The organism is Streptomyces sp. NPDC001410 (genome assembly GCF_042895235.1).
Classification (GTDB): Bacteria; Actinomycetota; Actinomycetes; order Streptomycetales; family Streptomycetaceae; genus Streptomyces.
The window spans coordinates 1-55,907 of the sequence record NZ_JBIAWE010000014.1 but is presented as its reverse complement, the minus strand read 5'-3'; the positions used below and the strand labels follow the sequence as shown (position 1 = coordinate 55,907).

At 71.7% G+C, this 55,907-nt stretch carries 51 protein-coding genes and 1 pseudogene (1 of these 52 running past the window's edge); 20 read left to right on the top strand and 32 right to left on the bottom strand.

Translation table 11 applies throughout. From position 1 onward, the window contains the following. Positions 1-560 carry the start of a winged helix DNA-binding domain-containing protein gene (locus ACFY3C_RS29020; RefSeq protein WP_390772821.1) on the bottom strand. It extends 622 nt beyond the left edge of the window, so 560 of the gene's 1,182 nt are visible here — the first part of the coding sequence; the start codon lies at positions 558-560; its stop codon lies beyond the left edge, outside the window. A gap of 179 nt (positions 561-739) precedes the next feature. Between ACFY3C_RS29020 and ACFY3C_RS29015 the strand changes: the two genes are divergently transcribed. Continuing rightward, positions 740-2,107 carry a DUF2252 domain-containing protein gene (locus tag ACFY3C_RS29015; RefSeq protein ID WP_390772820.1) on the top strand — a complete coding sequence of 456 codons (1,368 nt, stop codon included), beginning with the start codon at positions 740-742 and terminating at the stop codon, positions 2,105-2,107. A gap of 8 nt (positions 2,108-2,115) precedes the next feature. Here ACFY3C_RS29015 and ACFY3C_RS29010 read toward each other — a convergent pair whose 3' ends face one another. Next, complete coding sequence (locus ACFY3C_RS29010; RefSeq protein ID WP_390772819.1) at positions 2,116-3,780, bottom strand: alpha/beta fold hydrolase; 1,665 nt, start codon at positions 3,778-3,780, stop codon at positions 2,116-2,118. Positions 3,781-3,870: 90 nt separating this feature from the next. Between ACFY3C_RS29010 and ACFY3C_RS29005 the strand changes: the two genes are divergently transcribed. Then, positions 3,871-4,140, top strand: a complete 270-nt coding sequence (locus ACFY3C_RS29005; protein ID WP_390772818.1) for a hypothetical protein — start codon at positions 3,871-3,873, stop codon at positions 4,138-4,140. Between the two features lie 16 nt (positions 4,141-4,156). On the opposite strand, the gene ACFY3C_RS29000 is transcribed toward ACFY3C_RS29005, so the two are convergent. From ACFY3C_RS29000 to ACFY3C_RS28985, 4 genes are all read right to left on the bottom strand, one after another. Further along, a complete protein-coding gene (locus tag ACFY3C_RS29000; protein ID WP_390772817.1) occupies positions 4,157-4,741 on the bottom strand; it encodes a hypothetical protein in 585 nt (194 codons plus the stop codon). A gap of 34 nt (positions 4,742-4,775) precedes the next feature. After that, the gene (htpX, locus tag ACFY3C_RS28995; protein ID WP_390772816.1) at positions 4,776-5,693 is read right to left on the bottom strand and encodes a zinc metalloprotease HtpX; all 918 of its coding nucleotides are present in this window, start codon (positions 5,691-5,693) and stop codon (positions 4,776-4,778) included. A gap of 118 nt (positions 5,694-5,811) precedes the next feature. Continuing rightward, on the bottom strand, positions 5,812-7,194 hold the full coding sequence (locus tag ACFY3C_RS28990) for a hypothetical protein (protein WP_390772815.1): 1,383 nt from the start codon (positions 7,192-7,194) through the stop codon (positions 5,812-5,814). Between the two features lie 21 nt (positions 7,195-7,215). Beyond that, a complete protein-coding gene (locus ACFY3C_RS28985; protein ID WP_390772814.1) occupies positions 7,216-7,473 on the bottom strand; it encodes a hypothetical protein in 258 nt (85 codons plus the stop codon). Positions 7,474-7,749: 276 nt separating this feature from the next. Here ACFY3C_RS28985 and ACFY3C_RS28980 point away from each other — a divergent pair, with 276 nt between their 5' ends. After that, positions 7,750-7,995: a hypothetical protein gene (locus ACFY3C_RS28980; RefSeq protein WP_386574395.1), complete on the top strand. Its 246-nt coding sequence runs from the start codon at positions 7,750-7,752 to the stop codon at positions 7,993-7,995. A 107-nt stretch (positions 7,996-8,102) separates the two neighbouring features. Here the strand turns inward: ACFY3C_RS28980 and glnA are convergent, their stop codons facing one another. After that, entirely contained in the window at positions 8,103-9,512 is a 1,410-nt protein-coding gene (glnA, locus tag ACFY3C_RS28975) for a type I glutamate--ammonia ligase (RefSeq protein ID WP_023551311.1), read from the bottom strand. A gap of 208 nt (positions 9,513-9,720) precedes the next feature. On the opposite strand from glnA, the gene ACFY3C_RS28970 reads away from it, so the two are divergent. Continuing rightward, the gene (locus tag ACFY3C_RS28970) at positions 9,721-10,188 is read left to right on the top strand and encodes an RDD family protein (protein ID WP_390772813.1); all 468 of its coding nucleotides are present in this window, start codon (positions 9,721-9,723) and stop codon (positions 10,186-10,188) included. Positions 10,189-10,276: 88 nt separating this feature from the next. On the opposite strand, the gene ACFY3C_RS28965 is transcribed toward ACFY3C_RS28970, so the two are convergent. From ACFY3C_RS28965 to lipB, 4 genes are all read right to left on the bottom strand, one after another. Further along, positions 10,277-10,978, bottom strand: a complete 702-nt coding sequence (locus ACFY3C_RS28965) for a DUF4191 domain-containing protein (RefSeq protein WP_386574393.1) — start codon at positions 10,976-10,978, stop codon at positions 10,277-10,279. A 61-nt stretch (positions 10,979-11,039) separates the two neighbouring features. Beyond that, positions 11,040-11,237: a hypothetical protein gene (locus tag ACFY3C_RS28960; protein ID WP_386574392.1), complete on the bottom strand. Its 198-nt coding sequence runs from the start codon at positions 11,235-11,237 to the stop codon at positions 11,040-11,042. 212 nt (positions 11,238-11,449) lie between these two features. Beyond that, positions 11,450-12,439, bottom strand: a complete 990-nt coding sequence (lipA, locus tag ACFY3C_RS28955) for a lipoyl synthase (protein WP_386574391.1) — start codon at positions 12,437-12,439, stop codon at positions 11,450-11,452. 145 nt (positions 12,440-12,584) lie between these two features. After that, positions 12,585-13,382, bottom strand: a complete 798-nt coding sequence (lipB, locus tag ACFY3C_RS28950) for a lipoyl(octanoyl) transferase LipB (protein ID WP_386574390.1) — start codon at positions 13,380-13,382, stop codon at positions 12,585-12,587. Between the two features lie 238 nt (positions 13,383-13,620). Here lipB and ACFY3C_RS28945 point away from each other — a divergent pair, with 238 nt between their 5' ends. Beyond that, the gene (locus ACFY3C_RS28945; RefSeq protein ID WP_386574388.1) at positions 13,621-15,084 is read left to right on the top strand and encodes a regulator; all 1,464 of its coding nucleotides are present in this window, start codon (positions 13,621-13,623) and stop codon (positions 15,082-15,084) included. Positions 15,085-15,104: 20 nt separating this feature from the next. Here the strand turns inward: ACFY3C_RS28945 and ACFY3C_RS28940 are convergent, their stop codons facing one another. Both ACFY3C_RS28940 and ACFY3C_RS28935 read right to left on the bottom strand, forming a co-directional pair. Continuing rightward, on the bottom strand, positions 15,105-16,469 hold the full coding sequence (locus ACFY3C_RS28940; RefSeq protein ID WP_390772812.1) for an NAD(P)/FAD-dependent oxidoreductase: 1,365 nt from the start codon (positions 16,467-16,469) through the stop codon (positions 15,105-15,107). Between the two features lie 265 nt (positions 16,470-16,734). After that, entirely contained in the window at positions 16,735-17,628 is an 894-nt protein-coding gene (locus ACFY3C_RS28935; RefSeq protein WP_390772811.1) for a TIGR01777 family oxidoreductase, read from the bottom strand. Positions 17,629-17,710: 82 nt separating this feature from the next. Between ACFY3C_RS28935 and ACFY3C_RS28930 the strand changes: the two genes are divergently transcribed. Continuing rightward, a complete protein-coding gene (locus tag ACFY3C_RS28930) occupies positions 17,711-18,199 on the top strand; it encodes a GNAT family N-acetyltransferase (RefSeq protein WP_390772810.1) in 489 nt (162 codons plus the stop codon). A 6-nt stretch (positions 18,200-18,205) separates the two neighbouring features. On the opposite strand, the gene ACFY3C_RS28925 is transcribed toward ACFY3C_RS28930, so the two are convergent. Then, on the bottom strand, positions 18,206-19,399 hold the full coding sequence (locus ACFY3C_RS28925) for a MarP family serine protease (protein WP_390772809.1): 1,194 nt from the start codon (positions 19,397-19,399) through the stop codon (positions 18,206-18,208). Between the two features lie 136 nt (positions 19,400-19,535). Between ACFY3C_RS28925 and ACFY3C_RS28920 the strand changes: the two genes are divergently transcribed. Both ACFY3C_RS28920 and ACFY3C_RS28915 read left to right on the top strand, forming a co-directional pair. Then, on the top strand, positions 19,536-20,462 hold the full coding sequence (locus tag ACFY3C_RS28920) for a peptidoglycan recognition protein (protein ID WP_389183942.1): 927 nt from the start codon (positions 19,536-19,538) through the stop codon (positions 20,460-20,462). 65 nt (positions 20,463-20,527) lie between these two features. After that, entirely contained in the window at positions 20,528-20,731 is a 204-nt protein-coding gene (locus ACFY3C_RS28915; protein ID WP_386574382.1) for a hypothetical protein, read from the top strand. Here the strand turns inward: ACFY3C_RS28915 and ACFY3C_RS28910 are convergent. The 8 genes from ACFY3C_RS28910 to ACFY3C_RS28875 all read right to left on the bottom strand — a co-directional run bounded on the left by ACFY3C_RS28910 (position 20,721) and on the right by ACFY3C_RS28875 (position 32,604). After that, entirely contained in the window at positions 20,721-21,239 is a 519-nt protein-coding gene (locus tag ACFY3C_RS28910) for a DUF4240 domain-containing protein (protein WP_386574488.1), read from the bottom strand. The two genes, ACFY3C_RS28915 and ACFY3C_RS28910, sit on opposite strands and share 11 nt — an antisense overlap. A gap of 56 nt (positions 21,240-21,295) precedes the next feature. Continuing rightward, a complete protein-coding gene (locus ACFY3C_RS28905) occupies positions 21,296-22,270 on the bottom strand; it encodes a helix-turn-helix transcriptional regulator (RefSeq protein WP_390772808.1) in 975 nt (324 codons plus the stop codon). Positions 22,271-22,347: 77 nt separating this feature from the next. Next, the gene (aceE, locus tag ACFY3C_RS28900; protein ID WP_390772807.1) at positions 22,348-25,050 is read right to left on the bottom strand and encodes a pyruvate dehydrogenase (acetyl-transferring), homodimeric type; all 2,703 of its coding nucleotides are present in this window, start codon (positions 25,048-25,050) and stop codon (positions 22,348-22,350) included. A gap of 260 nt (positions 25,051-25,310) precedes the next feature. After that, a complete protein-coding gene (locus ACFY3C_RS28895; protein WP_386574379.1) occupies positions 25,311-25,934 on the bottom strand; it encodes a GntR family transcriptional regulator in 624 nt (207 codons plus the stop codon). Positions 25,935-26,235: 301 nt separating this feature from the next. Further along, positions 26,236-27,999 (bottom strand): 2-oxoglutarate dehydrogenase, E2 component, dihydrolipoamide succinyltransferase, encoded by a 1,764-nt coding sequence (gene sucB, locus ACFY3C_RS28890; protein WP_390772806.1) that lies wholly within the window; start codon positions 27,997-27,999, stop codon positions 26,236-26,238. Between the two features lie 62 nt (positions 28,000-28,061). Then, entirely contained in the window at positions 28,062-29,450 is a 1,389-nt protein-coding gene (gene lpdA, locus ACFY3C_RS28885; protein ID WP_386574377.1) for a dihydrolipoyl dehydrogenase, read from the bottom strand. Between the two features lie 246 nt (positions 29,451-29,696). Then, positions 29,697-31,223: a leucyl aminopeptidase gene (locus tag ACFY3C_RS28880; RefSeq protein ID WP_386574376.1), complete on the bottom strand. Its 1,527-nt coding sequence runs from the start codon at positions 31,221-31,223 to the stop codon at positions 29,697-29,699. 595 nt (positions 31,224-31,818) lie between these two features. Further along, on the bottom strand, positions 31,819-32,604 hold the full coding sequence (locus ACFY3C_RS28875; RefSeq protein WP_386574375.1) for an adenosylcobinamide-GDP ribazoletransferase: 786 nt from the start codon (positions 32,602-32,604) through the stop codon (positions 31,819-31,821). 60 nt (positions 32,605-32,664) lie between these two features. Between ACFY3C_RS28875 and ACFY3C_RS28870 the strand changes: the two genes are divergently transcribed. After that, positions 32,665-33,432, top strand: coding sequence for a hypothetical protein (locus ACFY3C_RS28870; RefSeq protein WP_390772805.1), 768 nt, complete (start codon positions 32,665-32,667; stop codon positions 33,430-33,432). Here ACFY3C_RS28870 and ACFY3C_RS28865 read toward each other — a convergent pair. Genes ACFY3C_RS28865 through cobT form a run of 3 tightly spaced genes read right to left on the bottom strand, consistent with a single transcriptional unit; the run spans position 33,372 to position 37,017 of the window. Next, the gene (locus ACFY3C_RS28865) at positions 33,372-34,100 is read right to left on the bottom strand and encodes a hypothetical protein (RefSeq protein WP_390772804.1); all 729 of its coding nucleotides are present in this window, start codon (positions 34,098-34,100) and stop codon (positions 33,372-33,374) included. The genes ACFY3C_RS28870 and ACFY3C_RS28865 overlap by 61 nt on opposite strands. Before the next feature lie 10 nt (positions 34,101-34,110). After that, the gene (locus ACFY3C_RS28860; protein WP_386574372.1) at positions 34,111-35,898 is read right to left on the bottom strand and encodes a phosphatidylglycerol lysyltransferase domain-containing protein; all 1,788 of its coding nucleotides are present in this window, start codon (positions 35,896-35,898) and stop codon (positions 34,111-34,113) included. Between the two features lie 54 nt (positions 35,899-35,952). After that, a complete protein-coding gene (cobT, locus tag ACFY3C_RS28855) occupies positions 35,953-37,017 on the bottom strand; it encodes a nicotinate-nucleotide--dimethylbenzimidazole phosphoribosyltransferase (protein WP_390772803.1) in 1,065 nt (354 codons plus the stop codon). 133 nt (positions 37,018-37,150) lie between these two features. Between cobT and ACFY3C_RS28850 the strand changes: the two genes are divergently transcribed. Continuing rightward, the gene (locus tag ACFY3C_RS28850; RefSeq protein WP_390772802.1) at positions 37,151-38,143 is read left to right on the top strand and encodes a class I SAM-dependent methyltransferase; all 993 of its coding nucleotides are present in this window, start codon (positions 37,151-37,153) and stop codon (positions 38,141-38,143) included. Between the two features lie 3 nt (positions 38,144-38,146). Here the strand turns inward: ACFY3C_RS28850 and ACFY3C_RS28845 are convergent, their stop codons facing one another. Further along, the gene (locus ACFY3C_RS28845) at positions 38,147-39,349 is read right to left on the bottom strand and encodes a bifunctional adenosylcobinamide kinase/adenosylcobinamide-phosphate guanylyltransferase (RefSeq protein WP_390772801.1); all 1,203 of its coding nucleotides are present in this window, start codon (positions 39,347-39,349) and stop codon (positions 38,147-38,149) included. A gap of 207 nt (positions 39,350-39,556) precedes the next feature. Here ACFY3C_RS28845 and ACFY3C_RS28840 point away from each other — a divergent pair, with 207 nt between their 5' ends. After that, complete coding sequence (locus ACFY3C_RS28840) at positions 39,557-39,769, top strand: hypothetical protein (RefSeq protein WP_386574368.1); 213 nt, start codon at positions 39,557-39,559, stop codon at positions 39,767-39,769. Between the two features lie 52 nt (positions 39,770-39,821). Here the strand turns inward: ACFY3C_RS28840 and ACFY3C_RS28835 are convergent, their stop codons facing one another. Together ACFY3C_RS28835 and ACFY3C_RS28830 are read right to left on the bottom strand one after the other, a co-directional pair. After that, complete coding sequence (locus tag ACFY3C_RS28835) at positions 39,822-40,523, bottom strand: class I SAM-dependent methyltransferase (RefSeq protein WP_386574367.1); 702 nt, start codon at positions 40,521-40,523, stop codon at positions 39,822-39,824. An 83-nt stretch (positions 40,524-40,606) separates the two neighbouring features. Next, a complete protein-coding gene (locus ACFY3C_RS28830; protein WP_386574366.1) occupies positions 40,607-41,233 on the bottom strand; it encodes a DUF3043 domain-containing protein in 627 nt (208 codons plus the stop codon). 279 nt (positions 41,234-41,512) lie between these two features. On the opposite strand from ACFY3C_RS28830, the gene ACFY3C_RS28825 reads away from it, so the two are divergent. From ACFY3C_RS28825 to ACFY3C_RS28805, 5 genes are all read left to right on the top strand, one after another. After that, positions 41,513-42,304, top strand: coding sequence for a PspA/IM30 family protein (locus tag ACFY3C_RS28825; protein ID WP_386574365.1), 792 nt, complete (start codon positions 41,513-41,515; stop codon positions 42,302-42,304). Between the two features lie 34 nt (positions 42,305-42,338). Continuing rightward, positions 42,339-42,617 (top strand): hypothetical protein, encoded by a 279-nt coding sequence (locus ACFY3C_RS28820; protein WP_386574364.1) that lies wholly within the window; start codon positions 42,339-42,341, stop codon positions 42,615-42,617. Between the two features lie 184 nt (positions 42,618-42,801). Then, positions 42,802-44,022 carry a sensor histidine kinase gene (locus ACFY3C_RS28815; protein ID WP_386574363.1) on the top strand — a complete coding sequence of 407 codons (1,221 nt, stop codon included), beginning with the start codon at positions 42,802-42,804 and terminating at the stop codon, positions 44,020-44,022. Next, positions 44,019-44,696 carry a response regulator gene (locus ACFY3C_RS28810; RefSeq protein ID WP_386574362.1) on the top strand — a complete coding sequence of 226 codons (678 nt, stop codon included), beginning with the start codon at positions 44,019-44,021 and terminating at the stop codon, positions 44,694-44,696. The genes ACFY3C_RS28815 and ACFY3C_RS28810 overlap by 4 nt, the downstream gene beginning before the upstream one ends. Positions 44,697-44,856: 160 nt before the next feature. After that, positions 44,857-47,958, top strand: coding sequence for an efflux RND transporter permease subunit (locus ACFY3C_RS28805; RefSeq protein WP_390772800.1), 3,102 nt, complete (start codon positions 44,857-44,859; stop codon positions 47,956-47,958). A 78-nt stretch (positions 47,959-48,036) separates the two neighbouring features. Here ACFY3C_RS28805 and nadA read toward each other — a convergent pair whose 3' ends face one another. After that, positions 48,037-49,221, bottom strand: a complete 1,185-nt coding sequence (gene nadA, locus ACFY3C_RS28800; RefSeq protein ID WP_389183885.1) for a quinolinate synthase NadA — start codon at positions 49,219-49,221, stop codon at positions 48,037-48,039. Between the two features lie 273 nt (positions 49,222-49,494). On the opposite strand from nadA, the gene ACFY3C_RS28795 reads away from it, so the two are divergent. Then, positions 49,495-49,851, top strand: coding sequence for a HesB/IscA family protein (locus ACFY3C_RS28795; protein WP_386574359.1), 357 nt, complete (start codon positions 49,495-49,497; stop codon positions 49,849-49,851). A 95-nt stretch (positions 49,852-49,946) separates the two neighbouring features. Here the strand turns inward: ACFY3C_RS28795 and ACFY3C_RS28790 are convergent, their stop codons facing one another. Further along, positions 49,947-51,578, bottom strand: coding sequence for a hypothetical protein (locus ACFY3C_RS28790; protein WP_390772799.1), 1,632 nt, complete (start codon positions 51,576-51,578; stop codon positions 49,947-49,949). A 100-nt stretch (positions 51,579-51,678) separates the two neighbouring features. Further along, complete coding sequence (locus ACFY3C_RS28785; protein ID WP_390772798.1) at positions 51,679-51,888, bottom strand: hypothetical protein; 210 nt, start codon at positions 51,886-51,888, stop codon at positions 51,679-51,681. Positions 51,889-52,018: 130 nt separating this feature from the next. Between ACFY3C_RS28785 and ACFY3C_RS28780 the strand changes: the two genes are divergently transcribed. Further along, complete coding sequence (locus ACFY3C_RS28780) at positions 52,019-52,993, top strand: carbohydrate kinase family protein (protein WP_390772797.1); 975 nt, start codon at positions 52,019-52,021, stop codon at positions 52,991-52,993. A 42-nt stretch (positions 52,994-53,035) separates the two neighbouring features. Here the strand turns inward: ACFY3C_RS28780 and ACFY3C_RS28775 are convergent, their stop codons facing one another. Next, the gene (locus ACFY3C_RS28775; RefSeq protein ID WP_390772796.1) at positions 53,036-54,418 is read right to left on the bottom strand and encodes a cysteine desulfurase/sulfurtransferase TusA family protein; all 1,383 of its coding nucleotides are present in this window, start codon (positions 54,416-54,418) and stop codon (positions 53,036-53,038) included. Between the two features lie 284 nt (positions 54,419-54,702). On the opposite strand from ACFY3C_RS28775, the gene coxB reads away from it, so the two are divergent. Next, entirely contained in the window at positions 54,703-55,662 is a 960-nt protein-coding gene (gene coxB, locus ACFY3C_RS28770) for a cytochrome c oxidase subunit II (protein ID WP_386574352.1), read from the top strand. After that, a pseudogene (locus ACFY3C_RS28765) lies at positions 55,659-55,907 on the top strand (cytochrome ubiquinol oxidase subunit I); the annotation flags it as partial. The gene coxB and the pseudogene ACFY3C_RS28765, both read left to right, overlap by 4 nt.

The window sequence follows — 55,907 nt, the reverse complement described above, 5'->3', positions numbered from 1 at the left end:
ACGCCCAGCACACGCAGCAGGCGGGAGGAGACCGTGTGGACGCCCTCGTAGCTCTTCCCGGCCGCGTACACGAACTGCTCGCGCAGGCGCGGCTCGTCCGCCGTCAGCTCCGCCGCCGTCGCCTGGCCGCGCCGCGCCAGCGCGGCCAGTGCGGACGCCTCGACCTCCGCCAGCCAGTCCGCGTCCGGGGCACCCGCCTTGGCCATGTCCTTGAGCAGGGAGGCCCGTTCGCGGGCGGCCACCGTCAGGCCCGTCGACGCGTGGACGACGGCCGTCAGCCCGGTCGGGAACACGAACACCGTGTGCCGCATGCCGTGCATCCGGACCAGCGTACGGTCCTCGTACAGCGCCCGCTCGGTCTGAGGCACCGCCTTCGTCGGGTCGGCGAGCCGCGCCGCCACCGCCAGGTACACCGTCGCCGGGTCCGTGCCGTGCAGGGCCACCAGCGATGCGGCGACCTCCTCGGGCCGCGCCGCCCGCGCCGGGCCCGCCAGACGGTGCCGCAGGGCGAGCCGGGCCCGCCGCTCCGCCACGCCGATGTGCCGCCGTCCGTCACCCATGCCGACCTCCGCGTCGCTCACCATGCCTTGCCCGCATCGTCGCCGACGCCACTGACAGTCGGCCCCGTCACCCGATCGCCGTGCCCGGCATGCGCACGACCACCCCCACGCCCTTCACTGCGAACAGGAGGTCAGGAGGTGACGGGAAGGGCGAGGCCCCCGCAGAGAGAGGCTGCCGTATGAGCATCCCCGAGGACCGTTTCCGGCGCGGTACCCCCGAGGACCGGGCCCGGCGCGGCAAAGAGGCCCGAAAGCACGCCCCCCGCTCCGCGCACGCCCTCTGGCTCCCGTCCGCCGACCGGCGCGACCCCGTCGCCGTACTGGAGCGGCAGGGCCGGGACCGGCTGCCGGAGCTGCTGCCGATCCGGTACGGGCGGATGGCCGGCTCGCCGCTGGCCTTCCTGCGCGGCGCCGCCGCGGTGATGACCGCCGACCTCGCCACCCAGCCGCACACCGGGCTCACCGTGCAGCTGTGCGGCGACGCCCACCTGCTCAACTTCGGGCTCTACGCCTCCCCGGAACGCAGCCTGCTCTTCGACCTCAACGACTTCGACGAGACCCACCCCGGGCCCTTCGAGTGGGACGTCAAACGGCTCGCGGCCAGTGTGGCCGTGGCCGCCCGGGAGAACGGGCACACCAAGGCCGGGGAACGGGCCGCGGCCCGGGCGGCCGCCGCCGGGTACCGCACGGCCATACGCCGCATGGCCGGACTCGGGGAACTGGCCGTCTGGTACGAGCAGGTCGACGCCGAGAGCCTGCTGCCGCTCGTCCGCTCCGCCCGCCGCCGGCGCCGCCTGGAGTCCAGCCTCACCCGGGCCCGCCGCCGCACCAGCCTCCAGGCGCTGGGCAGGCTGACCGAGGTGGTCGACGGGCGCCGCCGGATCATCCACGACCCGCCGCTCCTGGAACCCGCCGGCGCGCCGGACATGGCCTCCCTGCGCAAGATCTTCTGCGACTACCGCTCCACCCTCGCCGAGGAGCGCCGCCACCTCCTCGACCGCTACCGCTTCGTCGACGCCGCCCGCAAGGTCGTCGGCGTCGGCAGCGTCGGCATGCGCTGCTTCATCGTGCTGCTCGCCGGCCGCGACGCCGACGACCCGCTGTTCCTGCAGATCAAGGAGGCGCGGTCCTCGGTGCTCGAGGAACATCTGCCGAGCGGGCCGTACGTCCATCCCGGGCACCGGGTGGTCGCCGGGCAGCGGCTGCTGCAGTCCGCCACCGACATCTTCCTCGGCTGGATGAGCGGGCCGCAGGGCCGCTCCTTCTACTGGCGCCAGCTGCGCGACATGAAGGGCTCCGCCGAGGTGGCCGGCCTGGACCCGGCCGGCCTGCTCGCCTACGCCCGCCTCTGCGGCACCACCCTGGCCCGCGCCCACGCCCGCTCCGGCGACCGCATCGCCATCGCCGCCTACCTCGGCAGTGCCGACACCTTCGACCACGCCATGGCCGACTTCGCCGTGTCCTACGCCGACCGGACCGCCGCCGACCACGCCACCCTCGGCGCGGCCATCGCGGCGGGGGTGGTGCCGGCCGAGCCGGGGGTGTGACCGGCCGCTCAGCCGTACCGCTCCAGCAGCCCGCGCACATACGCCTCCAGCCGCCCGCCCAGCACGTCCGGCGTCAGATCCGTGCGCCCCAGCTCACGCCACGGCCCGGCCAGCTTCTGCGCGTCGGGGGAGTAGGCCAGGGCGTCCAGCAGCCGCCAGTACAGGTGGTCGGGACCGTCCGAGAGCCCGGCGCCGCCCCGCTCCTCGTAGCGGTCCCGGAAGGCGAGACCGTACGCCGGGCCGTGCAGCAGGGCCAGGGCCGTCGAGCAGTGCGCGACGTCGAGGTCGGCGGGACCCCATGAGGTCTCCACCCAGTCCACGACCCCGCTGATGCGCAGTCCGTCCCCGGCGCCCGTGAAGAGCACGTTCCCGGGGTGGTAGTCCCGGTGCAGGAAGCGCCCTTCGTACGGCGGCGGGTCGCGCCGGATCACGTCCACCGCCCGCTCCCATATCCGGCCTCCCGGGGTGCGCACCCGCTCGGGCGAGGTCCATGCCTGGTAGGTGCGCGGCCGCTCCCGCGGTACGACCGTGTGGATCCGCCCCAGCTGGGCGGCGAGCAGGTCCAGGCGCCGGTCCAGGGACTCCGGGTCCTCCTCGTCCACCCGCACCAGACCGGGCAGCCGGGTCATCAACAGCGAGGGATGGTCGCAGTGTTCGCCGGTGGCGTCCACGGCGACCAGCGCCGGGGCCGGGATGCCCTCCTGCCCCGCCAGCAGGCCGAACACGGCCGCCTCCCGGGACAGCAGGCCCGGGGCATGCCGCCGGAAGAAGGGCTTCACGAAGGTGCGCAGCACCAGCTCCTCCCCGTCGTCGAGGGTGAGCCCGCGCATCTGCGAGGACCAACCCCCGGACAGCGGGCGGGAGCCGGCGACCGTACGGCCCTCGGGAAGCCGCTCGGCCACCCACCGCCGCGTCGCCGCCCAGCCCTGTTCGTCGAGCCCGCCGAGCAGGGCCGCGACGAACTCCCGCCGGTCCTCGGCGTGGTCGCGGAACCACAGCCCCAACCGGTGCTCGGCGTCCGGGAGTTCGAAGCGGGTGTACTGGGCGCGCGCCGACAGCGCGTCCTGGACGGCCTCCGTCACCTCCGGCGGGATCACCGCGTCCGTGCCCGGTACCGCGAGCACCGCCCGGCCCTCGTACGCCCGCAGGGCCGTGAGAGCGGGGGAGTTCCGCCAGCTGCCGGGCGTACGGATGATCTCGCTGAACCTTCCGTCGCTGCTCCCGAAGGGCACGTCATGGGCCTCCGACGCGTACACGGCGGGCGCGCACAGGCCCACGGCGGCCACTCGCGGACCGTAGTGCCGTACGAGATCCGCGACCGTCTGCCCGCTCATGCTGAACCCCACCAGGACCAGCGGGTCGTCCGCCGGAGCGTGCGCGTCGAGCACCGCCACCGCCTGCTCGAACCGCCGGCGCAGGCTCAACTCCGCGAGCGCACCGGTGCTTTCGCCGTGCCCGGAGAAGTCGAAGGCCAGGGCGCGGCAGCCGTGCGCGGCGGCCTCGGTGAGCAGCGGCAGCAGCCGCTCCTTGCTGCCGTTGCCCGCGCCGTGCAGGAGGATGACGGTGGCCCGTCCGGGACCGCCGCCGTACAGACCGCTGAGGCGTTCACCGTCGTACTCGTGAGTGAAGGAGACCGGCTGAGTGAAGGGGATCGGCTCGCTCATGACGCCCATTCACTCACGGAAATCGGGATGCACTCCGAGTGACCGCGTCCCTACGCTGGATTCACGCCGATCACACATCCACGCGAACGGAGGACCGTCATGGGCACCATCGTCCTGTCCGGGACCGCCGTCCTGGTGATCCTCGGATTCGGAAACCACACCTGGTGGCTCGCCGCCGTCGCCGTGCTCTTCCTGTACGTGCGGTACGGGCGGGGCGAAACCCCGTCCGCCGGGGGAGGACAGCCGGGCGCGCCCACCACTTACCAGGCCTACCGCGAGCGCCGTGACCGTCAGGCCAGGTGGGAGCGCCGCTACCGGCGCGAGCGCCCTTTCGAGGCCCGGCGTCAGGAGCGCGAGAAGAGCAGGTGAGCAGCGGAGCCCCCGGTCACAGGCCGGGGGCTCCCCACACCGGGAACCAGCGGCTCAGGTCCTGCTCGACCCTGAGGTCGTTCGCGAGCACGGCCTTCACCTGCAACTCCAGCGCACTGTCCCGGCGTTCGGCGGCGCCGGGCAGGGGCGCGAAGGGGTAGAAGGTGCCGCGCTTGTAGAGGTAGACGAGGGCCAGGCGCCGTTCCCGCTCGTCCTGGAACACGGCGAGGGAGCACAGCAGCTGCGGCCCGAACCCGTTGACCTCCATCGAGCTGTTCACCGCGTGCAGGTCGTTGACCAGCTGGGGCAGCTGGTCGGGGGTCCGCCGGGAGAAGAGCCAGGAGTAGCCGTAGCCGTCCTGGGTGAACTCCACCGGAGGGCCGCTGCGGTCCGCGTCCGCGTCGAGCAGCGCCTGGACCTCCCGGTGGGTCTGTTCAAAGGCCGCGCCCTCGACCGTGGCGAAGCACACCGCGCCGTCGCCGGTCGGCGTGAACCCGGCCGCGGCCTGGAGCGTCACGGCCGCCGACGGCAGCGCGAACAGCTGGTCGAGGTCGGGCGCGACGGGCTTCGTGCGCCCGAGCAGGATGTCCAGCAGCCCCAAGGTTCAGCCCGCCTTCCGCAGCCGTCTCACGTGTTCAGCCCGCCGTTCCGGGAGCGGCCGCCTCGCCCAGCTCCGCGGAGATGCGCCCGAGCTGCTCCAGCCGCTGCTCCAGCGTCGGGTGGGTGGAGAAGAAGCGCTCGATGCCGGGCTCCTTGCCCGTCGCCGGGGTGAAGTAGAAGGCGTTGAAGGCCTGGGCCGTGCGCAGGTCCTCGGTCGGGATCCGGGCGATGTCCCCGGAGACCTTGGTGAGCGCCGAGGCCAGCGCGGAGGGCCGGCCGGTCAGCAGCGCTGCCGCCCGGTCCGCCGCCAGCTCCCGGTACCGGGACAGGGCCCGGATCAGCAGGAAGCTGATCGCGTACACGGCCGCCGAGACCCCCATCACGACCGCGAAGACGACAGCGGTGTTCTGGTCCCTGCGGCCGCCGAAGAGCTGTGAGTAGAAGGCGAACCGGACGATCAGTCCCGCGATCACCCCGAGGAACGACGCGATCGTGATCACGGCGACGTCCTTGTGCGCCACGTGCGACAGCTCGTGCGCGAGCACGCCCTCCAGCTCGGCGGGCTCCAGCCGCCGCAGCAGCCCCGTGGTCACACAGACCACGGCGTGGTCGGGATTGCGCCCGGTCGCGAACGCGTTCGGCATGTCCATGCTGGAGACGGCGACCACCGGCTTCGGCATGTCCGCGATCGCGCACAGCCGGTCGACCACCGCGTGCAGCTCGGGATACTCCTCGCGCTCCACGACCTGCCCGTGCATGGCGAACATCGCGATCCGGTCGGAGAACCAGAACTGCGCCACGAACATCGCCCCGACCAGGACCACCACCAGCAGCCAGGACTTCAGCAGCACGATCAGCGCGGCGACGAAGGCCACGTACAGCAGCCCGAGCAGGAACATCGTGACCGTCATCCGCACGGTCAGACGCCGATCGCTCCTAAAGCGGCTCTGCATCTTGCATCACCCCGCAGTCAGGCACTCGTCCCGATGTCCAGTGTGCACCTGCTCAATCCCATAAGGAGGTCGCGAGCAGACCTAGGGGCAGCAAAGGCTTCCTGTGAGTTCGGGGGCCTCAGCCCAGGTGGGCGCGGGCCCGGTCGAGCAGCTCCGCGACCTCGGCGTCCGTTCCCCACCACCGGAACCGCCGCACGGTCAGCTCTGCCCGTGAGCGCAGCCGCTCGTCCGCGTCACCGAGCAGCGCCACGGCCGCCCGCAGCCGTACGACGCCTCCGTGCGCGTCCAGCAGCCGGTACGCCGACACCCGTACCCAGCGCGGCCGCTCCGGCGCCAGCCGCTCCGCCAGCCACGCCTCGGGCAGCAGTCCGGCCGACGGGAGCAGGGCGAGGGTGGCCTCGCCGACGACCCCGGGCGCCGGATCGTCCAGCAGCCGCCGCATCCGCGGCAGGTCCGTCACGTCCAGCGTGCGCAGCCCGGCCACCGCCCTGGCCCGCACGCCGGGCACCGGGTGGTCCAGCAGCGGCCACAGCAGGGCGGCGTCCGCGCGGGTCCCGCACTCCGCGAGCCCGATCGCGGCACCCGGCGGCAGCGCGGGGTCACCGGGGTCGGCGCACCGCTCCCGGTACCAGGGCAGCGGATCGGTCCCGTACTGCCGTACGACATACCGGGCACAGGCCCGCACAAGCGCGGACCGGTCCACCAGAAACCCCACGGCCCGCTCGGGCCGCTCCAGGCGCCGCAGCGCGGTCACCCCGGCGGACCGGGCCCGAGGACTGCGGGCGCCGAGCAGTGCCCCCAGCACCTCCTCCGTGTCCCCTTCCCCCACGGCGGCCAGCGCGGCCTCGGCGCACAGGCTCTGGACGACGGCGTCGTCGTCCCCGGCGGCCGCGCGGGCCAGCTCGGCGGGGGAGAGCCGCCCCTCCTCGACGGCGAGGCCGTAAGCGAAGCGGCGTACCGGGCGGTCTGGGGAGGCGAACAGGGGCGCCAGCTGCTCACCGGGCGCCCGCCGCAGCACCTCGCCCAGCAGGCCGAGGGCGAAGTCGCCCCGGTGGCGGTCGGCGAGGCGCCGGACCAGCGGGGCGAGCCGTGCGGCCGCCTCCGCCTCCGCCTCCGCGTCCAGCGCCTCGACGAGCCGCTTCCTGGCCAGCTCCCGCACCGGCTGCGCCCAGTCGGCACACCGCACGGCCACCAGCGGCAGCAGCGCCGGCCGCCCGGCGACACGGCCCAGCGCCCGGTGCCGGATCCGGCCGTCCCGGTGGCACAGGGCCAGCGCGAGCTGACCCTCGGTGAGCGGGACGTCGGCGCGCAGGGCGGCCGTCAGCGAACGGCCGCCGGCCGTCTCCTCCCAGGCGGGGACGCCGTACGGCGGGAAGTACCACTCGTCCGCCCGCACCTGCTCGTCCAGCCACAGCCAGGCGCTCGGGTCGCTCGTGTCGATCACGTCCCGCAGCACCGAGCCCTCGGCCAGCCGCCCCGCGGCCCAGGTCCCCTCCCGCATCCCTTTAACCCCCCGATGCTCCTAGTAGAGAGAACGCATCTGCGCGTACCCGAGCAGCAGTATCACCGCCGCCACGCAGCCCAGCACCACGGCCGTCGACACCCACGACGACCGCCGTGGCCCCACCGGGTCCGGGTCGGCGCGGAACGGCGCCGGGTCCGGCGGGTTCTCCTTCCAGCGGGCGGCGAGCATCCGGGCCCGTGCGGAGGGCTCCTTGTGCTCGGCAGAGTTCGCCCATCTGTGATCGAACTCGTGCTCCCAGTCGTCCTGTTCGGTCATCCCCGTTCAACCTCTCTCGTCGGACAGAACCAGGAGGATGATCCCCCGAGAATAGGAAGCATGGGAAGCGGCAAAGGTTGCCCGGGATGCTGGGTGGTCGCCGGGCGGCTAGCATTTTCGGTGAGAGCCGCACCGCAGGGTGTCCGACGTCGTCTGCCCTGCTTCTCCCACTGGTCGTGCGGCACCCCCTACCCGCGCCGGACTCTGCACTCCCTGGTCGCGGCCATCCGTCTCGTGCCCGGAAAGCCGCACGAGGGGTGGAAGGAAGGTGGATCCATGAATGCACATCGTGCGCGGCGTCTCGCCGCAGTGTCCGCCGTCGGCGTCCTGATGATCGGCGGAGCCGCGATCAGCACGGCAGGTACCGCGTCGGCAGCCACCCCGAACCAGGTGCCCACCAACCATGGCTGCAACAACTGGCGGGGCGACTGCTTCAACCGCAACGGCTTCTTCGGCTTCAACAACGGCTTCGGCTTCAACAACGGGTTCAACACCCCCGTCGTGGTCGTTGTCGTGAGCTGACGGCCGCGGCCGCAAGGACAGGAAGGACGCGGGCCGCAAACAACGGCCGAGGGCCGCCACCGGGAGCGTTCCCGGTGGCGGCCCTCACACGCTGTGGGCAGCGTCGATCACACGTCGAAGTAGAGCTCGAACTCGTGCGGGTGCGGACGCAGCTGCAGCGGCGCGATCTCGTTGGTGCGCTTGAAGTCGATCCACGTCTCGATCAGGTCCGGCGTGAACACGTCGCCCTGGAGGAGGAACTCGTGGTCGGCCTCCAGCGAGTCGAGGACGGCCGGCAGCGAGGTCGGGACCTGGGCCACGTTCGCGTGCTCCTCGGGGGCCAGCTCGTAGAGGTCCTTGTCGATCGGCTCGGCGGGCTCGATCTTGTTCTTGATCCCGTCCAGGCCCGCGAGGAGCAGGGCGGAGAAGGCGAGGTACGGGTTGCCGGAGGAGTCGGGCGCGCGGAACTCGACGCGCTTGGCCTTCGGGTTGGAGCCCGTGATCGGGATACGCATCGCGGCCGAGCGGTTGCGCTGCGAGTACACCAGGTTGATCGGCGCCTCGAAGCCCGGGACCAGACGGTGGTAGGAGTTCACCGTCGGGTTGGTGAAGGCCAGCAGCGACGGGGCGTGCTTGAGGATGCCGCCGATGTAGTAGCGGGCGGTGTCCGACAGGCCCGCGTAACCGGCCTCGTCGTAGAACAGCGGGTCGCCGTTGCTCCACAGCGACTGGTGCACGTGCATGCCCGAGCCGTTGTCACCGAAGATCGGCTTCGGCATGAAGGTCGCGGTCTTGCCGTTGCGCCAGGCCACGTTCTTCACGATGTACTTGAAGAGCTGGAGGTCGTCGGCCGCGGCGAGCAGCGTGTTGAACTTGTAGTTGATCTCGGCCTGGCCGGCGGTGCCCACCTCGTGGTGCTGGCGCTCGACCTTCAGGCCGTTCTTCTCCAGCTCCAGGGAGATCTCGGCGCGCAGGTCGGCGAAGTGGTCGACCGGCGGGACCGGGAAGTAGCCGCCCTTGTAGCGGACCTTGTAACCACGGTTGTCCTCGATGGCACCGGTGTTCCAGGCGCCCGCCTCGGAGTCGATGTGGTAGAAGGACTCGTTCGCGGTGGTCGCGAAGCGGACCGAGTCGAAGACGTAGAACTCGGCCTCGGGACCGAAGTACGCGGTGTCCGCGATACCGGTCGACGCGAGGTAGGCCTCGGCCTTCTTGGCCACGTTGCGCGGGTCACGGGAGTACTGCTCGCCCGTGATCGGGTCGTGGATGAAGAAGTTGATGTTGAGGGTCTTGTCGCGGCGGAACGGGTCCACACGGGCCGTGGAGAGGTCGGCGCGCAGGGCCATGTCGGACTCGTGGATGGCCTGGAAACCACGGATCGACGATCCGTCGAAGGCCAGCTCCTCGTCCGGGTCGAACGCCTCGACGGGCACCGTGAAGTGCTGCATGACGCCCGGCAGGTCGCAGAACCTGACGTCGACGAACTTGACGTCCTCGTCCGCGATGAACTTCTTGGCCTCGTCGGCGTTCTGGAACATCCAGCTCCTCCTACTCCCGACCGTCCGGCCGGGGTGGTAGATCGTTCGTGCGGCCAGTGCGGTGGCACACGCTGCCTTCGACCCTAGGGACGGGTGATTTCTCGGGCGTGACCCGTTTGTTTCGCAGAAGTTAACCGGCCACGGTTCCACCGTAGCCCCGACACACCCCTGTGCGCCCTGCCCGATTCCGGGCGCGTACCGTGGACGGGTGGACAACAGGCAAGCAATGGGATCGTGGCTCTCCGGGCCGCGCGCGGCCATGGAAGAAGCCGGCGCCGACTTCGGATACCGGGGCGAGCAGCTCGGCCTCCCGGAGGACGGACCGAACTCGATCGCACGGCCCGGCAGGCGCCTCGGCGCCCTGGCCGTGGACTGGGGTCTGTGCGTGTTGATCGCATACGGCCTGATCACGCACGGCAACAGCCCCGCCACCAGCAACTGGGCCCTGCTCATCTTCTTCGTGATGAGCGGCCTCACGGTCGGCACGATCGGCTTCACCCCGGGCAAGCGCCTCTTCGGCATCCGGGTCGTGGACCTGCAGACCGGCGCGGTCAACCCGCTGCGCGCCCTGCTGCGCACGGTCCTGCTGTGCCTGGCGATCCCCGCCCTGATCTGGGACCGGGACGGCCGCGGCCTGCACGACCGGATCGCGAAGACCGTGGAAGTCCGCAGCTGAACCTCGTACGACGAAGCTGACCCTCGTACGACGAAGGGGGCGCCCGACCACTGGTCGGGCGCCCCCTTTCTCGTACGAGGAGGACGGACTAGCGGGCCTTCGGCCCGCCCTTCGGCATCCGCATGCCCTTCGGCATCGGACCCTTCGGCAGCGGCATGTTGCTCATCAGGTCGCCCATGGCGCGCAGCCGGTCGTTGGTGGCGGTCACCTGGGGGCCGGTCAGCACGCGCGGGTACTTCAGCATGGTCGTGCGCAGCTTCTTCAGCTCGATCTGGCCCTCGCCGTTGCCCACGATCACGTCGTGCACCGGCACGTCCGCCACGATGCGGTTCATCTTCTTCTTCTCGGCGGCCAGCAGGCTCTTCACCCGGTTCGGGTTGCCCTCGGCGACCAGCACGATGCCGGCCTTGCCGACCGCGCGGTGCACCACGTCCTGGCTGCGGTTCATCGCCACCGCCGGAGTCGTCGTCCAGCCCCGGCCGATGTTGTCCAGCACGGCCGCGGCGGCGCCCGGCTGGCCCTCCATCTGCCCGAACGCGGCACGCTCGGCGCGGCGGCCGAAGACGATCGCCGTCGCCAGGAAGGCCAGCAGCAGGCCCAGGATGCCGAGATAGACCGGGTGCCCGATCAGGAAGCCGATCGCGAGGAAGACACCGAGGGTGCCGATACCGACGGCCGCCAGCACAAGACCGATCTTCTTGTCGGCCTTGCGGGTCATCTTGTACGTAAGGGCGATCTGCTTCAGTCGCCCTGCGTTCGCGGCGTCCGCCGCGGTTTCCTTCCTCGCCATGCCACGAAGTCTACGTGCCCCCGGGAGTGCCCACGACGGCGGTGCCCGGCGAAGAAAGGTTTCAGGAGCGGGTGGCGGCCTGCTCGAGCACGCGCTGCGCCTCGACCCGGTCCTTGGCGCGGCGGCGGTCCTCCAGCACGGAGGTCCAGGCGTTGCGGCGGGCGGTGCGCTGGCCGCCGCTCATGAGCAGGGACTCCACGGCGCGGAGCGCGTCGGTGAAGGACGGAATGGCGGTGGCGCGGACGGGCGCGGCCTGCATGATCGAGGTCCCCCCTCGGTCGGGTGTACGTCGCGTGATATCAGAGTCACTGATTGGTGTTACCAGGGCGTGACCGACCGGTCAAACGCCAATGAAGCCTTGATACAGGGCGCCGAAACACTGACGCGGCCCTGACGGTGCCCTCATCAGCGAGGACGGTCAGGACCGCGTCGACTCGGCCATTACTGGCCAGTAATAGCTTGTGCGTGAATTCACACAGCCTGGGTCGCGATGGAGCCGCCACCCGGCTGCGGAGCAGCGGACTCACGCTGTTCCATCGCCATCTGGTACAGGCGCCCGGCGCGGTACGAGGACCGGACCAGCGGACCGGACATCACACCGGAGAAGCCGATCTGCTCGGCCTCCTCCTTCAGCTCCACGAACTCCTGCGGCTTCACCCAGCGCTCCACCGGGTGGTGGCGCACGGAGGGGCGCAGGTACTGGGTGATGGTGACCAGCTCGCAGCCCGCCTCGTGCAGCTGCCTGAGCGCCTCGCTGACCTCCTCGCGGGTCTCGCCCATGCCGAGGATCAGGTTGGACTTGGTGACCAGGCCGAAGTCGCGGGCCTCGGTGATGACCTTCAGAGAGCGCTCGTAGCGGAAGCCGGGGCGGATCCGCTTGAAGATCCGCGGCACGGTCTCGACGTTGTGCGCGAAGACCTCGGGACGGGAGGAGAAGACCTCGGCCAGCTGCTCGGGGACCGCGTTGAAGTCGGGAGCCAGCAGCTCGACCTTGGTCCGGCCGGCCTCGCGCCCGGCGGTCTGCTGGTGGATCTGGCGCACGGTCTCGGCGTACAGCCAGGCGCCGCCGTCCTCCAGGTCGTCGCGGGCGACGCCGGTGATGGTGGCGTAGTTCAGGTCCATGGTGACCACGGACTCGCCGACGCGGCGCGGCTCGTCACGGTCGAGGGCCTCGGGCTTGCCGGTGTCGATCTGGCAGAAGTCGCAGCGCCGGGTGCACTGGTCGCCGCCGATGAGGAAGGTCGCCTCGCGGTCCTCCCAGCACTCGTAGATGTTCGGGCAGCCGGCTTCCTGACAGACGGTGTGCAGGCCCTCGCTCTTCACGAGCTTCTGCATCGCCGTGTACTCGGGGCCCATTTTCGCCCGGGTCTTGATCCACTCGGGCTTGCGCTCGATGGGGGTCTGGCTGTTGCGGACCTCCAGGCGCAGCATCTTGCGTCCGTCGGGTGCGACTGCGGACACGACCGGCTCCCTGCTGATTGCTGAGACGTAGTCGTCTGATTGCTCAGACGTAGTCTTCGATTCTTCGGCGTACACCAGCGTACGCCCGTATTAACTGAGCCCTACGCGTGAGGCCAACCTCACAGCCATGGGGCGCATTCCCCGATCAGGCGGATGCCTTCTCGATCACCCTCGGCTTCAGATCCGCGTTCTCCAGGATGTCCCTCAGGTGGCGCTCCACCACCGGCAGGACCTCCTCGATGGTGATGTCGCGGCCCAGTTCGCCCGCCAGGGAGGCCACCCCGGCGTCACGGATGCCGCACGGGATGATCCGGTCGAACCAGCGGTTGTCCGGGTTCACGTTGAAGGAGAAGCCGTGCATCGTGACGCCCTTGGCGACGCGGATGCCGATCGCGGCGATCTTGCGGTCCTCGCGGCGCTGGCCGGCGTTGGAGGGGGCGTACTCCGGGCCGTTCAGGCGGGGGTCGAACTCCTCGTCCTGGAGCCGCGGGTCGAAGTCGAGGGAGAGTCCGCCGAGGGCCGGGCGCTGCTCGACCGGGTCGCCGAGCACCCACACACCGCTGCGGCCCTCGACCCGGGTGGTCTCCACGCCGAACTCGGTGCAGGTGCGGATGAGAGCCTCCTCGAGGCGGCGCACATGGGCGACGACGTCCACCGGGCGGGGCAGCTTCTGGATCGGGTAGCCCACCAACTGACCGGGGCCGTGCCAGGTGATCTTGCCGCCGCGGTCCACGTCGATGACCGGGGTGCCGTCCAGCGGACGCTCGCTGTCCTCGGTCCGGCGGCCCGCCGTGTACACCGGGGGGTGCTCCAGGAGCAGCACGGTGTCGGGGGTCTCGTCGGCGAACCGGGCCGCGTGCACCCGGCGCTGCTCGTCCCACGCCTCCTGGTACTCGACGGCGTCCGCGCCGAACCCCATGTGGACGAACCGCAACTCACTCACGGCAAGCGCCTCCCTCAGCGATGGGTGTGTCAGGCACGTAACGCGCCCACGCCACTGTACGTCCGCCCGGCGTACGTCAGCCCTGGGGGCAATCCTCACACGATCGGATGAATGCACGGCGAAGCATGTGATCGTCTACTCACTCTCCGCTACATTCGCGCCGTCCAGCAGGCCATAAGGGCTGCTCACAGGCAATCCCGGCACTTCAGGCGCCGGAAGGCAGGAGACCGCACCGCAGATGACGGACCGACCCGCGCAGCGCACCCCCAACCGCCAGCTCGCCGCGCTCATCGCAGAAGCGGGATTCTCCAACGCGGGTCTGGCCCGTCGCGTCGACCAGCTCGGTCTGGAGCACGGGCTGGACCTCAGATACGACAAGACCTCGGTCACCCGCTGGCTGCGCGGACAGCAGCCCCGGGGCACCACGCCCGCCCTGATCGCCGAGGTGTTCACACGCCGGCTCGGACGCCGGCTCACGGCCCAGGATCTCGGCCTGGACGCCTGTGCGCCGGTGTACGCCGGGCTCGAGTTCGCGGCCACCCCCGAGGAGGCCGTCGACATCGTCAGCGGGCTGTGGCGCAAGGACTCCGGCAGTCACGCCGAGCTGCGCAAGATCGCCTTCACCCCGGCGGGTCTGGTCGTGCCCAGCCGGGACTGGCTGATCGGCAAGGCCGACGACAGGGTGGCCCGGGAGCCGGCACCCCGGGTGCCCGCCCAGGGCCGTCCCGCCGCCCGGGAGCGGCCGGAGGCCGTACCGGCGCCGCCCCGGCCCCGCGGGCACGCCGCCCGCGCCCCCGGCCACAAGGTCACCGGCGGCGACATCGCCGCGCTGCGCTCGGTCGGCGAACTGTTCCGCACCCTCGACGACGCCTACGGCGGCGGCCACGCCCGGCAGGCCCTCGTGCGCTACCTGGAGCACGAGTGCGAGCCGATGCTGCGCGGCGCCTACGACGAGCAGACCGGCCGCCGCCTGTTCGCCGCGGCCGCCGACCTCACCAGGCTCGCCGGCTGGACCTCGTACGACATCGCCGCGCACGGACTCGCCCAGCGCTACTTCGTGCAGGCCCTGCGCCTGGCTCAGGCGGCAGGTGACCGGTCCTACGGCTCCTACGTGCTGGTCACCATGAGCCGACAGGCCGTCTACCTCGGGCACGGCAGGGAGGCCGTACAGCTGGCGCGGGTGGCCCAGCAGGGGGTCGGCACCGGCGCACCGCCGGTCGTGCAGGCGCTGCTGCACGCCTCCGAGGCCCGCGCGCACGGGGTGCTCGGGGAGGTGAGGGCGTGCACCGGGGCGCTGGTGCGGGCCGAGCGCGCCCTGGAGGCGGCCCGGCCCGGCGACGACGTGCCGTACTGGGCCCGGTTCTTCGACGAGGCGCAGCTCTCCGACGAACTCGGGCACTGCCACCGCGACCTGCAGCAGTTCCGGGCCGCCGCCCAGCACGCGGAGCGCTCCCTCCAGCTGCGCGCCCCCTCCTACGCCCGCAGCCGCCTGTTCTGCCGGGTCGTCCTCGCCACCGCCCGGCTCGGCCTCGGCGAACTCGACCAGGCCTGCACACTGGCCGCCGAGGCCGCCGGCCAGGCGGCGGAGATGCGGAGCGCTCGCGCGATCGAGTACGTGAAGGACTTCGAACGCAGGCTGGAGCCGTATCGGGACGCGGCACCGGTGCGGGGGTATCGGGAGAAGGTGGCGGCGTTGGGGTGAGCAACAGCCCTTCAGGGCGTCTACGCCGCCCGGGGCAAAGTGGGTGCCGGGTCCGCGCTGTGTAGCGAACCCGTCGCCCCCAGGTCCGCCAGGATCGCCGCCGCGGCCCGGTGGGCCGAGTGCAGGGCGCCCTGGACGGTGCTGGTGTCGCGGTGGTCGCCGCAGACGTACAGGCCGGCCAGCAGGCGTACCGGGCGGCGCAGGTCGTGCGGGGGGCGCATCGCCGGTACCGCCTGCGGGGTGTGGTGCACGGCGAGCGTCTCCCAGCGGCGCGTCGAGGTGCCGTAGAGCCGCGAGAGGTGGATGCGGACTGCGGTGTCGACGCCGTCGGGCGGGGTGCCCAGCACGGTCGACGAGATCAGCACGCGGCCGGCCGGCGCGCGGCTCGGGTCGACGTTGCTGAGCACCGCCGTGTGCGCGACCGGTCCGCCGCGGTCGGCGTCCAGCAGCAGCGACGTGCCCGTCGTGAGGACCGCGGCCGGCTCGTCCGTGGTGTGGTGAACGACCGTCACCGGATGGAAGTCCGGCACCCTGAGCCCCGGCAGCAGCTCGGCCGCGGCCCGCGCGTCGGTCGCCAGCAGCACCGCACGGCAGCGGATCTCGCCGTGCTCGGCCGTGGTCACCGAGGTCGTGGACACGGAGGTGACCCGCACCCCGGTGCGCACGGTGCCGGGCGGCAGCGCGCCGGCCAGCAGCTCCGGCAGCACCTCCGCGCCACCCTCCGGCACGCACAGCCGGCCGCTCGCGAAGGAGTGCAGCGCCAGGTCGGCGCACCGGCTGGACGTGGTCAGCTCCGGGTCGCACAGCAGCGCGGCGAGCAGCGGGCGCAGGAAGCCGTCGATGGTCCGGGCGGGCACCCCGCGGGCCGCGAGGGCCTGTGCGGCGGGCAGTTCGGGCCGGGACAGCAGGCGTTCGACGGGAGTGGCGGCGATCCGGCCCAGGGCGGTGCCCAGGCGGGCCTGGTCGACCGCGCCGCCCACCGGCGCACCGGATCGGCCCGGTGCGGCCGCCGAGCCCCTGGGGGCGCTCGCCAGGGCGCGCACCACATGGAGTGCGCCCCTTGCGCTCCCTCCGGTCGCCGGGGCGCCCGCGCGGTGGGTATGTCCGTCGCGGTGCAGCAGCACGCCCGGCGCGAAGCGGCGCAGGGTGAGTGAGCCGAGCCCCGGAGTGCGCCGGAGCTCGGGATAGGACGTGGACAGCAGCTGTCCGATGCGATCGAGCCGGAAGCCGTCGACCTTCTCGGTCGACATGCGGCCGCCCACGTAAGGGGCGGCCTCCAGGACTACGGTCGTTACTCCTGCGCTGGTGAGCCGATGAGCCGCCGAGAGTCCGGCGGTTCCGGCTCCCACGATGACGACGTCCACCTGGTACGCGGGCTCAAGCACGAGGCCCCTCCTGTGGTTGCGCGGCCGGTGGAGACGTCATGCCCCCAACAGGCTCCAGGGATACCCGAGTTCGGGTCGAGGTTAGGGCCGTGATCGGTCGGGAACAGTCGCGCATCAACAGGGCACGGTCGCACGGCGGTCGCATACGGTCACAAGAGGTCGCAGGAGATCCCAGGAGCTTCTTGACGTCATGTCAGGCCGCGTGCACGGCGTCCTCCCCGGCCGCGTGCACGGCGTCCTCCCCGGCCGCACGCACGGCGTCCTCTCAGGCCGCCCGGATCGCGTCGTCGATCCCCGGGAACGCAAAGGTGAACCCCGACTCCAGCAGCCGCTTCGGCACCACCCGCAGACTGCCCAGCACCTCCCCGGCCATCTCGCCCAGCACCGTCCGCAGCACCGGCGCCGGGACGGCGAACAGCGTCGGCCGGTGCAGCACCCGCCCCATCGCCTCGGTGATCTCACGGTTCGTCAGCGGCTGGGGCGCGGTCAGGTTGAACGGCCCGGACAGCGTGTCCTGGTCGATGAGATACCGGATCGCGGCGACCTCGTCGTGCAGCGCGACATACGACCAGTACTGCCGTCCGTCGCCCATCCGCCCCCCGAGCCCCGCCTTGAACAGCGGGAACAACCGCCCCCAGGCCCCGCCGCCCCGCGCGACCACCAGACCCGTGCGCACGAACACCGTCCGCACGCCCGCCTCCTGCACGGGCGCCGCCGCCTCCTCCCACTCCACGCACAGCGACGGCAGGAACCCGTCCCCGGGTGGCGCGTCCTCGTCCACGGCCCGGTCGCCCGTGTCGCCGTAGATGCCGATCGCGCTGCCGTTCACGAAGACCCGCGGCGGTGTGTCCAGCGAGGCCACCGCCTCCGCCAGCGCCGCCGTGCCGAGCACCCGGCTGTCCCGGACCAGCCGCTTGTACTCCGGTGTCCAGCGCCGGTCGCCGATCCCCGCCCCCGCGAGGTTCACCACCGCGTCGCAGCCGACCAGCCCGGCCGCGTCCACCTGCTGCCGCTCGGGGTCCCAGCGGACCTCGCTCCCGTCCCGGGGCGCACGGCGGACCAGGCGCACCACTTCGTGCCCGTCCGCGGTCAGGGACCGCACCAGGGCGCTGCCGATGAGACCGGACGCACCGGCCACGGCGATTCTTGAAAGTTCCATGACCTCAGCATGCGCCGTCGGCCTGCAGGATGCGCGTAAAAACGCGTGGGTCGGCGTCATCCACCGTCATAGGGTGGCCGTCATGCCGGAGCCGTCCATACGCATCGCCCTGCCGGCCGACGTCGAGGAGCTGACCCTCCTCGACAAGGCCACGTGGTCCACCCTGCACGCGGTCACGCCGGAGCCGCAGCCGCCGTACGACCCCTTCTTCAGCGAGCGGCACAGCCCCGAGGACACGCTCGTCGCCGAACTCGACGGACGCATCGTCGGTTATGTCCGCCTCGGCTTCCCCACCTCGCTCGCCGCGAACGCGCACGTACGGCAGATCCAGGGACTCGCCGTCCATGACGACGCCCGCGGCAGGGGCGTCGGCCGGGCGCTGACCCGGGCCGCGATCGAGGAGGCGCGCAGGCGCGGCGCACGCCGCATCACCCTGCGCGTGCTCGGGCACAACACCCTGGCGCGCGGGCTCTACGAGTCCGAGGGGTTCGTGGTCGAGGGCGTCCAGCCGGAGGAGTTCCTGCTCGACGGCGTGTACGTCGACGACGTGCTCATGGGCCGTGCCCTGTGAGCCGCCCTACGACGTGACCAGTTGGCCCGTGTCCACCGGCGCCGTCGCCGTGGCCGCGTGTCCGGCGTCGCTCGCCACCTCGGCCGCCGTCAGCACGTACCCCGTCTCGGCGTCCGAGGTGGAGCGGGCGAAGACCACGCCGAACACCCGCCCGTCGGTGGTCAGCAGCGGGCCGCCGGAGTTGCCCGGCCGGACCGTCGAGCGGATCGAGTAGATCTCCCGGGTGACCGTGTGGTTGTTGTAGATGTTCTGGCCGGTCGCCCGCACCCGGTTCGCCACCGTCGCCGCCTGCAGGTTCAGGTTCCCGTCCTGCGGATAGCCCGCGACCACCGCCGAGTCGCCGCGCGCGGCGCTCCGGTCGAACCGCAGCACCGGGGCGCGCAGTTCGGGCACGTACAGCACCGCCACGTCCCGGTCGGGGTCGAAGAGCACCACCCGGGCCTCGTACGACCGCCCGACCCCGCCCACCCGCACGCTCGGGTGGTCGATGCCCGCCACCACGTGGGCGTTCGTCATCACGTGCCGCGACGCGTACACGAAGCCGCTGCCCTCCCGGCCCTCGGTGCCGGAGGCGCCCTCGATCTTCACCGTGCTCCGCTTGGCGGCCTCGGTCGCGGCCGGCGTCACGCTGTCGCCCGTGGGCCGGGGCACCTGGGCCGTCGACTCGTTCTCGAACGGGTTGAAGACCTGCGGGAAGCCCGCCTCGGTCAGTGCGGACGTCGCCCGCGAGAACCACACGGGGGTCGTCTCCGGCATCGTCTGCTGCACCGTGCCCAGCAACGCCGAGTTCCGTATGGCCGTCGTCAGGGTCTGCGACGAGGACGCGCCCAGCACGCTCGCCGCGACCCAGGCCACGATCAGCACCGCGACCGAGTTGGCCGCGGCACCCCCTATGCCGTCCGCGACCCGCAGCGGACCCCGGCCCTCCCGGTCCAGCTCCCGCCGCAGCCGCAGCGCCAGCCGGCCCGCCAGCTCGTGCCCCACCACCCCCGGGACCAGCACCGTCAGCACCGCCAGCACGGTCGCGGCCGACGAGCCGCGCGCCACCGTGCCGGTCACCCACGGCAGCACCCACACGCCGACGACCGCGCCGCCCACGAACCCCGCCAGGGACACACATCCGGCCACCAGCCCGCGCCGGTAACCGGACGCCGCGTAGACGAGGATCACCAGTGCGAGCACCAGGTCGAGCAGGTCCACGGAGCCGCCTTTCTCTCGGACCCCCTAATACGGCCGGGGCGGGCCCGATGATCAGTCACGCGCGTGCGAGAGCGGCCACCGGACGGCGAACCGGCCACGTGTGCGTATATCCCCAGAAACGTCCTCCACCAGGACGATGGTTCCACCGGGTGGCACAGCACACATCGCGAGCCCGGCGGACCGGCCCGACAGTGGGCTCATGCCTGTCTTCCGAAGATCGCGAGGGACGCGGAAGCGGCGGGCCGTGCGCGTGCCCAGTTCCGTACTGGTGCTGCTGGGCTGTCTGCCCGGCCTGACCGCCGTCCTCACGCTGGTCCTGTTCGCCCGCGGCGTCGAGCGCCCCGTCGAGGTCCGGATCGGCCGGCCCGCCGCGGACCGGCCCCAGCAGGCCCACCGCGCCCCCCGGCCGCTGATCGTGCCCCGGGCCGCCTGGCTGGACAGCACCGCGGCCACGCACAGCCAGCCGCCCCCGCGCTACGACGACAAGGTGGTCGCCGTCTTCGTCCACCACACCGACTCGCCCAACCACTACGACTGCGCCGAGGCGCCCCGCATCATCCGCGACCTCTATGCCGGCCAGACCGGCCCCCGCAGCTGGGACGACATCGGCTACAACTTCCTCGTCGACCGCTGCGGCACCATCTACGAAGGCCGCGCCGGAGGCGTCGACCGGCCCGTCACCGGCGCCCACACCCAGGGCTTCAACCACCGCACCACCGGCATCGCCGCCCTCGGCACCTTCACCGCCGGCGTCGCCGTGCCGCAGGCCATGACCGACGCGATCGCCACCCTCGCCGCCTGGAAGCTCGGCCTCGCCGACGTCGACCCGCGCTCCCGCACCCGCCTGGTCTCCAGCAACGGCCTCAGCCGCTACAAGGCCGGCAGCACCGTCACCCTGCCCGCCGTGGCCGGTCACAACGACGGCTTCATGACCAGCTGCCCGGGCGCCGCCCTGTCCGCCAGGCTCCCGGAGATCAGGCAGACCGCCGCCCGCCTGCAGGGCCGCGTCCCCGCCGGACCCGTGCCCACAGGAACGCCACAGGCGACTCACCGCACCCCCTGAGGTCGCCGCCCTACCGTCGAGGCACGCACTCAGCGGGAGATGCGCCGACTGGAGGTGGGGACACGATGAGCGGTCGTACGCGGCAGCAGGACGAGCAGGCCCGGCAGTCCGGGCCGGCGGGCTCCGTGTGGGCGCGGGCGGTGCGCCGCCCCTGGACCGTCGTCTGCGTGGTCGCGGCGGTCGTGGTCGGACCGGCCGCCGCGACGGCCTCGGCACTCGACCGGGCCAACGCGGCGCCCCCGTTGCACGCGCCCGGAGTCAGCTCTTGAAACGCGCCGAAAGCCGGGGATACAGCTCGGCGAGGGCCGCCTCGTTCTCGAAGTCGATCGGGGTGCCCTCCGGTTCGTCGCTCGTGGACGCGATGCCGAGGTCCGGGGCGACGGTGCCGGTGAGCTGCTCGTAGGCCTCGTCCGCCGCGTACCCCAGCTCCTCGCCGTCGCCGTCGATCTCCTCGTCGAAGTCGTCCAGCAGCTCGGCCAGCGAGTCCGGGGCGTGCAGGGCGCCCTCGAAGACCTCCCGGCCCTGGCCGATGAGCCAGCAGCGGAAATAGTCGAACGCGTCATCGCTGGCCCCGCCCAGCAGCACCCAGGCGGCGCCCCACAGGTCCCAGTGGTAGGCGCGGTTGTAGCGGGACTCGAAGTGCCGGGCGAAGTCCAGGACCGTCTCCGGGTCCAGCTGGAGCAGCCGGTCCACGAGCAGGTCGGCCTGCTCCTCGGGGTCGCCCTCGGCGGCCTCGCGGGTGGTGTCGATCAGCTCCCAGAACTCCGACTCTTCCATCACGGGTCCAGCATCGGGCCTGAGCCGGTGGGGCGCACGCGGAGTGGGGCGGATCGTTATCTCCCGTACAGAGCGCCGAGGCGTACGGCATCGCGCATGAACCGCTCCCGCAGACTCTCCGGGGCCAGCACCTCGACCTCCGGGCCCAGCGCCGTCAGCTGCGCGTGCGCGACCTCCTCCGACTCCACCGGCAGGGTCACCGTCACCCACCTCTCCCCGTCCGGGGCGCCGGAGCCCGCCAACGCCTCCCGAGCGGAAGCGGGATCGACGGCGTACGGAAGTCTTCGCACGCCGGCCTGCGACAGCCGTACGACGACCTCGGCATGCAGGATCGACCGGGCGAACCGCTCGGCCTGCTCGGCCCAGTAGCGGGGCAGGTCGAACTCCGGATCACGGCTGAAGCGCTCGTCACGGGCCTCGACGGCACCGAACCGGTCGATCCGGTACGTCCGGAAGGCGCCGCCGTCGGCCACCCGCGCGCACAGGTACCAGACACCCGCCTTCAGCACGAGCCCGTACGGCTCCAAGTCCCGCTCGACGACAGCTTCCCCGCGCCGGTAGACGGCCCCGATCCGCCGGTCGTCCCACACCGCCTCGGCGATCACGGGCAGCAGCGCGGGTGTCTCCGGCTCCCGGAACCAGGCGGGCGCGTCCAGATGGAACCGCTGGGCCGCGCTGTCCGGGGCGTCCCGCAGGGAGGGCAGCAGGGCCGCGGAGACCTTCAGCCGGGCCGCGGAGGCCACGTCGTCCAGCCCCATCTCCCGCAGCGCCCCCGGCACCCCGCTCAGGAACAGGGCCTCGGCCTCGCTGCGCGCGAGCCCCGTCAGCCGTGTGCGATAGCCGCCGATCAGCCGGTACCCGCCGGCCCGCCCCCGGTCGGCGTACACGGGCACCCCGGCCTCCGACAGCGCCTGCGCGTCCCGCGTGACCGTCCGCTCCGACACCTCCAGCTCCCGGGCCAGCTCGGCGGCGGTCATGGAGGGGCGGGACTGGAGGAGAAGCACCATCTTGATGAGCCGGGCCGCACGCATGCGTCTCATGATGCCGGGGGCCACTGACAAAGAAGGGGTACGGCAGCTTGCCGTACCCCTTCTCAGGACTCAGGTGACTACAGCCCGTACTTCTCCCGGGCTTCCTTCACCGCGGTCGCCTTGACCTCGCCGCGCTTGGCGAGCTGGGCCAGGGCCGCGACGACGATCGACTGGGCGTCGACGCCGAAGTGGCGGCGGGCCGCCTCGCGGGTGTCGGACAGGCCGAAGCCGTCGGCGCCCAGCGAGGACCAGTCCTGCTCGACCCACTGCGCGATCTGGTCCGGGACCTGGCGCATGTAGTCGGAGACGGCCAGGACCGGGCCCTCGGCGCCCTGCAGCGCCTGGCGGACGTACGGCACCCGCTCCTCGCCGCGCAGCAGGGCCGCGTCGGCCTCCATCGCGTCACGGCGCAGCTCGGACCAGGAGGTCGCGGACCACACGTCGGCGGCCACGCCCCACTCCTCGGCGAGCAGCTGCTGCGCCTCAAGGGCCCAGTGGATCGCCGTACCCGAGCCGAGCAGCTGGATGCGCGGGGCGTTGGCCGGGGCGGTCACGCCCGCGGACTCCGCCGTGTTGAAGCGGTACAGACCCTTGACGATGCCCTCGTCGATACCGAGCCCGGCCGGCTTGGCCGGCTGCGGCAGCGGCTCGTTGTAGACCGTCAGGTAGTAGAAGACGTTCTGGTCCTCGCCCGGCTTGGCCTCGCCGTACATCCGGCGCAGACCCTCACGGACGACGACCGCGATCTCGTACGCGAACGCCGGGTCGTAGGTGAGGGCGGCCGGGTTGGTGGCCGCGATCACCGGGGAGTGGCCGTCGGCGTGCTGGAGGCCCTCGCCCGTCAGGGTCGTACGGCCCGCCGTCGCGCCGACGAGGAAGCCGCGGCCGAGCTGGTCGCCGAGCTGCCACATCTGGTCGGCCGTGCGCTGCCAGCCGAACATCGAGTAGAAGATGTAGAAGGGGATCATCGCTTCGCCGTGCGTTGCGTAGGCGCTGGACGCGGCGATGAAGTCGGCCATCGAACCGGCCTCGGTGATCCCCTCGTTGAGGATCTGGCCGTTCTTGGCCTCCTTGTAGTACATCAGCTGGTCGCGGTCGACCGGCTCGTACGTCTGGCCCTTGGGCGAGTAGATGCCCAGGGACGGGAAGAGGCTCTCCATGCCGAAGGTGCGCGCCTCGTCGGGGACGATCGGCACCCAGCGCTTACCGGTCTCCTTGTCGCGGACCAGGTCCTTGACCAGGCGGACGAAGGCCATGGTGGTGGCCACGTTCTGGGAGCCGGAGCCCTTGTCGAAGGAGGCGAAGGCTTTCTCGGCGGGGGCGGGCAGCGGGGCCAGCGCGTGCGTGCGGCGGGCCGGGGCCGGGCCGCCGAGGGCCGCGCGGCGCTCCTGGAGGTAGCGGACCTCGGGGGAGTCCGCGCCCGGGTGGCCGTAGGGCACCTGGCCGTCGGCGAAGTCGCTGTCCTTGATCGGCAGGTCGAGCAGGTCCCGCATCGTCTTGAACTCGTCCACCGTCAGCTTCTTCATCTGGTGGTTGGCGTTCTTCGACGCGAAGCCCTCGCCGAGGGTGTTGCCCTTGACCGTCTGGGCCAGGATCACGGTCGGCGCGCCCTTGTGCTCGACGGCGGCCTTGTACGCGGCGTAGACCTTGCGGGCCTCGTGACCACCGCGGGAGAGGTGGAAGCACTCGAGGATCTTGTCGTCGCTCAGCAGCTTCGCCATCTCGACGAGCGCCGGGTCCTTGCCGAAGAAGTCGGCGCGGATGTAGGCGGCGTCGCGGGTCTGGTACGTCTGGATCTGCGCGTCCGGTACCTCGCGCAGGCGGCGTACCAGCGCGCCGGTGGTGTCGAGCTGGAACAGCTCGTCCCAGGCCGAGCCCCACAGCGTCTTGATGACGTTCCAGCCGGCGCCGCGGAACTGGGCCTCCAGCTCCTGCACGATCTTGAAGTTGGCGCGGACCGGGCCGTCGAGGCGCTGCAGGTTGCAGTTGATGACGAAGGTGAGGTTGTCCAGTTCCTCACGGGCGGCGAGCGCGAGGGCCGCCGTCGACTCCGGCTCGTCCATCTCGCCGTCGCCGAGGAACGCCCACACGTGCGAGGCGGAGACGTCCTTGATGCCGCGGTTGGTGAGGTACCGGTTGAAGCGCGCCTGGTAGATCGCGGAGAGCGGGCCGAGGCCCATCGACACCGTCGGGAACTCCCACAGCCAGGGCAGGCGGCGCGGGTGCGGGTAGGAGGGCAGGCCGTTGCCGCCGGACTCCTGGCGGAAGTTGTCGAGGTGGCCCTCGTTCAGCCGGCCGTCCAGGAAGGCGCGGGCGTAGATGCCGGGGGAGGCGTGGCCCTGGATGTAGAGCTGGTCGCCGGACCCGTCGGCCTCCTTGCCCTGGAAGAAGTGGTTGAAGCCCGTCTCGTAGAGCCAGGCCGCGGAGGCGAAGGTGGCGATGTGGCCGCCGACGCCGTACTTCGAGCCGCGGGTCACCATGGCGGCCGCGTTCCAGCGGTTCCACGCGGTGATCCGGGTCTCCATCGCCTCGTCACCGGGAACGGCTGGCTCGGCGGCGGTGGGGATGGTGTTGACGTAGTCGGTCTCGAGGAGCTTCGGCAGCGCGATGCCGCCCGCCTCGGCGCGCTCCAGCGTGCGCCGCATCAGGTACGCGGCGCGGTGCGGCCCGGCCTCCCTGGCGACGGCGTCCAGGGAGGCCCGCCATTCGGCGGTCTCCTCGGGGTCGCGGTCGGGGAGCTGGTCGAGCGCGCTCGGCTGGATGGCGTTGGGGTCGGTCATGTCGCCGCCTTCCTCAGTCGAAGGGGGTTCCCTCATCGGTAAGGGTTCGGGGGTGCCCTTGGTCTTTGGCAGGACAGGGCAGGCGGGCTTCGGTAGAAGTCCGTCGGCGACTGTAACCCCCTGATCGATGATCGATCAAAGGGTGGCGGGGCAAAACTTCTCGATTTCGAGAAAGTAGGCACCCGGTGCCTTTGAAACGGGCACCCGGTGCCGCATCTGACCGGGGTTTTCGCAGGTGAGCGACGGTATGCTCGGGTGAATCAAGCCCTCGGGGCGCAGCCCAGGACGTGGGCCTTCACCAGCTCGGCGATGCGCGGATCCCGGCGCTTGAAGGCCTGCACCAGCTCCTCGTGCTCCTCCGCGTACGACTGCTGGACCGTGCCCAGCCAGCGGATCGACAGCGCTGTGAACACCTCGATGCCCAGGCCCTCCCAGGTGTGCAGCAGCACCGAGTTGTTCGCCGCGCGGACCAGCTCGCGGTGGAAGCCGACCGTGTGGCGGACCTGGGCCGTGCCGTCGGCCTTGTGATCGGCCTCGTACAGGGCCAGGACGTGCGGCTCCAGGGCCGAGCAGTCCTCCGCGAGGCGTTCGGCCGCCAGCTCCGCCGCGATGGCCTCCAGGCCGGCTCGGACGGGGTAGCTCTCCTCCAGGTCGGCCGCGGTCAGGTTCCGTACGCGTACGCCCTTGTTCGGCGCGGACTCGATCAGCCGCAGGGACTCCAGCTCGCGCAGGGCCTCCCGGACCGGCGTCTGGCTGACCTCCAGCTCGGTGGCGATCCGCCGCTCCACGATGCGCTCGCCCGGCTGCCAGCGACCGCTGACGATTCCCTCCACGATGTGCTCGCGGATCTGTTCGCGCAGCGAGTGGATGACGGGGGCGGTCATGAGGGCTCCTTCGGGAGGGCTGACGTTTAGACAATAAGGCCGTGCGGCGCTTCGGGGGGATGCATGGGGGTGCTTTCGTGCAGGTGAGACGAGGCGCACATGGGACTTGCGGCGCCTGACAGCTCGGTGCGGACTGTCTCCGGGCGACCGCGGGTGGTTTGTGGTTGCTCGCGCCCACGCGGCGGAGCCGCACATCGATACGGCCCCGCGCCCCTGGGGAGTTGCGGCTTGCCCCGCTGGAACGGCGAAGCCCCGCCCGGAAGGCTCCGGGCGGGGCTTCGTACTGCCTGATCTCAGGGAATCAGAGGCCGAGCTCGACCTCGAACTCGCCCGCCTCCAGGATCGCCTTGACCGCCGTCAGGTAACGGGCCGCGTCGGCGCCGTCGACCAGGCGGTGGTCGTAGGAGAGGGTCAGGTAGGTCATGTCGCGGACGCCGATGACCGTGCCCTCCTCGGTCTCGATGACGGCCGGACGCTTGACCGTGGCACCGATGCCGAGGATCGCGACCTGGTTCGGCGGCACGATGATCGTGTCGAACAGCGCGCCACGCGAACCGGTGTTGGAGATGGTGAAGGTCGCGCCGGACAGCTCGTCCGGGGTGATCTTGTTGGCGCGGACCTTGCCCGCCAGGTCGGCCGTGGCCTTGGCGATGCCGGCGATGTTCAGGTCGCCCGCACCCTTGATGACCGGGGTCATCAGGCCCTTCTCCGAGTCCACCGCGATACCGATGTTCTCGGTGTCGAAGTAGCTGATCGTGCCCTCGGCCTCGTTGATCCGGGCGTTGATGACCGGGTGGGCCTTCAGCGCCTGGGCGGCGGCCTTGACGAAGAACGGCATCGGGGAGAGCTTGACGCCCTCACGGGCGGCGAAGGAGTCCTTCGCCTTGCCGCGCAGCTTCATCAGGCGGGTGACGTCGACCTCGACGACCGACGACAGCTGGGCCTGCTCGTGCAGCGCCTTGACCATGTTGTCGCCGATGACCTTGCGGATGCGGGGCATCTTGACGGTCTGGCCACGCAGCGGGGAGACCTCCAGCGCGGGGGCCTTCTTGGCGGCTGCCGGAGCGGCGGCCGGAGCCGGAGCAGCGGCGGCGGCCTTCGCGGCCTCGGCGGCGGCGATGACGTCCTGCTTGCGGATGCGGCCGCCGACGCCGGTGCCCTTGACGGTGGCCAGGTCGACGCCGTTCTCGGCGGCGAGCTTGCGCACCAGCGGGGTGACGTAGGCGCCCTCGTCGGTCGCCTGGGCGGCGGCCGGAGCGGCCGGAGCCGGGGTGACCGGGGCCGGAGCCACCGGCGCGGGGGCCGGGGCGGCCGGAGCCGGGGCGGCGGCGACCGGGGCGGGCGCGGGCGCCGGAGCGGCCGGGGCCACGGGGGCGGCCGGGGCCGGAGCAGCGGGGGCCGGAGCCGGGGCGGCGGGGGCCGGGGCGGCGGCCGGAGCCGCACCCGCGGCGCCGATGACGGCGAGCTTGGCGCCGACCTCGGCGGTCTCGTCCTCGCCGACCACGATCTCCAGGAGCACGCCGGAGGCGGGCGCCGGGATCTCGGTGTCGACCTTGTCGGTGGAGACCTCGAGCAGCGGCTCGTCGGCCTCGACGGAGTCACCGACCGACTTCAGCCAGCGGGTGACGGTGCCCTCGGTGACGGACTCACCGAGCGCGGGCAGGACCACGTCCGTGCCGGTGGCGCCACCGGCCGGAGCGGCAGCGGGGGCGGGAGCCGGGGCGGCCGGAGCCGCAGGGGCCTCGGCGACCGGCGCCGGGGCGGGCTCGGCGACCGGGGCCGCAGCCTCGGCGGCCGCGGGGGCCGGAGCGGCAACGGGCGCACCCGTGCCGTCGTCGATGACCGCCAGCTCGGCGCCGACCTCGACGGTCTCGTCCTCGGCGACCTTGATGGAGGCCAGCACACCGGCGGCGGGCGAGGGGATCTCGGTGTCGACCTTGTCGGTCGACACCTCGAGCAGCGGCTCGTCGGCCTCGACGCGCTCGCCTTCGGCCTTCAGCCAGCGGGTGACAGTGCCCTCGGTGACGCTCTCACCGAGCGCCGGAAGGGTTACGGAAACCGCCATGGTTTCGGTTTCTCCTTACGAATTTGCGGAAGTCTGTGTCGTCGCGCCCGTGGACCGAAGGCTCAGTCGTGGGAGTGCAGGGGCTTGCCGGCGAGCGCCAGGTGCGCCTCGCCCATCGCCTCGTTCTGCGTCGGGTGGGCGTGGATGAGCTGGGCGACCTCGGCCGGCAGCGCCTCCCAGTTGTAGATCAGCTGGGCCTCGCCGACCTGCTCACCCATGCGGTCGCCGACCATGTGGACGCCGACCACGGCACCGTCCTTCACCTGGACGAGCTTGATCTCGCCCGCGGTGTTCAGGATCTTGCTCTTGCCGTTGCCCGCCAGGTTGTACTTCAGAGCGACGACCTTGTCCGCGCCGTAGATCTCCTTGGCCTTGGCCTCGGTGATACCGACGGAGGCGACCTCCGGGTGGCAGTACGTCACCCGCGGGACACCGTCGTAGTCGATCGGAACGACCTTCAGACCGGCCAGACGCTCCGCCACCAGGATGCCCTCGGCGAAGCCGACGTGCGCGAGCTGGAGGGTCGGGACGAGGTCACCGACGGCGGAGATGGTCGGAACGTTGGTGCGCATGTACTCGTCGACCAGGACGTAGCCCCGGTCCATGGCGACACCCTGCTCCTCGTAGCCGATGCCCTGGGAGACCGGACCGCGGCCGACGGCGACGAGGAGGACCTCGGCCTCGAACTCCTTGCCGTCCGCGAGGGTGACCTTCACACCGTCCTGGGTGTACTCGGCCTTCTGGAAGAAGGTGCCCAGGTTGAACTTGATGCCGCGCTTGCGGAACGCGCGCTCGAGAAGCTTGGAGGAGTTCTCGTCCTCGACCGGGACGAGGTGCTTGAGGCCCTCGATGACCGTGACGTCCGAGCCGAAGGACTTCCACGCCGAGGCGAACTCGACGCCGATGACACCGCCGCCGAGGATGATCGCGGACTTGGGCACGCGGTCCAGGACGAGGGCGTGGTCGGACGAGATGATCCGGTTGCCGTCGATCGCCAGGCCCGGCAGCGACTTCGGCACGGAGCCGGTCGCCAGCAGGACGTGGCGGCCCTGGATGCGCCGGCCGTTCACGTCGACGGAGGTCGGGGAGGACAGACGGCCCTCACCCTCGATGTAGGTCACCTTGCGGGAGGCGATCAGGCCCTGCAGACCCTTGTACAGGCCGGCGATGACACCGTCCTTGTACTTGTGGACGGCCGGGACGTCGATGCCCTCGAAGGTGGCCTTGACGCCGAACTGCTCGCTCTCGCGAGCCTGGTCGGCGATCTCGCCCGCGTGCAGCAGGGCCTTGGTGGGGATGCAACCCCGGTGCAGGCAGGTGCCGCCGACCTTGTCCTTCTCGATCAGGGCGACGTCCAGGCCCAGCTGCGCCCCGCGCAGGGCCGCGGCGTAACCACCGCTACCACCGCCGAGGATCACTAGGTCGAAAACGGTGCTGGCGTCGTTCGCCACGTCACGTCCTCCATGCATGTGCGCCTTACGCCGATCTCCGATGACCGGCGGGCGGCTGGTGTCCGGCCGCTTGATGCTTCGGCCCTTCGGTGGGGGCCCTGTCCTGCCGGGCTCCATCTTTGCACTTGTTCGAGGCGGACGAGACGCCGGGCCGGGGTGTGACACATCGCACTGGTGGAGGGCAACAGGAGAAAACGGCTCCGGAGTGAAGAACACCCCGGAGCCGTTACGGCAAAGGAATCAACCTCAGCCGAGGTCACCCGCTGCGGTGAGCTCCGCGAGCCGCACCAGCGTCCGCACCGCGCTGCCCGTACCACCCTTCGGCGTGTAACCGAATGCACCGCCCTCGTTGAAGGCCGGCCCGGCGATGTCCAGGTGCGCCCAGGTGATGCCCTCGCCGACGAACTCCTTCAGGAACAGACCGGCGACCAGGCCGCCGCCCATCCGCTCGCCCATGTTCGCGATGTCGGCGACGGGGGAGTCCATCCCCTTGCGCAGGTGCTCCGGCAGCGGCATCGGCCACGCCGGCTCGCCCACCTCCTCCGCGGCCTCGTACACCGCCGTGCGGAAGGCGTCGTCGTTGGCCATGACCCCGAACGTCCGGTGGCCCAGCGCCAGCACCATCGCGCCGGTCAGCGTGGCCACGTCCACGATCGCGTCCGGCTTCTCCAGCGAGGCCGCCCACAGCGCGTCGGCCAGGACCAGCCGGCCCTCGGCGTCGGTGTTGAGCACCTCGACGGTCTTGCCGCTGAACATGCGCAGCACGTCACCGGGGCGCACGGCGGAGCCGGAGGGCATGTTCTCGGCCAGCGCCAGCCAGCCGGTGATGTTGACCTCCAGGCCGAGGCGGGCGGCGGCGACGACCGCGGCGAACACGGCGGCGGCACCGCTCATGTCGCACTTCATCGTCTCGTTGTGACCGGCCGGCTTCAGCGAGATGCCGCCCGAGTCGTAGGTGATGCCCTTGCCGACGAAGGCCAGGTGCTTCTCCGCGTTCGGGTGCGTGTACGACAGCTTGACCAGGCGCGGGGTCGCGGCCGAACCGCCGCCGACGCCCATGATGCCGCCGTAGCCGCCCTTGACCAGGGCCTTGTCGTCGAGCACCTGCACCTTGAGGCCGTGCTCCTTGGCCGCGGCCTGCGCCTGGGCGGCGAAGGTCGCCGGGGTGAGGTCGTTCGGCGGCATGTTGATCAGGTCACGGGAGCGGTTCAGCTCCTCGGCGACCGCGACGGCCCGGGCCACGGCGCTCTTGTGGGCCGCGTCCCGCGGCTTGCCGCCGAGCAGCGCGGCCTCGGCCAGCGGCGCCTTGCCGTTCTTGGCCTTGGCATCCTTGCCGGAGTCCTTGTACGCGTCGAAGGTGTAGGCGCCGAGCAGGACGCCCTCCCCGATCGCGCCGACGGCGCCCGCGTCGTCGATGGGCAGCGCGAACACGGCCTTCTTGGACCCGGCGAGCGCACGGGCGGCCAGGCCGGCGGCCTTGCGCAGCGCCTCGGCGTCGTAACCGGCGTCCTTCTCGGGCTCCGCGCCCAGGCCCACCGCCACCACGAGCGGCGCCTTGAAGCCGGCCGGGGCGGGCAGTTTCGTCAGCTCGCCCTCGGCACCCGAGGCACCGAGGGTCTCCAGGACGCCGGCCAGCCTGCCGTCGTACGCGTTGTCCACGGCGTCGGCGCCGGGCGCGACGACGGGTCCCTTGGCGCCCTTGGCGACACCGATCACGATCGCGTCGGCCCGGAGGCCGGGCGCCGCGGCGGTGCTGAGAGTCAGAGCAGTCACGGTGGTGAAATCTCGCTTCCGATGTGAAGTTGCTGTGGCCGATGAGGGGTGGGTCGACCGGGCCCGAGAGCCGACCCTAGGTCCAGGCCTTGGGGCATGTGGCAACCGGGGCCTTCACCCTGTCGGCGAACACCCGTGACGAGACTACGCGCGTGCGACCGTTCGCTCATGCCTGCGGGTGTTCACCTGTGCGTGGCGTCGTGGCCACTTCTCACCCCCGGACGTCGGTGAGCTGAGCCACTCTCATCGGGTCAGGCGGGCCGGCTGCGCGCGGATTCGCATGATTTCCGCTGATCCTCCACGGTTTCGCCGCAGAGGATCCCCTGGGGGAGGAACCAGTCATCTCTACAGGAGAGTTGCGGCCTCGTCCTCCTCGTCACCTTCGAGGGCTCCTCGGCGACCTACCTGCGCACGCCCCAGCAGCCCCGCCACTACCCCGCCGGGGTGCGGGTCTGCCGTCTGGTCCACGGCGTCCCGGCGGACGCGGACATGGCCGGGGCCGCCCGGGAGCGGGGCGCGCAGTGCACTGCGCGGTCCCCGGCACGGGCGCCCACCCCTGGGGCGCACTGCCCCACGGCCCGAGCGCCGACAGGCCCTAGCGGCCCAGGGACAGCACCACGAGCGCGGCCGTCGCCGCCGTCTCCGCGAGGGCGCCGAAGACGTCCCCGGTGACACCGCCGAAGCGGCGGGTGCAGCGGCGCAGCAGGAGTTCGGCGGTGGCGAGGGACAGCAGGACCGCGGCCGCCGCGCGGAGGGCGCCGTACGGGCCCTGGGCCGTACCCCAGGCGGCCGAGACGATCGTGAAGGCTGCCGTGACGGCCAGCGCGCCCGGTACCGGCACCACGCCGGCGACCGCCGCCCCGAGACCCTCCGGACGGGCCGCGGGCACCCCGGTGCGCGCGGCCAGGGTGAGCGCGAGCCGCGCCGCGACCGCCGAGGTCACCGCCGCGGCGGCGCCCCGCACCCAGGAGTCGGCGTAGAGCTGCGCCAGCACGGCGACCTGGGCCAGCAGCACCAGGACGAGGGTCAGCACCCCGAACGGCCCGATGTCCGACTGCTTCATGATCTGCAGCGCGTCCTCCGCGGGCTTGCCGCTGCCGAGCCCGTCCGCCGTGTCCGCGAGCCCGTCGAGGTGCAGACCGCGGGTCAGCGCGGCCGGCACGGCGACGGCGGCGACGGCGGCGAGCAACGGGCCGGCACCCAGCAGGAGCAGCAGCAGCCCGAGCCCCGCCGCGCAGCAGCCGACGACCAGTCCGACGACCGGGGCGTTCAGCATGCCCCCGCGGGCGGCCTCCCTGTCCCACCGGTGCACCCGAACGGGCAGCACGGAGAGCGTGCCGAAGGCGAAGCGGAGGCCGTCGAGAGGGGAGGACTTGAGCACCGGCGCAGGTTACCGGGCCGTCGCCGGGCTCCCCACCGCGGCCGGGACTAAAGTGCGCACATGGGGCACTGGTGGGAGCGGAACATCCTGGAGCCGGGAAAACTTCCGTTGCTGCTGGCCCTGACCGCCTTCGTCGTCACCTTCCTCGTCACGCGGGTGATCGTCCGGCTGATCCGGGCCGGCAGGGGCCCCTTCGGCAACGTCGAGGCGGGCGGGCTGCACATCCACCACGTGGTCCCCGGGGTCGTCCTCACCGTCGCCGGCGGCTTCGGCGCCGTCGCCAGCGCGTCGTCGCACGGCGCGGGCATGACCATCTCCGCGGTCGTCTTCGGCATGGGGGTGGGGCTCGTCCTGGACGAGTTCGCGCTGATCCTGCACCTCGACGACGTCTACTGGACCGAGGAGGGCCGGCAGAGTGTCGAGGTCGTCGTGCTCACCGCCGCCCTCGTCGGCCTGCTGCTCGCCGGGTTCGCGCCGTTCGGCGTCAACGACCTGTCCGCGGAGGAACTCCAGGACCGGGGCACGGTCATCGCCGACATCGCGGGGAACTTCCTCCTCTCCCTGATCGCCCTGAGCAAGGGCAAGATGCGGGTCGCGATCTTCGGCGTGATCGTGCCGCTGGTCGCGCTGGTCGGTGCCGTCCGCCTGGCCCGCCCCAACTCGCCCTGGGCCCGTCGCTTCTACGGCCGCCGCCCCCGCGCCCGAGCCAAGGCGATCCTGCGCGCCTACCGCCACGACCGCCGCTGGGCCGGGCCCCGCCGCGCCCTTCAGGACTGGATCGGCGGCAAGCCCGACCCGCGCCCGGTCCGCCTGCCCGACCGCCACTGACCGGGCCGCGGCAGCCGCCCGTACCGGTGCCGCACCGCCGCCACCAGGCACAGTGTCCCCACACCCATCAGCGCGGCCAGGTGCTCCTTGCCCGCCAGGTTCTCCTTGAGCAGCACCTCGACCACCATCGACAGGGTCACCGCGCCCGCCGTCGCATAGGCGCCGTACCGCCAGCTCACATAGACGGCGAGCCCCACCACGGCCGCCGACGGACCGGTGTCCACGACCTGCCCGTCCGTCCAGGGCAGACCGAACGGGGCATGGGCGCCGAGAGTGACGCCCACGCGCGCGTACAGCGTCCCGGCGAGCGTGGCCACGTACGCGATGGCCAGCGTCCGCCACCAGCCCAGACACACCTCGGCGATGCCGAACACGAACAGGATCTGCGCGAGCGCCCCCCACACGGGCAGGTCCAGCGCCGGGACGAACAGCGACAGGGGAGTGCGCAGCAGCGCCAGCCCCAGCGGGTCCTCCGCCCGTACGGCCCCCATGTTCTGCACGATCTGGTAGCCCCACGGCCGGTTCTGCACGAACTGCAGCAGCGCGGTCAGGCACACCACCCCGAGCGTCATGGGGATCGCCCGCCAGCGGCGCTTGAGCAGGGGCTCGCGCACGGTGACGTACAGCAGCCCCCACTCGGCTCGGGCCCAGTGGGCGAGCGTCCTCATCAAACGTTCCTCATCGGTGCGTGTCCAGGTGCCTGCGGTGCAGCCATTTCGGCAGTCCCGGCGCCTCCAAGAAGCCTTCGGCGCGCGCCGACGCGAGGCCGATGCGCGGCAGGTCCGCGCTCTTCTCGAAGAGCAGGAACCGCGGCTCCCAGATGGGCCGGTACTTGGCGTTGGCGCGGTACAGCGACTCGATCTGCCACCAGCGGGAGAAGAAGCTGAGCAGCGACCGCCACAGCCTCAGCACCGGTCCGGCACCGAGGCGCGCCCCACGTTCGAAGACCGATCGGAACATGGCGAAGTTGAGTGAGACCTGGGTGATCTCGATCTCGTGGGCCCGGCGGAGCAGCTCGATGACCATGAACTCCATCAGCCCGTTGGCAGAACCATCGACGTCTCGGCCCCGTCGCATCAGGTCCAGGGACAGTCCGTGCGGCCCCCAGGGGACGAAGGAGAGCAGCGCGCGCAGCTTCCCGTCGGCGTCCGTGCACTCCAGCATCACGCACCGGCCGTCCTCGGGGTCCCCGAGCCGCCCCAGCGCCATGCTGAACCCGCGCTCGGTCGCCCCGTCCCGCCAGTCGTCGGCGCGCTCCAGGAGGTACGCCATCTCGTCCGCCGGGATGTCCGCGTGCCGCCGGATGCGCACCCGGTACCCGGCCCGCTTCACCCGGTTGTACGCCTGGCGCACGGTGCGCATCGCCCGTCCCTCCAGCGTGAACTCGGCCACCTCCACGAGCGCTTCGTCACCGAGTTCCAGCGCGTCCAGGCCGTGCCGGGCGTAGACCGTCCCCGCTTCCTCGCTCGCCCCCATCACAGCCGGGATCCACCCGTGCGCCCGCGCCTCCACCAGCCAGGGCGCGATCGCCCCGGGCCACGCCTCCGGATCGCCCAGCGGATCCCCGGAGGCCAGGCTCACCCCGCCGACGACGCGGTAGGCGACGGCCGCCTTCCCGGTCGGCGACCACACCACGCTCTTCTCCCGGCGCAGCGCGAAGTAGCCGAGCGAGTCCCGCTCGCCGTGCCGCTCCAGCAGCGCCCGCAGCCGCTTCTCGTCGTCCTCGGTGAGCGGGTCGACGGCACGCCGGGAACGGAAGGCGGCGTAGAACACGGCGAGGACGAGCAGCGTACTGAGCACGTTGATCGCCACGTTCGCCCAGTTGGGCGGTTCGATACCGGGGAAGCGGGACTCCTCGGCCGCCACCGACACCAGCCGCAGGGTGCCGTAGTGCCAGCGCTCCAGGAACGTCGAACGGGCCGCGTCCGGCGCCGTGTTGGTGACCGTGATCAGCAGCCCGGCGAGCAGCGAGGCGGCCAGTCCGCCGCCGACGGCGACGGTCGCGGCGAGCCGCGGGTTGGAGCGGTCACCCTTGGCGTAGAACTCCCGGCGTCCGACCAGCAGCGCGCCGACGAAGGCGGCCGTCAGCCCCAGGGAGACCCAGTTCTGCGCGTACCGCCGGATGTCCGGGAACGCCATGGCGAACGCGAACAGGGCCAGGAACGAGCCGCTCAGCACCAGGTTCAGGATCCACGCGGCCCGTTTGCGCCGGCGCATGGTGATCGCCAGGAACGCGGTGAACACGCCTGAGGCGAAGCCGGCCGTCAGCAGGTACGGCGTGAAGTAGTTCTCCTGGTTGTGCCGGCGCACGTCCTGGCCCAGGGTGACCCAGACCGCGCTGAGGAAGTTGATGAAGGCGACGGCCCGCAGATACCAGACGGCGAAGGCGGCGCCCCGACGGGAGGCACCGCCGGCCCGCCGCTCCGGCTCGGCGTGCTGCTCCACGGCAATTCGGGCATCTCCCATGGGGGAGGATCATATGGGGGCCGCCCCGGCGAACCATTCTTTTCCGGCTGCGGACTACTCCTTCTCCTCCGCCGCCTCCTTCTCGGGAAGCTCCGCGGCCAGCGCCGCCGCGGCCTGGACCAGCGGGAGCGACAGCAGCGCGCCCACGCCCTCGCCGACCTTCACGCCCTGGTCCAGCAGCGGCTCCAGCGCCATCCGGTCCAGCGCCTTCGCCTGGCCCGGCTCCCCGCTGTCGTGCCCGGCCAGCCACCAGTCCGGTGCCCGGAACGCCACCCGCTGGGCGACCAGCGCGCACGCGGCGGCCACCACACCGTCCAGGATCACCGGCAACTTCCGCACCGCGCACTGCAGCAGGAACCCGGTCATCGCGGCCAGATCGGCCCCGCCCACGGTCGCGAGCAGCTGCAACTGGTCCCCGAGCACCGGCCGCGCCCGCCGCAGCGCGTCCCGGATCGCTGCACACTTGCGCATCCACGCCAGGTCGTCGATGGCGAGCCCGCCCCGCCCGGTCACCACGGACGCGTCGGTCCCGCACAGCGCCGCGACCAGCACCGCGGCCGCCGTGGTCCCGCCGACGCTCACATCGCCGAGCACCACCAGGTCCGTGCCCGAGTCGGCCTCCTCGTCGGCGACCGCCACACCCGCCCGGAAGGCCGCCTCGGCCTCGTCGGCGGTCAGCGCGTCCTCGATGTCGACACGGCCGCTGCCGCGCCGCACCCGGTGCCGTACGACCTCCTCCGGGAAGGCCTCCAACGGGCAGTCCAGAGCCATGTCCACGATCCGCACGGGCACGTCGAGCCGGCGCGCGAGCACCGACACCGGGGCGGCGCCCTCCAGCACCGCCCGCACCAGTTCCTCGGCACTGCCCGCGGGCCGTGCGGAGACGCCGAGTTCGGCGATGCCGTGGTCGCCCGCGAAGAGAATCACCCGCGGCCGTTCGACCGGCCGTACCGGAACCGCGCCCTGTGCGGCGGCCAGCCACTCGCCCAGCTCGTCCAGGCGCCCGAGCGACCCGGGCGGCACGATCTGGCGCTCCCGGCGGGCCTCGGCGTCACGGCGTACGCCCCCGTCCGGGCGCTCGATCAGATCGGTGAAGTCGTCCAGATTAAGGCTGCTCATTCGCCGAACAGTACCGCCCGTGAACGAACACCTCCGCGCCACACCGCCACCCCATGGTCACGACGTCTTTGCACCCGGGAGGGGTATCCCATACGTTCCGGTTTGCAGCGGATTGTCGCCCAGGGAGCCGCCCATGCAGCCCTCGCCCCCCACCCCCCAGGTCATCGAGCCGCGCGACCCCTTCCAGGAGCCGCGCCGCGAGGACTGCCCCTGGTGCGGCTCCCGTGGGCTGCGGACCCGGCTGCGCGCCCCCGACCCGCTGCGGCACCGGCCGGGCACGTTCGTCCTCGACGAGTGCGGCGACTGTGCGCACGTCTTCCAGAACCCCCGGCTCACGGCGGAGGGGTTCGCCTTCTACCACCGGGACGTCTACGAGCGGCAACTGGAGGAGTTCGCCGAGCGCGTCCTCTCCGACCGTGCGGTCCGCCGCAGGCACCGCGCCGCCGCCTTCGCGCTGTCGGCGCTGCGCGAACCGGAGAGCTGGCTGGACGTGGGCACCGGGCACGCCCGCTTCCCGGAGGCGGCGAAGGAGTTCTTCCCGTACACCAGCTTCGACGGCCTGGACCCGACGGCCCGCGTGGAACAGGCCCTGATGGAGGGCCGGGTGGAGGAGGCCCACCGCGGCTGTCTGACCACCCCGGGGCTGGCGGCCCGCCTGCGCTCCCGCTACGACGTGGTCAGCATGTTCCACCACCTGGGACACGCCCCGGACCCACGCGCCGAACTACGCGCCGCGCTCACCGTGTTGCGCCCCGGCGGCCACCTCGTCGTCGAAGTCCCCGACCCACACAGCGCGTTCGCCGGCCTCCTCGGCAAGTGGTGGCTCCCCTACGGCCAGCCCCGCCACCTCCACCTGCCGCCCCTGCCCAACCTCCGAGCCGAACTGGAGTCCCAGGGCTGCACGATCCTCGTCACCGACCGCAGGGCACCCCACGTCCCCCACGACCTCTCGGCAGCCCTCTCCCTGACCCTGGCCCACCTCCACCCCCTCCTGAGAGCCATGGCCGCCCCGGCACTCGACGTGACCGCGGTCCTGGACCACGTGCTGGCCCCCCTGGCCCCGCACCTCCGCCTCTCCAACGCGTACCGGCTGGTGGCCCGCAAGGAAGCCGCGGCCGTCACTTGACGCTCAGCCCCGCAGCACCACGGCCTGCCCCGCCACCACCAACAGCACCTGCTCGCACTCCGTCGCGAACGCCGAGTTCAGGCGCCCGAGTTCATCCCGGTACCGCCGCCCGGACGCGGTGGCCGGCACGATCCCCGACCCCACCTCGTTGGACACCGCCACCACGGTCCGGCGAGTGGCCCGCACCGCGTCCGTCAGCTCCCGCACCCGCTCGCGCAGCGCCTTCTCCCCGCCCCCGGCCCACTCCGCGTCGTCCCACGCCCCCACGGCGTCCATGGCGTCCGTCAGCCACAGCGACAGACAGTCGATCAGCACCGGCGGCCCGTCCACACCCAGCAGCGGCACCAGATCGGTCGTCTCCGTCGTACGCCACGAGCCCGGCCGCCGCTCCCGGTGCACGGCCACCCGCTCCGCCCACTCGGTGTCCCCGCCCCGCGTCCCGCCCGTCGCCACGTACAGCACCTCCGGGAAGGACTCCAGCCGCCGCTCGGCCTCCACGGACTTGCCCGAGCGCGCCCCGCCCAGCACCAGCGTCCGGCGCGGTACGTCCGGCACGTCCTCGTACACCCCGACCATCAGCGTCGTACCGTCCGGCACCGCCCGCGCCCCGGCCGCGGCGAGCCGTCGCCGCAACTCCGCGCCCTGCGGCACGTCGTGGTCGAGATGGACGGCGACGACGTCCGTGGTCGGCCCCACCGAACCGACCGCCCGCAGCCGGGCCAGCGCGTCCGGGCGCCCCACGACATCGGCGAGGACCAGCTGGTACGTCTCCGCCGGCGCCCCCTCAAGACCGGCCGGCGCCCCGCCCGGCGGCAGGTACAGCAGCCGCTGCCCGTCCGGCCCGGTCACCGCGTACCCGGTGCCGCCCGCGTCCATCGCCACGGCCCGCACCCGATGCCCCGTCAGCAGTGCCAACTCCCGCCCGTCCGGCACCCGCCCGGGCTGCGGCAGCCCGGCCGGCACCTCCACCGCCGGACCGTCGTGCGGATGCGACAGCAGCACCTGCCGTACCCCGCCCAGCGAATGCCCCGACCGCGCGGCCGCGAACGCCACCCCGGGCGTCAGGTCGAGGAGCAGCGTCCCGTCCACGAGCAGCGCGGTGGCCGCCCGCACGTCCGGCCCGAGCGCTGTCGCACAAACGGCACAGGGACAGTCGGGGCGGGGCAGTCCCGCGGGGGCACCGGTACCGAGCAGAGTCACTTCCACGAGACCGATTTTCACCTGTGGCAGCAGGTGCCGCTCATCTGCAGCACCCTAAGGGGCGCGGGGCTGTATCAATATGCGGCTCCGCCGCGTGGGCGCGCCCAGCCCCCACCGGCCTGCACTTGTCTGTGCTACCGGAGGTGATCTAACGGCCGACCCAGCGGAGCGAATACGCTTCCGGGGCAGGAGTTGGATCAAAGGGAGGCCCACATGACGGCATGGACGTGGCGGTTCGAGCAGGCCGACGGGACGGAGGTCCAGCCCGCGGTGCAGCCGGAGGAGTTCACCACGCAGGGGGATGCCGAGTCCTGGATCGGCGAGCACTGGAAGGCGCTGAAGGAGGGCGGCGCGGACCAGGTGCGGCTGTTCGAGGAGACCACCGAGATCTACGGCCCGATGAGCCTGCACGCCGACGCGTCGTAACCCGATCGGGTGTGAGGAGGGGCCGCCCTCCTCACACCTCGCCCAGCCTGGCTCAGCCCCGTACCCCGCACAGATGCAGCAGCGCCGCGATCCCCCGGTACGGATCCGTCCGCCCGGCCCGCTCCTCGGCGGCCAGCAGCGTCTCCAGGTCGTCCGGGATCCGCGCGTCGTCCGCCGCCGTGTCCGTGAAGACCCGTACGCCGTACCAGGCATGCAGCGGGGCGCCGATGCCGGCGAGCGTGGCGGTGAGCGCCGAGAGGCGGTCCGCCCGCACCTCAAGGCCGAGGCGGTTGCGGTAGGCGGTGGTGTCGAAGGCGGCCAGCGCGCCCGCCCAGTCCCCGGACAGGCCCGGCCGCACGGCGAGCGCATCGCCGTTGCGCACCAGCAGGGACAGCAGCCCGCCCGGCGCGAGCATCCGGGCCAGACCCGCCACCAGCGGGTCGGGCTCCTCGACGTACATCAGGACCCCGTGGCACAGCACCACGTCGAAGCTGCCCGGCAGGAAGTGCACGCCGGTGTCCCGGCCGTCCCCCTCCACCAGCCGGACCCGCTCGCGGATGCCGTCCGGCTCACCGGCGAGCGCCTCGCGCGCGGCCGCGATCATCGTCGCGTCCTGCTCGACACCGGTCACCTGGTGGCCGAGCCGGGCCAGCCGCAGCGCCTGGGTGCCCTGGCCCATCCCCACGTCGAGCACCCGCAGCCGCTGCCCGACCGGGAACCGCCCGGCTATCTGCTCGTCGAGCTGCCGGGCCACCAGCTCCTGTCGTACGACATCACGCAGCCCGCCCAGCTTGTTCAGCCAGGCGTCGGCCGCGCCCCCGGTGAAAGCCTCTGCGCTCAGGGCCGCTCTCCGCGCTTGACCTGCGGCTTCGGCAGCCGGAGCCGACGCATCTGGAGGGAGCGCATCAGGGCGTAGGCGACGGCGCCCCGGCGGTTCTGGTCGGGGAAGCGCTCGGCCAGCCGCTTCTTCAGCCGGAAGCCGCTGACGGCCGCGTCGAGCACGATCAGCACGATCACGATCAGCCACAGCAGCAGCGCGATGTTCTGGATCGCCGGCACCCGCACCACGCTGAGCACCAGGATGACCACGGCCAGCGGCAGGAAGAACTCCGCCACGTTGAACCGTGAGTCGACCCAGTCGCGCGCGAACCTGCGCACCGGGCCCTTGTCCCGGGCGGGCAGATAACGTTCGTCGCCGCCGGCGAGCGCCTGGCGCTGCCGTTCGAGCGCCTGGCGGCGCTCCTCGCGCTGACGCTTGGCGGCGTCCTTGCGCGTCATCGGCGTGTTGGCGACGCTGCGGCGCTGGGACTGGGCCTCACTGCGCTTGGGCGTGGGCCTGCCCTTCGGGGCCTGCGGGTCACGGGGCTGCTTGGAGTCGGTCACCTGCGCCTTGTCGGCGAGGGCCTTCTCTTCCTTGGCACGGCTACGGAACACAAAACCCAAGGGTACGGGCTTTCCCGGCATGGACCCCAGTCGACCGGGGAACGATCCGGCAACACCGGACGTCTGTACGGGGACAGAGGGGACGTTGCAGACGCTTCATCCGGCCGTCACCGAAGGGTCCGAAGGAGCCCATCCGGAGGTCCACCTACTCCTCACGCCGGAGCGATACCGTCCGCAGTCGTTCTTGGGGATGAGCGCATCACTCCCCGAACAGTGCGGTAATGGAGTCAGGGCCCGTACTGTGGGTTCTGTCGCAGGATCTGTGAGCTGGAGTCCGTCAGAAGGGGGCGCGCGAAGCCCATGAGCGGTGTCATGAAGCGTATGGGGATGATCTTCCGCGCGAAGGCGAACAAGGCCCTTGACCGGGCCGAGGACCCGCGCGAGACCCTCGATTACTCGTACCAGAAGCAGCTGGAGCTGCTGCAGAAGGTGCGCCGCGGCGTAGCCGACGTGGCGACCTCCCGCAAGCGCCTGGAACTCCAGCTCAACCAGTTGCAGCAGCAGTCCTCCAAGCTGGAGGACCAGGGCCGCAAGGCGCTCGCGCTCGGCCGCGAGGATCTGGCCCGGGAGGCGCTCTCCCGCCGTGCCGCCCTCCAGCAGCAGGTCACGGACCTCGAGACGCAGCACGCGACCCTCCAGGGCGAGGAGGAGAAGCTCACCCTGGCGGCCCAGCGCCTGCAGGCCAAGGTGGACGCCTTCCGTACGAAGAAGGAGACCATCAAGGCCACCTACACCGCCGCCCAGGCGCAGACCCGCATCGGCGAGGCCTTCACCGGCATCTCCGAGGAGATGGGCGACGTCGGACTGGCCATCCAGCGCGCCGAGGACAAGACCGCCCAGCTCCAGGCCCGGGCCGGCGCCATCGACGAGCTGCTCGCCTCCGGCGCCCTGGACGACCCCACCGGCATGGCCAAGGACGACCTCCAGGCCGAGCTGGACCGGATCTCCGGTGGTACGGATGTAGAGCTGGAACTGCAGCGCATGAAGGCGGAGCTGGCCGGAGGCTCGCCGCAGCAGGCGATCGAGGGCGGCACCGGCCAGGGGCAGTCCCAGCAGCAGCCGCAGGACACCCCGCGCTTCGACAAGCAGTAGCCGGGGGCCGGGACCCCGAGCCGAGGAGGCCGACGTGATCGTACGGATCATGGGGGAGGGCCAGGTGAAGCTGGACGACGCCCACTTCACCGAGCTGAACAAGCTGGACGACGACCTGCTGGCCGAGATGGAGAGCGGCGACGACGCGGGCTTCCGCCGCACGCTCACCGCTCTCCTCGACGCCGTCCGCCGCCTCGGCACCCCGCTGCCGGACGATTCCCTGGAACCCTCGGAGCTGATCCTCCCGTCCTCCGACTCGACACTCGCGGAGGTCCGGGAGCTGCTGAGCGACGACGGACTGATCCCGGGCTGATCCCGGCCCGGGTCAGCCCAGGGTGAACCAGCTGGTGCGGGACTTCTGCCACTCCGGGTGGCTGAGGTCCTTCGCCTCGCCGGCGCCGCCGTAGAGGTCGGCGGCGCCGTCGTCGGTGATCAGCGCCCCAGCAGCGGGCGTCTCACTGCTGACCCGTGCCGCAATGCCCCGTACTGTTCACCGGGTGAGCACTCTCGAACGCGCCCGGTGCAGCCTGAAGGCGCACCCCCTCGCGCTGGACGCGGCGATCGCGGCGGGCGTGCTGATGTGCATGGTCGCCGGCTCCTTCGTGGACCCCCGCGGGGAGAACGGCGTCACCTGGGGCGTCCGCAGCCCCGCCCCGCTCAGCCTGCTCCTGATGACCCTCAGCGCCGCCGCGCTCGTCTTCCGCCGCCGCGCACCCAAGACGGTCCTCGCCGTCACCGGCACCCTCTCCGTCATCGAGTGCGTCACCGGCGACCCGCGCACCCCGGTCGCGATGTCCGCCGTGGTCGCCCTCTACACCGTCGCCTCGGCCACCGACCGCACCACCACCTGGCGTGTCGGCCTGCTCACCATGACCGTGCTGACCGCCGCCGCCATGCTCGGCGGCCCCCTGCCCTGGTACGCGCAGGAGAACCTGGGCGTGCTCGCCTGGACCGGCATCGGCGCCACCGCCGGGGACGCGGTGCGCAGCCGCCGCGCGGTCGTCCAGGCCATGCGGGAGCGCGCCGAGCGGGCCGAGCGCACCCGCGAGGAGGAGGCCCGCCGCCGGGTCGCCGAGGAGCGGCTGCGGATCGCCCGCGATCTGCACGACGTCGTCGCCCACCACATCGCGCTGGTCAACGTGCAGGCCGGTGTCGCCTCCCACGTCATGGACAAGCGGCCCGACCAGGCCAAGGAGGCCCTCGCTCACGTCCGCGAGGCCAGCCGCTCCGCTCTCAACGAACTGCGCGCCACCGTCGGCCTGCTCCGCCAGTCCGGCGACCCCGAGGCCCCCACCGAGCCCGCACCCGGCCTCAGCCGACTCGAAGACCTCGCCGGCACCTTCCGCAGCGCCGGACTCCCCGTCGAGGTGGCCCGCACCGACCACGGCACCGAGCTTCCGGCCGCCGTCGACCTGGCCGCCTACCGGATCGTCCAGGAGGCCCTGACCAACGTGCAGAAGCACGCGGGCACCGACGCCACGGCCGAGGTCAGCGTCGTACGCGTCGGACCGAACATCGAGGTCACCGTCCTGGACGACGGCTCGGGCGCGAGCGCCGAACCAGGGACGGGCGGCGGGCACGGGCTGCTCGGCATGCGCGAGCGGGTCACCGCCCTGCGCGGCACCCTCACCACCGGACCCCGCTACGGCGGCGGCTTCCGCGTCCATGCGATCCTGCCGGTCAAGACCCGTACGACGGCACCGGGAGAGCCCGCATGACGATCCGTGTCCTGCTCGCCGACGACCAGGCACTGCTGCGCAGCGCGTTCCGGGTGCTGGTCGACTCCGAGCCCGACATGGAGGTCGTCGGGGAGGCCTCCGACGGCGCCGAGGCGGTCCGGCTGGCCAAGGAGCACGGCGCCGACGTCGTCCTCATGGACATCCGGATGCCCGGCACCGACGGACTCGCCGCCACCCGCCTGATCAGCGCCGACCCGTCGCTGGCCCGCGTCCGCGTGGTCATCCTGACCACCTTCGAGGTCGACGACTACGTGGTCCAGTCCCTGCGCGCCGGGGCCTCCGGCTTCCTCGGCAAGGGCAGCGAGCCCGAGGAGCTGCTGAACGCCATCCGGGTCGCCGCGGGCGGCGAGGCACTGCTGTCCCCGGCCGCCACCAAGGGCCTCATCGCCCGCTTCCTCGCCCAGGGCGACGACGAGGGCCGCGACCCCGCCCGCTCGGAGCGCCTCGACGCGCTCACCGGCCGGGAGCGGGAGGTGCTCGTCCAGGTCGCCGGCGGCCACTCCAACGACGAGATCGCCGAACGCCTCGAAGTCAGCCCGCTGACGGTGAAGACGCACGTCAACCGGGCCATGGCCAAGCTGGGCGCCCGGGACAGGGCCCAGCTCGTCGTCATCGCCTACGAGTCGGGACTGGTACGTCCGAGGATGGACTGATCTCCACCCGCGCGTACTGCGCGCGGAGTAGGGCCCGGATAAGGAACGGGACCTGGGGCCTACGGATTCGCCCTCGGGCATGGCTCAGGGTGTTGGGGTGGGCGCTCACATGCGCGCCCCGCAGCAGCTTCTGCCGCTCACTGAAGAGAGACCCTGACCCATGTCCTGGCTGTCGAGATTCAGCCTCGCGCAACGGGCCCTGATCGGCCTGATGTCGCTCATCGCGCTCGTCTTCGGGCTGATCGCGATACCCCAGATCAAGCAGCAACTGCTGCCCACCATCGAACTTCCCATGGTGTCGGTCATCGCGCCGTACCAGGGCGCCGCACCGGACGTCGTCGAGAAGCAGATCGTCGAGCCCATCGAGGACAACCTCCAGGGCGTCGACGGCATCACCGGTGTCACCTCCACCGCCAGCGAGGGCAACGCCGTGATCATGGCGTCCTTCGACTACGGCAACGACACCAAGCGGCTCGTCTCCGACGTCCAGCAGGCCGTCAACCGGGCCCGCGCCCAGCTGCCGGACGACGTCGACCCGCAGGTCGTCGCCGGCTCCACGGACGACATGCCGACCGTGGTGCTCGCCGTCACCTCAGGCAAGGACCAGCAGGCCCTCGCCGACCAGCTCGACAAGACGGTCGTACCGGCCCTGAAGGACATCGACGGCGTCGGCCGCGTCCAGGTCACCGGCGTCCGCGACCTCCAGGTCGCCGTCACCCCGAACGACGCCAAGCTCGCGCGGGCGGGCCTCACCTCCGCCGCGCTCGGCCAGGCCCTGCAGGCGGGCGGCGCGACCGTCCCGGCCGGTTCCTTCGACGAGGACGGCGCGGGCCGCACCGTCCAGGTCGGCGGCGGCTTCACCTCGCTGCAGCAGATCAAGGACCTGATGGTCACCGGTGAGGGCGTCCGGGGGCCCGTACGCCTCGGTGACGTGGCCACCGTGAAGCAGCAGCCGGCCCCGGCCGACTCCATCACCCGCACCGACGGCCGGCCCAGCCTCGCCGTCAACGTGACCATGGACCACGACGGCAGCGCGGTCTCCATCTCGAACGCCGTCGAGGACAAGCTGCCCGACCTGCGGAAGGACCTCGGTTCCGGCGCCAAGCTCACGGTCGTCAGCGACCAGGGCCCGGCCGTGTCCAAGTCCATCAAGGGCCTGACCACGGAGGGCGCGCTCGGCCTGCTCTTCGCGGTCCTGGTCATCCTGGTCTTCCTGGCCTCGATCCGCTCCACGCTGGTCACGGCGGTGTCCATCCCGCTGTCGGTCGTCCTCGCCCTGATCGTGCTGTGGACCCGCGACCTGTCGCTCAACATGCTCACCCTGGGCGCGCTGACCATCGCCATCGGCCGGGTCGTCGACGACTCGATCGTGGTCCTGGAGAACATCAAGCGGCACCTCGGCTACGGCGAGGAGCGCAAGCAAGCGATCCTGGGCGCGGTGCGCGAGGTGGCCGGCGCGGTCACCTCCTCCACCCTCACCACGGTCGCCGTCTTCCTGCCGATCGGCCTGGTCGGCGGCATGGTGGGCGCCCTGTTCGGCTCGTTCAGCATCACGGTGACGGCGGCCCTGCTGGCCTCCCTCCTCGTCTCGCTGACGGTCGTACCCGTCCTGTCGTACTGGTTCCTGCGCGCCCCCAAGGGCACCCCCGAGGACGCCGAGGAGGCCCGCCGCCGGGCCGAGGAGAAGGAGGCGAAGAGCCGCCTCCAGCGCCTCTACGTCCCCGTCCTGCGCTTCGCCACCCGCCGCCGCCTCACCAGCGTGCTGATCGCGGTGGTCGTCCTGGTCCTCACGTTCGGCATGTCCGGACTGCTGAAGACCAACTTCTTCGACCAGGGCGACCAGGAAGTCCTCACCGTCAAGCAGGAGCTGAAGCCCGGCACCAGCCTCGCGGCCACGGACGCGCAGGCCAGGAAGGTCGAGAAGCTGCTCGCCTCCACCGACGGCGTCAAGGACTACCAGGTCACCATCGGCTCCTCCGGCTTCATGGCGGCCTTCGGCGGCGGCACCGACACCAACCAGGCGTCGTACCAGGTCATGCTGAAGGACTCGGCGTCCTACGACAACGTGCAGAAGCGCCTGGAGGACGGGCTGAAGAGGCTCGACGGCGTCGGCACGACCACCGTGTCCGCCGGTGACGGCTTCGGCAACCAGGACCTCAAGGTCGTCGTGAAGGCGTCCGACGCGCAGGTGCTCAGCGAGGCCTCCGACCGGGTGCGCTCCACCGTGGCCGGCCTCGACCACGTCACCGACGTCACCAGCGACCTCTCGCAGAGCGTGCCGCGGATCTCGGTCAAGGCCAATGCCAAGGCGGCCGCGGCCGGGTTCGACGACCAGAAGCTGGGCGCCGCGGTCGCGCAGGCCGTGCGCGGTACGACGGCGGCGAAGGCGATCCTCGACGACACCGAGCGCGACGTCGTCGTGAAGTCGGCCAAGCCCGCCACCACCCTGGCCCAGCTGAAGGCGCTGCGCCTCGGCCCGGTGAAGCTCGGTGACATCGCCACCGTCAAGCTGGTCGACGGACCCGTGTCCATGACTCGCATCGACGGCCAGCGCGCCGCCACCATCACGGCCCGGCCGACCGGGGACAACACGGGCGCGGTCAGCACCCAGCTCCAGTCCAAGATCAAGACCCTGAAGCTCCCGGCGGGCGCCGAGGCGGAGATTGGCGGTGTGTCCTCGGACCAGGACGACGCGTTCAAGAACCTGGGCCTGGCCATGCTGGCGGCCATCGCGATCGTCTTCATGCTGCTGGTGGCGACGTTCCGCTCGCTGGCCCAGCCGCTGATCCTGCTGGTCTCGATCCCGTTCGCGGCGACGGGTGCCATCGGCCTCCTCGTGGCCACCGGCACTCCGATGGGCGTCCCGGCGATGATCGGCATGCTGATGCTGATCGGCATCGTGGTGACCAACGCGATCGTGCTGATCGACCTGATCAACCAGTACCGCAGGCAGGGCCACGGCGTCGTCGAGGCCGTGATCGAGGGCGGCCGTCACCGGCTCCGCCCGATCCTCATGACGGCCCTGGCGACGATCTTCGCCCTGCTCCCGATGGCCCTCGGGGTCACCGGCGAGGGCGGCTTCATCGCCCAGCCGCTGGCGGTGGTCGTGATCGGCGGCCTGATCTCGTCCACGCTGCTCACCCTGCTCCTCGTCCCGACGCTCTACGCGATGCTGGAGCTGCGCAAGGAGCGCCGCGCGAAGAAGCGGGCGGCGAAGCGGCAGAACCGCGAGTCCGAGGTGCTGGAACCGGCCGGCGTCTGAACACCGCCGCCATCCGGACACCACTGAGGCCCGGCCCCCCTTCCCGGGGGCCGGGCCTCAGCCCTGTGGTGGAGAGCCCTACGGCAGGGCCAGCATCCGCTCCAGCGCCAGCTTGGCGAACGCCTCCGTCTCCTGGTCGACCTCGATGCGGTTGACCAGGTTGCCCTCGGCCAGGGACTCCAGGGCCCAGACCAGGTGGGGCAGGTCGATGCGGTTCATGGTCGAGCAGAAGCAGACCGTCTTGTCGAGGAAGACGATCTCCTTGCCCTCGGGAGCGAAACGGTTCGCCAGGCGGCGGACCAGGTTCAGCTCGGTGCCGATGGCCCACTTGGAGCCGGCGGGAGCGGCCTCCAGAGCCTTGATGATGTACTCCGTCGAGCCGACGTAGTCCGCCGCGGCCACGACCTCGTGCTTGCACTCGGGGTGGACCAGGACGTTCACGCCCGGGATGCGCTCGCGCACGTCGTTGACCGAGTCCAGGCTGAAGCGGCCGTGGACCGAGCAGTGACCGCGCCACAGGATCATCTTCGCGGCCCGCAGTTCGTCGGCCGTCAGGCCGCCGTTCGGCTTGTGCGGGTTGTAGACCACGCAGTCGTCCAGGGTCATGCCCATGTCCCGCACCGCGGTGTTGCGGCCGAGGTGCTGGTCGGGCAGGAAAAGGACCTTCTCACCCTGCTCGAAGGCCCAGTCCAGGGCGCGCTTGGCGTTCGACGAGGTGCAGATGGTGCCGCCGTGCTTGCCGGTGAACGCCTTGATGTCGGCCGAGGAGTTCATGTACGAGACCGGCACGACCTGCTCGGCGATGCCCGCCTCGGTCAGCACGTCCCAGCACTCGGCGACCTGCTCGGCCGTGGCCATGTCGGCCATCGAGCAGCCGGCGGCCAGGTCCGGCAGGACGACCTTCTGGTCGTCGGACGTCAGGATGTCCGCCGACTCGGCCATGAAGTGCACACCGCAGAAGACGATGTACTCGGCCTCCGGGCGCGCGGCCGCGTCCCGGGCCAGCTTGAAGGAGTCGCCCGTGACATCGGCGAACTGGATGACCTCGTCGCGCTGGTAGTGGTGGCCGAGCACGAAGACCTTGTCGCCGAGCTTCTCCTTGGCCGCGCGGGCGCGCTCGACCAGGTCGGGGTCGGACGGCGAGGGCAGGTCGCCGGGACACTCGACGCCCCGCTCGCTCTTCGGGTCGGCCTCGCGGCCGAGAAGCAGGAGGGCGAGCGGGGACGGCTGTACGTCGAGCTCCGGGGTCTGGGCGGTGGTCACGTCACGCACCCTTTCTACTTTTCGTCTAACTGACGCTATCTATCATAACTGGTTCACGTCACTTTGACGATGGCCATAGCGTCGATGTGACGTGAATCCCGCCCGGGTCCCTCAGGTCCCTCTTCGGGCTGCTGTCCGCCCTCTCGGGCATGTGCGAGCATGAAGTCGGAAGGAAAAACGCGACCACGCGAACGCCCGGCCCGGAATGAATCCGCGGAAACGCCGGTTGCACTGGTCGGCAAGCAGTCTCCGTACAACCCGGGAGAGATGTAGATGTCCGTATCGGACGAGACCACCACCGTCAGCGACGGCATCATCCTGACCGACGCGGCCGCGTCCAAGGTCAAGGCCCTGCTCGACCAGGAAGGCCGTGACGACCTCGCCCTGCGCGTCGCCGTCCAGCCCGGCGGCTGCTCCGGCCTGCGCTACCAGCTCTTCTTCGACGAGCGCTCGCTCGACGGCGACGTGGAGAAGGACTTCGGCGGGGTCAAGGTCGTCACCGACCGCATGAGCGCTCCCTACCTGGGCGGCGCCACCGTCGACTTCGTGGACACGATCGAGAAGCAGGGCTTCACGATCGACAACCCGAACGCGACCGGTTCCTGCGCCTGCGGCGACTCCTTCAGCTAAGCCGTCCACAGCCTGACGGCTGAGCCGGTCACAGCCTGACGACGAAGGCGGCGACCCCCTCCGAGGGGGCCGCCGCCTTCGTGTGTCCAGGGGCGCTAGCGGGCCTGCGGGCGCAGCGCTCCGGCCTTGGCCTTCGGGATCTGCGCCCCGTCCGGGCCGACCACCTTCCGGCCGTCCAGCGGCGCGTCCAGCCGTACGGTCTTCACGTACATCCTGGCCATGGCGACGCAGACCTTGTCCGGCCAGACCTTCTCGGTCACCGTGACCGTCACCCGGCCCGCGCTCTCCTTCGCCGATGCCTTGTAGTCGGCGCACACCCCGCCCGAGAAGCTCACGTTCAGCTCGCGGCCGTCGGCGGTGTAGCCGTCGACCTTCACGTCATGCGTCTTCGGCGCCGAGGACGGCGAGGACGGCTCCGGGGCCGGTGCCGAGGCCGACGGCGAGGTCAGGTACTTCGGGTCCAGCGCCGGATACGTCACCGTGAAGGCGCCCCGCGCCGCCGTACCCCGGACCTCGAACAGCCAGGACGGCACCAGCGTCTGCCGCCCGGCGACCGAGTGCGCGGCCAGCCCGAACACCGCCTTCTCGACGGTGACCGCGGCCGCCCGGGACGCCGTCGTGGACGTGCCGCAGGGCTGCTCCAGCCGGTTCTTCAGCGGGACGGGACTCGCGCAGCCGCCGATGCCCATCCGGTGCCCGTGCTTCTGCGCGGAGTTCATCAGCGCCAGCGTCTTCTCCGCGCCGAGCACGGGGTACGTGTCCCCCTTGGCCGGCGCCACCAGCAGCCCGTGGCCGCCGATGACGTCCCCCTGCTTGTCGACGATCAGGCCGGTCGTCCAGCCGTACGTGGGCAGCCCGCCCACCACCGGATCGGCGTTGACCACCCGCTGGGCGCCCATGATCCGGCTCGCGTCGACCTTCGCGTCGTCCTGCCCCAGCGCCTTCAGCACCGGCGTCGCCGCCTTCTCGGCGACCGCCACGCTCACCGGCTCGCCCGCCGGAGCGCCCGGGTCCTGCGCGCACACGGTGACCTTCCGGCAGTTGTCCGTGCCGGGCGCGTACCGGCTGAAGGTCCAGCTGCCCGGGGCGTCCTTGGTCACCTGGAGCGTCGGCCCGGAGCCGTCCTTGCCGCCGACCCGCCAGCTCGGCCCCTCGGCCACCGGCGTGCCGTCGATCCCGAGGGCCTTGGCCAGCCGGGCCACGTCGTCCTTGCCGACCTCGCCCTTCGGCGCGTACACCGGCGCCGAACCGGGACCGTCGGCCAGCTTCCCCGCGGCCACGTACGTCGCCCCGTACGGATCCGGCTCACCCGGCGCGATGTCGCCCGTACCGCCCTGCGCCCAGCCGTCCAGGACGAGGGGCGGGGGAGTGCCGCCACCGCCGGACCCGCCGGCGCCCGTACGGCCGTCCGAACCATGGTTCGCGGCGAGGATCGCGCCCCCGCCCCCGACCAGCAGGACGGCCGCCGCGACCGAGACGACGACCAGGGGGGAGCGCCGCCGCCCGGGCCGCTCACCGGCGCCGGCACCACCCACCTCGTCGACCTCACGGACCTCGCCGACCTCGTCGGTCTCCGAGGCCCGGGGTTCCTTCGAGACCGGGGAGTCCTTCGAGGCCGCCGAAGCCCCGGGCTCCTCGGCGTTCTCGACGTTCTCGGCATTCTCGGTCGCGTCGGAGACCGCGGAGACCTCGGGCTCCTCCGAATTCTCAGGTCGCTCGGTGTTCACCGCATCGCTCCTCGCTGGATCGTGTCCCACGCCCCCGGCACGGGGGACGGCGATGGGACGAGCGAGGGGAGCGTGCGGTTCCCGCAGTACGCCCCGGGCGTCAGTCGCCGTAGTCCGACATGGCGTCCAGCAGCCGCGCCGACTTCTTCGGCACGGTCACCCCATGGATCAGCGACGGCGGCACCGGGCGGGAGTCGGCGTGCGTGGGAACCGTCCAGTGCGGGGCCATCCGGGCGCAGTCCCCGCGCAGCGAGGCGAGGTCGCCCTCGAGATCGGCCGGAGCGGAGAAGTGGACCTTGAGGTTCGTCATGATGGCACCGTATGCATGCCGAGCCTCGCGAAGAAAGATCTACTATCGGGTAGTTTTGCCAGCTTCAGCGGCTGTCCATGAACGGGTAGCGTGAACTGTCAATCCAGCCTCCCGCAGGAGAATGCCTGTCGTGCGCATTGCAGTCACCGGCTCCATCGCCACCGACCACCTCATGACCTTCCCCGGCCGCTTCGCCGACCAGTTCGTCGCGGACCAGCTGCACACGGTCTCGCTCTCCTTCCTGGTCGACAACCTGGACGTGCGCCGGGGCGGCGTCGGCGCGAACATCGCCTTCGGCATGGGTCAGCTCGGGACCAAGCCCATCCTCGTCGGAGCCGCCGGCTTCGACTTCGACCAGTACCGAGCCTGGCTGGACCGCCATGGCGTGGACACCGACTCGGTCCGCATCTCCGAGACCCTGCACACCGCCCGCTTCGTGTGCACCACCGACGCCGACCACAACCAGATCGGCTCCTTCTACACCGGCGCGATGAGCGAGGCCCGCCTCATCGAGCTGAAGACGGTCGCCGACCGCGTCGGCAGCCTCGACCTGGTCCTGATCGGCGCCGACGACCCGGAGGCGATGCTCCGCCACACGGAGGAGTGCCGCTCCCGGAGCATCCCCTTCGCCGCCGACTTCTCCCAGCAGATCGCCCGTATGGAGGGCGAGGAGATCCGGATACTGCTGGACGGGGCGACCTACCTCTTCTCCAACGAGTACGAGAAGGGGCTCATCGAGTCCAAGACCGGCTGGAGCGACGCCGAGATCCTGTCCAAGGTCGGCCACCGCGTCACCACGCTCGGCTCGCGGGGCGTGCGCATCGAGCGGGCCGGCGAGGACCCGGTCGAGGTCGGCTGCGCGGAGGAGGAGTGCAAGGCCGACCCCACGGGTGTCGGCGACGCCTTCCGCGCCGGCTTCCTCTCCGGCCTGGCCTGGGGTGTCTCCCTGGAGCGCGCGGCGCAGGTCGGCTGCATGCTGGCGACTCTCGTCATCGAGACGGTGGGGACGCAGGAGTACCAGCTGCGGCGGGGGCACTTCATGGACCGGTTCACCAAGGCGTACGGGGACGAGGCTGCCGAGGAAGTCCGGGCTCACCTGGGCTGACGGCCGCCTTTTCGAGGGGGGCCCGGCCCCCCTCGACCCCCTTCAGCTCAGCCGGCGGACCACATAGGCCGAGCCCTTCTCGGCCGGCTCCTCGCCCACGTACTCCTGCCCCCGCATCTCGCACCACGCGGGAATGTCCAGCCGGGCCGCCTCGTCGTCCGAGAGAACGCGCACCGTGCCGCCCACCGGCACGTCCCCGATCACCTTGGCCAGCTCGATGACCGGGATCGGGCACCGCTTGCCGAGCGAGTCGACGACCAGTTCCTGAGCCCGGACCACGGTCACGGCCGCCGGAGCGGGCGCCCCCAGCTTCTCCCGCACACCGGCCACGGTTCCCGGCAGCACCGCCAGGAACCGCTCCACGTCCTCCTCGGCCACCCCAGACGGCAGCGACACCCGCACGTTGCCCTCGCTCAGCACCCCCATCGCCTTCAGCACATGGCTGGGCGTCAGCGTGCTGCTCGTGCAGGACGAGCCGGACGAGACGGAGAAACCCTCCCGGTCCAACTCGTGCAGCAGGGCCTCTCCGTCGACGTAGAGACAGGAGAAGGTGACGATCCCCGGCAGCCGCCGTTCCGGATCGCCGACCACCTCGACATCCGGCACCAGCTGCGGCACCCGCAGCCGGATCCGCTCCGTCAGCTCCCGCAGTCGTACCGCTTCCTGGTCCGCCTCCGCCCGTACCGCACGCAGGGAGGCCACGGCCGCGACGATGGCCGGGAGGTTCTCGAACCCGGCGGCGCGACCCGACTCGCGCTCGTCCACGGGAGCTTGCGGCGCGAACCGCACCCCCTTCCTCACGACGAGCAGCCCCACCCCTGAGGGCCCGCCCCACTTGTGGGCGCTCGCCGCCAGCAGCGACCAGTCACCTTCGACCGGCCCCCACCCCAGCGACTGGGCGGCGTCCACGAGCAGCGGCACCCCCGCCGCCCGGCACGCCTCGGCCACCTCGGCCACCGGCTGCACGGTCCCGACCTCATGGTTGGCCGACTGCAGACAGGCCAGCGCGGTGTCCTGCCGCAGCGCGGCCGCGAAGTCCGACGGAGCGACGGCGCCCGCCCGATCGACGGCCACCGTGCTCACCGAGCCGCCCTCCGCCTCGAACGCCTCAGCCGAATGGAGTACCGAGGAGTGTTCGACGGCGGACACGATCAGGTGGCGTCCCACCCGCCGCCGCCCGGCCAACGCCCCCGCGACACCGGTGTGTACGGCCCGCGTCCCGGACGGCGTGAACACCACCTCGTCCGCCCGGCACCCCACCGCCTCGGCCGCCGCCTCCCGAGCCGCGTCGAGCAACATCCGCGCCCTGCGCCCCTCCCGATACAACCGAGCAGGATCGGCCCACCCCTCATCCAAAGAGGCCAACAACGCCTGACGAGCTACGGGATGAAGGGGAGCGGCGGAAGCAGCGTCAAAGTAGGACACACAGCAACGTTAAAACTTTCCTGGGGACAGCCAACCTGAAGGGGCGCGGGACTGGGTCCATATGCGGCTCCGCCGCGGGGCGCGATCAGCCACAAACTGCCCGCACCCGCCAAATCAGCGAACCACCCGAGCTAGTAGGCACCCCTCCCCGCGAACCCTCGGAGAGCGTCGGCTAGGGTTTGGTCCGCATAAACATCCAAACCCCTGCCCGACGCAGGGCGGCGACCGACCAGCGAGAAGGCCGCAGCCGAACCGCGCGGGCGAGACTCTCGGGAAGGCGCTACGTGAGTCCCAACGGCTCCGACCGCTCGCCGCGGCGCCCGATGCGGCGGAAGCTGCTGCAGGCACTGACCGCGGGCCTGGTCCTGGCGACCGCAACCGGTTGCACATACAAGGACTTCCCCCGCCTTGGCATGCCCACCCCGGTCACGGAAGAGGCTCCGCGGATCCTCTCCCTGTGGCAGGGTTCCTGGGCGGCCGCGCTGGCCACCGGTGTGCTGGTGTGGGGCCTGATCCTGTGGAGTGCTTTCTTCCACCGGCGCAGCCGCACCAAGGTCGAGGTACCTCCGCAGACTCGGTACAACATGCCGATCGAGGCCCTGTACACGGTGGTCCCGATCATCATCATCTCGGTGCTCTTCTACTTCACGGCCCGGGACGAGACGAAGCTCCTCAGCCTCGACAAGAAGCCCGACGTCACGGTCAACGTGGTCGGCTTCCAGTGGAGCTGGGGCTTCAACTACATCGCGGACGTTCCCGGTTCCCCCGGCGACGCCAAGACGTCCAAGGAACTGCTCGCCATTCCGGACCGGTTCCGCAAGGAGTTCCCGGCGAACGCCGGCGGTGTCTACGACGTCGGTACGCCGGGCACGAAGAACCCTCAGACCGGTAACCCCGGCCCGACCCTCTGGCTTCCCGAGGGCAAGACGGTCCGCTTCATCCTCACCTCGCGTGACGTCATCCACTCCTTCTGGGTGGTGCCGTTCCTGATGAAGCAGGACGTGATCCCGGGCCACACCAACGCCTTCCAGGTTGTTCCCAACCATCAGGGCACTTTCCTGGGCAAGTGCGCCGAGCTCTGCGGCGTCGACCACTCCCGGATGCTGTTCAACGTGAAGGTCGTCTCCCCCGAGCGCTACGAGCAGCACCTCAAGGACCTCGCCAAGAAGGGGCAGACCGGTTACGTTCCCGCCGGCATCGCGCAGACGCCGCACGAGAAGAACCGGGAGACGAACAACCTGTGAGCATCCTCAACGAACCCCAGGGTGCCGCGGCAGCTGAGGACTCGTACGAGAACGAGCTGCCGGTCAGGCGCAAGCAGCCCGGCAATGTCGTGGTGAAGTGGCTGACGACCACCGACCACAAGACCATCGGAACGCTGTATCTGACGACGTCGTTCGCGTTCTTCCTGATCGGTGGCGTCATGGCGCTGCTCATGCGCGCCGAGCTGGCCCGTCCGGGCCTGCAGTTCATGTCGAACGAGCAGTTC

Excerpts from the sequence above, each read along its gene's own strand:
- ACFY3C_RS28905 (WP_390772808.1), bottom strand. The coding sequence starts at position 22,270 with ATGCGTGCGGCCCGGCTCATCAAGATGGTGCTTCTCCTCCAGTCCCGC.
- glnA (WP_023551311.1), bottom strand. The coding sequence starts at position 9,512 with ATGTTCCAGAACGCCGACGAGGCCAAGAAGTTCATCGCGGACGAGGAC.
- ACFY3C_RS29005 (WP_390772818.1), top strand. The coding sequence starts at position 3,871 with ATGGGCACCATCGTCCTGTCCGGGACCGCCGTCCTGGTGATCCTCGGA.
- ACFY3C_RS28870 (WP_390772805.1), top strand. The coding sequence starts at position 32,665 with ATGGGGCACTGGTGGGAGCGGAACATCCTGGAGCCGGGAAAACTTCCG.
- ACFY3C_RS29015 (WP_390772820.1), top strand. The coding sequence starts at position 740 with ATGAGCATCCCCGAGGACCGTTTCCGGCGCGGTACCCCCGAGGACCGG.
- ACFY3C_RS28895 (WP_386574379.1), bottom strand. The coding sequence starts at position 25,934 with ATGACCGCCCCCGTCATCCACTCGCTGCGCGAACAGATCCGCGAGCAC.
- aceE (WP_390772807.1), bottom strand. The coding sequence starts at position 25,050 with ATGACCGACCCCAACGCCATCCAGCCGAGCGCGCTCGACCAGCTCCCC.
- ACFY3C_RS28850 (WP_390772802.1), top strand. The coding sequence starts at position 37,151 with ATGCAGCCCTCGCCCCCCACCCCCCAGGTCATCGAGCCGCGCGACCCC.
- ACFY3C_RS28990 (WP_390772815.1), bottom strand. The coding sequence starts at position 7,194 with ATGCGGGAGGGGACCTGGGCCGCGGGGCGGCTGGCCGAGGGCTCGGTG.
- ACFY3C_RS28945 (WP_386574388.1), top strand. The coding sequence starts at position 13,621 with ATGACGGACCGACCCGCGCAGCGCACCCCCAACCGCCAGCTCGCCGCG.
- ACFY3C_RS28965 (WP_386574393.1), bottom strand. The coding sequence starts at position 10,978 with ATGGCGAGGAAGGAAACCGCGGCGGACGCCGCGAACGCAGGGCGACTG.
- sucB (WP_390772806.1), bottom strand. The coding sequence starts at position 27,999 with ATGGCGGTTTCCGTAACCCTTCCGGCGCTCGGTGAGAGCGTCACCGAG.
- ACFY3C_RS28910 (WP_386574488.1), bottom strand. The coding sequence starts at position 21,239 with ATGGAAGAGTCGGAGTTCTGGGAGCTGATCGACACCACCCGCGAGGCC.
- ACFY3C_RS28935 (WP_390772811.1), bottom strand. The coding sequence starts at position 17,628 with ATGGAACTTTCAAGAATCGCCGTGGCCGGTGCGTCCGGTCTCATCGGC.
- ACFY3C_RS28920 (WP_389183942.1), top strand. The coding sequence starts at position 19,536 with ATGGTTCCACCGGGTGGCACAGCACACATCGCGAGCCCGGCGGACCGG.
- ACFY3C_RS28825 (WP_386574365.1), top strand. The coding sequence starts at position 41,513 with ATGAGCGGTGTCATGAAGCGTATGGGGATGATCTTCCGCGCGAAGGCG.
- htpX (WP_390772816.1), bottom strand. The coding sequence starts at position 5,693 with ATGCAGAGCCGCTTTAGGAGCGATCGGCGTCTGACCGTGCGGATGACG.
- ACFY3C_RS28915 (WP_386574382.1), top strand. The coding sequence starts at position 20,528 with ATGAGCGGTCGTACGCGGCAGCAGGACGAGCAGGCCCGGCAGTCCGGG.
- ACFY3C_RS29010 (WP_390772819.1), bottom strand. The coding sequence starts at position 3,780 with ATGGGCGTCATGAGCGAGCCGATCCCCTTCACTCAGCCGGTCTCCTTC.
- ACFY3C_RS28785 (WP_390772798.1), bottom strand. The coding sequence starts at position 51,888 with ATGACGAACCTCAAGGTCCACTTCTCCGCTCCGGCCGATCTCGAGGGC.
- ACFY3C_RS28960 (WP_386574392.1), bottom strand. The coding sequence starts at position 11,237 with ATGCAGGCCGCGCCCGTCCGCGCCACCGCCATTCCGTCCTTCACCGAC.
- ACFY3C_RS28805 (WP_390772800.1), top strand. The coding sequence starts at position 44,857 with ATGTCCTGGCTGTCGAGATTCAGCCTCGCGCAACGGGCCCTGATCGGC.
- ACFY3C_RS28930 (WP_390772810.1), top strand. The coding sequence starts at position 17,711 with ATGCCGGAGCCGTCCATACGCATCGCCCTGCCGGCCGACGTCGAGGAG.
- ACFY3C_RS28860 (WP_386574372.1), bottom strand. The coding sequence starts at position 35,898 with ATGGGAGATGCCCGAATTGCCGTGGAGCAGCACGCCGAGCCGGAGCGG.
- ACFY3C_RS28985 (WP_390772814.1), bottom strand. The coding sequence starts at position 7,473 with ATGACCGAACAGGACGACTGGGAGCACGAGTTCGATCACAGATGGGCG.
- ACFY3C_RS28865 (WP_390772804.1), bottom strand. The coding sequence starts at position 34,100 with ATGAGGACGCTCGCCCACTGGGCCCGAGCCGAGTGGGGGCTGCTGTAC.
- ACFY3C_RS28810 (WP_386574362.1), top strand. The coding sequence starts at position 44,019 with ATGACGATCCGTGTCCTGCTCGCCGACGACCAGGCACTGCTGCGCAGC.
- ACFY3C_RS28840 (WP_386574368.1), top strand. The coding sequence starts at position 39,557 with ATGACGGCATGGACGTGGCGGTTCGAGCAGGCCGACGGGACGGAGGTC.
- ACFY3C_RS28830 (WP_386574366.1), bottom strand. The coding sequence starts at position 41,233 with ATGCCGGGAAAGCCCGTACCCTTGGGTTTTGTGTTCCGTAGCCGTGCC.
- ACFY3C_RS28980 (WP_386574395.1), top strand. The coding sequence starts at position 7,750 with ATGAATGCACATCGTGCGCGGCGTCTCGCCGCAGTGTCCGCCGTCGGC.
- ACFY3C_RS28795 (WP_386574359.1), top strand. The coding sequence starts at position 49,495 with ATGTCCGTATCGGACGAGACCACCACCGTCAGCGACGGCATCATCCTG.
- cobT (WP_390772803.1), bottom strand. The coding sequence starts at position 37,017 with ATGAGCAGCCTTAATCTGGACGACTTCACCGATCTGATCGAGCGCCCG.